46 protein-coding genes and 2 tRNA genes (2 of these 48 cut by a window edge) are annotated in these 57,671 nt (G+C 37.0%); 24 read left to right on the top strand and 24 right to left on the bottom strand.

The window, feature by feature from the left end; genetic code table 11:
* The 3 genes from HNP36_RS15615 to argS all read left to right on the top strand — a co-directional run.
* Positions 1–1,684, top strand: the 3' portion of a protein-coding gene (locus tag HNP36_RS15615; RefSeq protein WP_184165637.1) for a SusC/RagA family TonB-linked outer membrane protein. The gene continues 1,340 nt to the left of window position 1, outside the view; the window shows 1,684 of its 3,024 coding nt (coding positions 1,341–3,024); its start codon lies off the left edge, out of view; the stop codon is at positions 1,682–1,684.
* 6 nt (positions 1,685–1,690) lie between these two features.
* On the top strand, positions 1,691–3,124 hold the full coding sequence (locus HNP36_RS15610; protein WP_184165634.1) for a SusD/RagB family nutrient-binding outer membrane lipoprotein: 1,434 nt from the start codon (positions 1,691–1,693) through the stop codon (positions 3,122–3,124).
* Between the two features lie 125 nt (positions 3,125–3,249).
* A complete protein-coding gene (gene argS / locus HNP36_RS15605) occupies positions 3,250–5,010 on the top strand; it encodes an arginine--tRNA ligase (RefSeq protein ID WP_184165631.1) in 1,761 nt (586 codons plus the stop codon).
* A 122-nt stretch (positions 5,011–5,132) separates the two neighbouring features.
* Here the strand turns inward: argS and HNP36_RS15600 are convergent, their stop codons facing one another.
* From HNP36_RS15600 to ccoN, 5 genes are all read right to left on the bottom strand, one after another.
* Complete coding sequence (locus HNP36_RS15600) at positions 5,133–6,071, bottom strand: YihY/virulence factor BrkB family protein (RefSeq protein ID WP_184165629.1); 939 nt, start codon at positions 6,069–6,071, stop codon at positions 5,133–5,135.
* 1 nt (position 6,072) lies between these two features.
* Positions 6,073–8,400 carry a BamA/TamA family outer membrane protein gene (locus HNP36_RS15595; RefSeq protein WP_184165626.1) on the bottom strand — a complete coding sequence of 776 codons (2,328 nt, stop codon included), beginning with the start codon at positions 8,398–8,400 and terminating at the stop codon, positions 6,073–6,075.
* Positions 8,400–13,430, bottom strand: a complete 5,031-nt coding sequence (locus tag HNP36_RS15590) for a translocation/assembly module TamB domain-containing protein (RefSeq protein WP_184165623.1) — start codon at positions 13,428–13,430, stop codon at positions 8,400–8,402. The genes HNP36_RS15595 and HNP36_RS15590 overlap by 1 nt, the downstream gene beginning before the upstream one ends.
* A gap of 285 nt (positions 13,431–13,715) precedes the next feature.
* Positions 13,716–14,603: a c-type cytochrome gene (locus HNP36_RS15585; RefSeq protein ID WP_184165620.1), complete on the bottom strand. Its 888-nt coding sequence runs from the start codon at positions 14,601–14,603 to the stop codon at positions 13,716–13,718.
* Between the two features lie 19 nt (positions 14,604–14,622).
* Positions 14,623–16,902, bottom strand: a complete 2,280-nt coding sequence (gene ccoN / locus HNP36_RS15580; RefSeq protein WP_184165616.1) for a cytochrome-c oxidase, cbb3-type subunit I — start codon at positions 16,900–16,902, stop codon at positions 14,623–14,625.
* Between the two features lie 185 nt (positions 16,903–17,087).
* Here ccoN and HNP36_RS15575 point away from each other — a divergent pair, with 185 nt between their 5' ends.
* From HNP36_RS15575 to HNP36_RS15565, 3 genes are all read left to right on the top strand, one after another.
* Positions 17,088–17,381, top strand: coding sequence for a helix-turn-helix domain-containing protein (locus tag HNP36_RS15575; protein WP_184165613.1), 294 nt, complete (start codon positions 17,088–17,090; stop codon positions 17,379–17,381).
* A gap of 116 nt (positions 17,382–17,497) precedes the next feature.
* Positions 17,498–18,919 carry an amino acid permease gene (locus HNP36_RS15570; protein ID WP_184165611.1) on the top strand — a complete coding sequence of 474 codons (1,422 nt, stop codon included), beginning with the start codon at positions 17,498–17,500 and terminating at the stop codon, positions 18,917–18,919.
* An 83-nt stretch (positions 18,920–19,002) separates the two neighbouring features.
* On the top strand, positions 19,003–19,452 hold the full coding sequence (locus tag HNP36_RS15565) for a hypothetical protein (protein ID WP_184165608.1): 450 nt from the start codon (positions 19,003–19,005) through the stop codon (positions 19,450–19,452).
* A gap of 50 nt (positions 19,453–19,502) precedes the next feature.
* Here the strand turns inward: HNP36_RS15565 and HNP36_RS15560 are convergent.
* A tRNA-Gln gene (locus HNP36_RS15560) sits at positions 19,503–19,573 on the bottom strand.
* 189 nt (positions 19,574–19,762) lie between these two features.
* Positions 19,763–19,833: transfer RNA gene (locus tag HNP36_RS15555), tRNA-Gln, on the bottom strand.
* A 99-nt stretch (positions 19,834–19,932) separates the two neighbouring features.
* Between HNP36_RS15555 and HNP36_RS15550 the strand changes: the two genes are divergently transcribed.
* The 6 genes from HNP36_RS15550 (at position 19,933) to HNP36_RS15525 (ending at position 25,890) form a co-directional block, all read left to right on the top strand.
* A complete protein-coding gene (locus HNP36_RS15550) occupies positions 19,933–20,964 on the top strand; it encodes an AMP-binding protein (RefSeq protein WP_184165605.1) in 1,032 nt (343 codons plus the stop codon).
* Positions 20,965–21,008: 44 nt separating this feature from the next.
* Complete coding sequence (gene arfB / locus HNP36_RS15545; protein ID WP_184165601.1) at positions 21,009–21,401, top strand: alternative ribosome rescue aminoacyl-tRNA hydrolase ArfB; 393 nt, start codon at positions 21,009–21,011, stop codon at positions 21,399–21,401.
* A 125-nt stretch (positions 21,402–21,526) separates the two neighbouring features.
* Positions 21,527–22,501: a deoxyhypusine synthase family protein gene (locus HNP36_RS15540; RefSeq protein WP_184165598.1), complete on the top strand. Its 975-nt coding sequence runs from the start codon at positions 21,527–21,529 to the stop codon at positions 22,499–22,501.
* 267 nt (positions 22,502–22,768) lie between these two features.
* Positions 22,769–23,257, top strand: a complete 489-nt coding sequence (locus HNP36_RS15535; protein WP_184165596.1) for a hypothetical protein — start codon at positions 22,769–22,771, stop codon at positions 23,255–23,257.
* Positions 23,258–23,377: 120 nt separating this feature from the next.
* Positions 23,378–25,270 carry a molecular chaperone HtpG gene (gene htpG, locus HNP36_RS15530; protein WP_184165593.1) on the top strand — a complete coding sequence of 631 codons (1,893 nt, stop codon included), beginning with the start codon at positions 23,378–23,380 and terminating at the stop codon, positions 25,268–25,270.
* A 242-nt stretch (positions 25,271–25,512) separates the two neighbouring features.
* On the top strand, positions 25,513–25,890 hold the full coding sequence (locus HNP36_RS15525; protein WP_184165590.1) for a helix-turn-helix transcriptional regulator: 378 nt from the start codon (positions 25,513–25,515) through the stop codon (positions 25,888–25,890).
* Between the two features lie 344 nt (positions 25,891–26,234).
* Here HNP36_RS15525 and HNP36_RS15520 read toward each other — a convergent pair whose 3' ends face one another.
* Positions 26,235–27,029 (bottom strand): alpha/beta hydrolase, encoded by a 795-nt coding sequence (locus HNP36_RS15520; protein ID WP_184165586.1) that lies wholly within the window; start codon positions 27,027–27,029, stop codon positions 26,235–26,237.
* Positions 27,030–27,136: 107 nt separating this feature from the next.
* Positions 27,137–27,433, bottom strand: coding sequence for an MGMT family protein (locus tag HNP36_RS15515; RefSeq protein ID WP_184165583.1), 297 nt, complete (start codon positions 27,431–27,433; stop codon positions 27,137–27,139).
* A gap of 101 nt (positions 27,434–27,534) precedes the next feature.
* On the opposite strand from HNP36_RS15515, the gene HNP36_RS15510 reads away from it, so the two are divergent.
* Positions 27,535–27,681: a hypothetical protein gene (locus HNP36_RS15510; RefSeq protein WP_184165580.1), complete on the top strand. Its 147-nt coding sequence runs from the start codon at positions 27,535–27,537 to the stop codon at positions 27,679–27,681.
* A gap of 98 nt (positions 27,682–27,779) precedes the next feature.
* On the opposite strand, the gene HNP36_RS15505 is transcribed toward HNP36_RS15510, so the two are convergent.
* From HNP36_RS15505 to HNP36_RS15490, 4 genes are all read right to left on the bottom strand, one after another.
* Positions 27,780–28,634 (bottom strand): helix-turn-helix domain-containing protein, encoded by an 855-nt coding sequence (locus tag HNP36_RS15505; protein WP_184165577.1) that lies wholly within the window; start codon positions 28,632–28,634, stop codon positions 27,780–27,782.
* 75 nt (positions 28,635–28,709) lie between these two features.
* Entirely contained in the window at positions 28,710–29,714 is a 1,005-nt protein-coding gene (gene recA / locus HNP36_RS15500) for a recombinase RecA (RefSeq protein WP_184165574.1), read from the bottom strand.
* A 203-nt stretch (positions 29,715–29,917) separates the two neighbouring features.
* Entirely contained in the window at positions 29,918–31,114 is a 1,197-nt protein-coding gene (locus HNP36_RS15495) for an oxygenase MpaB family protein (RefSeq protein ID WP_228456403.1), read from the bottom strand.
* Positions 31,115–31,200: 86 nt separating this feature from the next.
* Complete coding sequence (locus tag HNP36_RS15490; protein WP_184165571.1) at positions 31,201–31,974, bottom strand: response regulator transcription factor; 774 nt, start codon at positions 31,972–31,974, stop codon at positions 31,201–31,203.
* Positions 31,975–32,504: 530 nt separating this feature from the next.
* Here HNP36_RS15490 and HNP36_RS15485 point away from each other — a divergent pair.
* A complete protein-coding gene (locus HNP36_RS15485) occupies positions 32,505–34,091 on the top strand; it encodes a hypothetical protein (protein WP_184165568.1) in 1,587 nt (528 codons plus the stop codon).
* Positions 34,092–34,290: 199 nt separating this feature from the next.
* Here HNP36_RS15485 and gap read toward each other — a convergent pair whose 3' ends face one another.
* The 5 genes from gap to HNP36_RS15460 all read right to left on the bottom strand — a co-directional run bounded on the left by gap (position 34,291) and on the right by HNP36_RS15460 (position 39,488).
* On the bottom strand, positions 34,291–35,295 hold the full coding sequence (gene gap / locus HNP36_RS15480) for a type I glyceraldehyde-3-phosphate dehydrogenase (protein ID WP_184165565.1): 1,005 nt from the start codon (positions 35,293–35,295) through the stop codon (positions 34,291–34,293).
* A gap of 31 nt (positions 35,296–35,326) precedes the next feature.
* A complete protein-coding gene (gene pfkA / locus HNP36_RS15475) occupies positions 35,327–36,313 on the bottom strand; it encodes a 6-phosphofructokinase (protein WP_184165562.1) in 987 nt (328 codons plus the stop codon).
* Between the two features lie 83 nt (positions 36,314–36,396).
* On the bottom strand, positions 36,397–37,269 hold the full coding sequence (locus HNP36_RS15470) for a DUF4846 domain-containing protein (protein WP_184165559.1): 873 nt from the start codon (positions 37,267–37,269) through the stop codon (positions 36,397–36,399).
* Between the two features lie 145 nt (positions 37,270–37,414).
* Positions 37,415–38,173 carry a TIGR03915 family putative DNA repair protein gene (locus HNP36_RS15465; RefSeq protein WP_184165556.1) on the bottom strand — a complete coding sequence of 253 codons (759 nt, stop codon included), beginning with the start codon at positions 38,171–38,173 and terminating at the stop codon, positions 37,415–37,417.
* 55 nt (positions 38,174–38,228) lie between these two features.
* Positions 38,229–39,488: a putative DNA modification/repair radical SAM protein gene (locus HNP36_RS15460; protein WP_184165553.1), complete on the bottom strand. Its 1,260-nt coding sequence runs from the start codon at positions 39,486–39,488 to the stop codon at positions 38,229–38,231.
* Between the two features lie 143 nt (positions 39,489–39,631).
* Between HNP36_RS15460 and HNP36_RS15455 the strand changes: the two genes are divergently transcribed.
* From HNP36_RS15455 to HNP36_RS15430, 6 genes are all read left to right on the top strand, one after another.
* Positions 39,632–40,960 (top strand): hydroxymethylglutaryl-CoA reductase, degradative, encoded by a 1,329-nt coding sequence (locus HNP36_RS15455; RefSeq protein ID WP_184165549.1) that lies wholly within the window; start codon positions 39,632–39,634, stop codon positions 40,958–40,960.
* 166 nt (positions 40,961–41,126) lie between these two features.
* Positions 41,127–42,203 carry a hypothetical protein gene (locus tag HNP36_RS15450; RefSeq protein ID WP_184165950.1) on the top strand — a complete coding sequence of 359 codons (1,077 nt, stop codon included), beginning with the start codon at positions 41,127–41,129 and terminating at the stop codon, positions 42,201–42,203.
* Position 42,204: 1 nt separating this feature from the next.
* Positions 42,205–42,591 carry a DUF423 domain-containing protein gene (locus tag HNP36_RS15445; RefSeq protein ID WP_184165546.1) on the top strand — a complete coding sequence of 129 codons (387 nt, stop codon included), beginning with the start codon at positions 42,205–42,207 and terminating at the stop codon, positions 42,589–42,591.
* Between the two features lie 198 nt (positions 42,592–42,789).
* On the top strand, positions 42,790–44,067 hold the full coding sequence (locus HNP36_RS15440; protein ID WP_184165543.1) for a chloride channel protein: 1,278 nt from the start codon (positions 42,790–42,792) through the stop codon (positions 44,065–44,067).
* Between the two features lie 131 nt (positions 44,068–44,198).
* The gene (sucC, locus tag HNP36_RS15435; RefSeq protein ID WP_184165540.1) at positions 44,199–45,389 is read left to right on the top strand and encodes an ADP-forming succinate--CoA ligase subunit beta; all 1,191 of its coding nucleotides are present in this window, start codon (positions 44,199–44,201) and stop codon (positions 45,387–45,389) included.
* Between the two features lie 121 nt (positions 45,390–45,510).
* Positions 45,511–45,993 carry a hypothetical protein gene (locus HNP36_RS15430; protein WP_184165537.1) on the top strand — a complete coding sequence of 161 codons (483 nt, stop codon included), beginning with the start codon at positions 45,511–45,513 and terminating at the stop codon, positions 45,991–45,993.
* Between the two features lie 43 nt (positions 45,994–46,036).
* Here the strand turns inward: HNP36_RS15430 and HNP36_RS15425 are convergent, their stop codons facing one another.
* Complete coding sequence (locus tag HNP36_RS15425) at positions 46,037–46,921, bottom strand: mechanosensitive ion channel family protein (RefSeq protein ID WP_184165534.1); 885 nt, start codon at positions 46,919–46,921, stop codon at positions 46,037–46,039.
* Positions 46,922–47,017: 96 nt separating this feature from the next.
* On the opposite strand from HNP36_RS15425, the gene HNP36_RS15420 reads away from it, so the two are divergent.
* Positions 47,018–47,653: a peroxiredoxin gene (locus tag HNP36_RS15420; RefSeq protein ID WP_184165532.1), complete on the top strand. Its 636-nt coding sequence runs from the start codon at positions 47,018–47,020 to the stop codon at positions 47,651–47,653.
* Positions 47,654–47,753: 100 nt separating this feature from the next.
* On the opposite strand, the gene HNP36_RS15415 is transcribed toward HNP36_RS15420, so the two are convergent.
* The 3 genes from HNP36_RS15415 to HNP36_RS15405 all read right to left on the bottom strand — a co-directional run bounded on the left by HNP36_RS15415 (position 47,754) and on the right by HNP36_RS15405 (position 51,394).
* Positions 47,754–48,344: a hypothetical protein gene (locus HNP36_RS15415; RefSeq protein ID WP_184165530.1), complete on the bottom strand. Its 591-nt coding sequence runs from the start codon at positions 48,342–48,344 to the stop codon at positions 47,754–47,756.
* 160 nt (positions 48,345–48,504) lie between these two features.
* Entirely contained in the window at positions 48,505–49,020 is a 516-nt protein-coding gene (locus HNP36_RS15410) for a hypothetical protein (protein WP_184165527.1), read from the bottom strand.
* Between the two features lie 91 nt (positions 49,021–49,111).
* Positions 49,112–51,394, bottom strand: a complete 2,283-nt coding sequence (locus HNP36_RS15405) for a TonB-dependent siderophore receptor (protein WP_184165525.1) — start codon at positions 51,392–51,394, stop codon at positions 49,112–49,114.
* A gap of 182 nt (positions 51,395–51,576) precedes the next feature.
* Here HNP36_RS15405 and HNP36_RS15400 point away from each other — a divergent pair, with 182 nt between their 5' ends.
* Positions 51,577–52,632, top strand: a complete 1,056-nt coding sequence (locus HNP36_RS15400; RefSeq protein WP_184165523.1) for a Gfo/Idh/MocA family oxidoreductase — start codon at positions 51,577–51,579, stop codon at positions 52,630–52,632.
* Between the two features lie 91 nt (positions 52,633–52,723).
* On the opposite strand, the gene HNP36_RS15395 is transcribed toward HNP36_RS15400, so the two are convergent.
* The gene (locus tag HNP36_RS15395) at positions 52,724–54,613 is read right to left on the bottom strand and encodes an ABC-F family ATP-binding cassette domain-containing protein (RefSeq protein WP_184165520.1); all 1,890 of its coding nucleotides are present in this window, start codon (positions 54,611–54,613) and stop codon (positions 52,724–52,726) included.
* A 231-nt stretch (positions 54,614–54,844) separates the two neighbouring features.
* Between HNP36_RS15395 and HNP36_RS15390 the strand changes: the two genes are divergently transcribed.
* Complete coding sequence (locus tag HNP36_RS15390) at positions 54,845–55,357, top strand: 5' nucleotidase, NT5C type (RefSeq protein WP_184165516.1); 513 nt, start codon at positions 54,845–54,847, stop codon at positions 55,355–55,357.
* 143 nt (positions 55,358–55,500) lie between these two features.
* A complete protein-coding gene (locus HNP36_RS15385; protein ID WP_184165513.1) occupies positions 55,501–57,147 on the top strand; it encodes an alpha/beta fold hydrolase in 1,647 nt (548 codons plus the stop codon).
* Between the two features lie 172 nt (positions 57,148–57,319).
* Here the strand turns inward: HNP36_RS15385 and HNP36_RS15380 are convergent, their stop codons facing one another.
* Positions 57,320–57,671: the 3' portion of a glycoside hydrolase family 25 protein gene (locus HNP36_RS15380; RefSeq protein ID WP_184165510.1), read on the bottom strand. Its footprint extends 512 nt past the window's final position; only the last 352 of its 864 coding nucleotides appear in the window; the start codon falls outside the window, past its right edge; the stop codon is at positions 57,320–57,322.

The following is a 57,671-nucleotide window of genomic DNA, read 5'->3' as shown; positions in this document are numbered from 1 at the left end:
TACAATGATGACAGAAGATAGAAAAGCAGTTGGATCTTATATAGGAAATAATTTTGGATTAAATACGGTTGTTCAACCGTCAGGATATGCTTTAAGTAATTATAAGTTCAGTGAAACGAACTATGATCTTATTGCCACGTACAAGAAAGATTTGACTGATGATTTTAATGTAAGTGCTTTATTAGGAGGAAATGTAAATGTTCAGAAAGCATTTTCAAATCAGCAGTCTACATCTGGAGGATTATATACTCCAGGAATTTATACTATAGCTAATTCTAGATCTAATCCTGCTAGGCCATTGATTTCTGATGTTTCAAAATATGTATATGGTGCTTTTGCTCAGGTTTCATTAGGATATAAGAATACCTATTATTTAGAAGGTACTATTAGAAGAGATCAGTCTACTGCATTACCTAGTACGGATGCTGTTTATTGGTATCCTTCAATATCAGGAAGTATTGTTTTTTCTAATTTAATAAAGGCCAGTTGGTTGAATTTTGGAAAAGTACGTGCTGGATATTCTCAAGTAGGATCAGATACAAATGCAGATCAATTGATGAATCGATATTTTTCACAGCCTTCCTACGGAGATATTCCGGTATATGCTTATAACACAGTACTTAGGAACTTCGATCTTAAATCTCAAGGACTTAAAAATGTTGAACTTGGTATTGAAGCAAAACTGTTTAATAACCGCTTAGGATTTGATGTATCATGGTTCCAGAATAAAGCTTACGATCAAATTTTGGCATTACCTGTTTCATTTGCTACAGGTGCGGGGGCTAAAACTCAGAATGCCGGTGAATTGACAACAGAGGGATTTGAAGTAGCTGTTAATATAACTCCTATTAAAACAAATAATTTCTCTTGGGATCTTAATCTAAACTGGTCTAATCCTTGGACTAAAGTTACAGCACTTAGCCCAGGTATTGAAAATATTTCAATTGGTAGGCTTCAGGGAGGGGCGAGTGTTAATGCTCCTTTAAATGGAGATTATGGTACTCTTTGGACCTCTGACTTTGTTTATGATTCAAATGGACAAAAGATTGTAGGAGCAAACGGAGCCTATTTAGTGACAGATAAAGCAACTTACAATCAGGGAAGTTTCCAGTCCAGATGGAGTGCAGGGTTAAACAATATGGTAACATATAAAAACTTATCATTAAGCTTTTTAATTGATTGGAGACAAGGTGGAAAAGTATATTCTTTAGATCAATTTTATGGTTATGGAACAGGAATCTATCCTGACTCAGTAGGGACGAATGATTTAGGGAATCCTATAAGAAATACTTTGGCTACTGGTGGAGGTGTAATTATGCCAGGAGTAATGGCTGATCCAAATAATCCGGGGCAATATATTCCAAATACAATCAGATTAGATAGATCTAGATCTAGTCAGGTGTTAGGAACGGACCTGCCAGGAGCTGCTTACGTTTATGATGCAAGTTTCGTAAAACTTAGAGAAGTAGCGATAACATATAAATTTAATAAAGATTTCTTTAATTCTAAATTTATACAAGGAATGTCTATGAGCTTAATAGGTAATAATCTTTGGATTATTCATAAAAATTTGCCTTATTCAGATCCTGAAGCAGGTCTTTCTTCAGGAAATATCCAAGGATACCAATCAGGTCCGCTTCCGACTACACGAAATATCTCGTTTAATGTGAAAATTAATTTTTAAGAAAGTATGAGAAAATATATATTAACATCGTTAACCGCTATGTTGTTCGTAGGATGTTCAACAAGTGATGATGTAAACACAGATCAGCATGCAACATATAATACCACACCAGAAGCATTAATAACATATGCGCAGAAAGAATTAAGTGATTATATGACAACGCCTAATGTTAATGAAAACAATTTTAGGTTAACCATGCAATACTGGCAAGAGACTATTTATGTAAATGAAAGTAATTATGATTTTACAAACCGAAACGTATCTAATAATGTTTGGACAGACAACTATGTAAATGTATTAAAGAATTTGGACCAAGCAAGAAGAACTATTGATGCATATGTTCCAGCTGTTCAAGAAGCTCCAACATGGCCTGATATAAAGAAAAATCAATTGGCCGTGATTGATATGATGCAGGTTTATACATTTCAGGTTTTAGTAGATACCTATGGTGATATTCCATATACACAAGCTTTGGATATAGATGCTTATCCACTTCCTAAATACGATAAAGCATCTGATATTTATGCCTCACTTATTTCAAGATTAACGACTGATATAGATAATCTATCTACAGGCTCAGATGCTTTTGGTAGTGGAGATATATTTTATAAAGGAGACGTTGGAAAATGGATTAAATTTGGTAACTCATTGTTGCTTAAGTTAGGAATAGCTTTAGCGGATGTTAATCCAAGTTTAGCCCAGAATACTGTAAATCATGCAATTTCAGGTGGATTGATGTCTGATTCAGATGATGATTGTAAATTTCAATATCTTGATTCTTCCCCTAATGAGAATCCTATATATCAGGAAGTAACATCTCGAAATGATTTTATTGCTGGAAAAACATTAGTAGACTATATGAATACTACTGCTGATCCTAGGATTAGTGTATACTATAGAGGTCCGATTGCAGGTCAATATGTTGGTCAGGTAATTGGTGCACCTGGAGCTTTTGCTAGCTTTTCAAAACCAGGCCTTTTTACTAGAGACGCTACTACACCTGGAGTTCTTTTAAGCTATACAGAAGTAAGCTTCTACCTTGCTGAAGCAGCAGCAAGATGGGGAATTGGAGGAAGCCCTGCTACTTTATACAATACTGCCGTTACCTCTTCTTTTGCTGATTGGGGGAAAGAAGCAAATGCAGCTGCTTATCTGGTAGCTCATCCATATAATGCTTCAAATTGGAAGAAATCAATTGGAGAACAAGCTTGGGTTGCTATGTACAATCAAGCAGTAACTTCTTGGAATTTTTATAGAAGATTAGATTATCCTCAATTAGTTGCTCCTACAACAGCAATTCCAAATGCTGGAGGGAAAGTTCCTGTGAGACTTCAGTATCCTCCTGCAGAAGCTACAACAAATGGTACGAATAGTGCTGCTGCAAGTGCTGCAATCGGTGGTGATAAACTTACTACAAAATTATTCTGGGATATCAACTAAAAAATTATATCCAGATTCAAATAAACCGCCTTCGGGCGGTTTTTTTATTTCCGTATATTTGTATCTCAAAATTTTGCAGGAAGTAAGGCTATTTCCACTGGCCTTTAAAAAAGTAATACATACACATGAATATTAAAGATAGTATAGAGAAGAAACTTTCAGAGGTGATTTTAAATGTTTATCAGTTAAAAGACATCAATCTGGAGGTTCAGGAAAATAAAACGGAATTTGAAGGTGATTTTACCATTGTTACTTTTCCTTTGGTAAAGCAACTGAAGAAAAATCCGGAAAGTATTGGCGTTGAATTGGGTGAAGCTTTAACAGAGCAGTCTGATTTGTTTGAGAGCTTTAATGTAGTGAAAGGTTTCCTTAATGTTAAAGTACAAAACCAATTGTTTGTGGATAACTTCAGATCCGTAAACAGCAATTTTGATACGATTGAAAAGAAGAATTCAACAGTTATGGTGGAATATTCTTCGCCAAATACCAACAAACCTCTTCACCTGGGGCATATCAGAAACAATTTATTGGGATTCTCTGTAGCTCAGATCTTAAAAGAAGCGGGGCACGATGTGATCAAAACTCAGATTATTAATGACAGAGGAATTCATATCTGTAAGTCTATGCTGGCCTGGGAAAAATTCGGACATGGAGAAACTCCTGAAACTACTAATACAAAAGGAGATAAGTTTGTAGGAAATTATTATGTAGAATTCGATAAGAACTATAAAAAAGAAATTGCAGAGCTTGTAGGGCAGGGAGTAGAAGAAGAACAGGCTAAAAAAGATGCTCCATTGATCAAAGAAGCTCAAAAGATGCTTTTGGATTGGGAAAACGGAGATCAGAAAGTAAGAGACCTTTGGAACGAAATGAATTCATGGGTTTATAAAGGATTCAATGAAACCTATAAAAGACTTGGAGTAGATTTCGATCAGGTTCAGTACGAAAGTAATACGTACATTTTAGGAAAAGATCTTATCCAGGAAGGATTGGACAAAGGTGTTCTTTATCAGAAAGAAGATGGCTCCGTATGGTGTGATCTTACTGATGAAGGTTTAGACCAGAAACTTTTACTTCGTTCAGACGGAACTTCCGTTTACATGACCCAGGATTTGGGAACGGCTGTAGAGCGTTTCAAAGACAATAATATCCAAAAGCTGATTTATACGGTTGGAAACGAACAGGATTATCACTTTCAGGTGTTATTTAAAATCATGAAAAAACTTGGATATTCATGGGCAGACCAGTTATTTCACCTTTCTTATGGAATGGTTGAGCTTCCTGAAGGTAAAATGAAATCCCGTGAAGGGACTGTAGTAGATGCAGATGACCTGATGGCAGAAATGCATGAAACAGCAAGACTGAAAGCTATAGAACAAGGGAAACTTGAAGGTCTGTCAGAAGAAGCAAAAGTGGCCTCTTACGAGATTATTGGAATGGGAGCATTGAAATATTTCATGCTGAAAGTAGACCCTAAAAAGAAAATGTTGTTCAATCCGGCAGAAAGTATTGAATTTAATGGAAATACAGGTCCGTTTATCCAATATACTTATGCACGTACACAATCTTTACTGGCAAAAGCTGATTACCAATATAAAGAAGTTTCGGATGTTGCTTTGAATCAGTTTGAAAAAGAATTGATTATGCTCTTGGCCAACTACAAAACAATTGTAGAAAGAGCAGCAGAAGCATTGAGCCCTGCCTTGGTTGCTAATTATGTTTATGACCTGGCTAAATCTTACAATTCATTCTATCAGAGTAATATTATCCTGAAACTGGAAGATGAGAATTTAAAACGATTCCGTTTGAATCTGTCAGATCTTACCGCCAAAACAATCAGAAAATCATTAGCGCTCCTCGGTATCGGAACCGTAGACAGAATGTAAAAAATAAAAGCCTCCTGAAATTCGGGAGGCTATTTTTTAAATAAAATGTATCAAAAATAAACGACAATCAATACACGGAATTTCAAAACCCGAATCCTGCACCTCGCATCCCGAACCCCGTCTCAACTTTCTTTCACCTCATTCCCACCATCTTTTTTGCTATCCCTGTACAGCTTAGCCGCGCTCCATCTTGCATGTTTGGAAAGAATAACATTATAGCCCTTTTTATAGTTATATACCTTTGTAAACTCGGCTCCGAAAAAAACCAGCATACAGGAATAATTGATCCACATCATAATTAATATAACTGTTCCTGCTGCACCAAAAGTAGAGGTTGGTTTAAAATTACCAAAATAAAGACTCAGTAAAAATTTACCTAAAGTGAACAGAATAGTGGTCAGTAAAGCTCCTTTCCAAACGGGTTTCCAACTGATCTTCACATCCGGAAGCACTTTAAACATCAGGGCAAATAACAGCATGACCAGCCCGAAACCAATAGCAAAATTCACGAACTCTACCAGCATATAGGTTTCAAGGCCGAAATAATTCGTGATCCAGTTGTTAAGAAGGCTTATTGTTGAAGATAAGATCATGGTGATCATCAGCAAAAAACCGAGAATAAGAATCATTCCCAATGAATTGGCCCTGTCTAAAAGGAATTTTATCAAAGCCTTTTTAGGAGCCGCTTCCACATCCCAAAGGGTATTTAAAGTATGTTGTAACTGAAAGAATAATGTAGTGGAACCAAAGACCAAAGATCCTATTCCTACTATCTTCATAAAAACATTCTGTTTGTCAATAAGTGCGCCTGCAATCATTCCTTCAATACTTTTCGCAACATCCTTTCCCATTAACCCACTGATCTGGTTGCTAATCTCACCGCGGATGGCTTCCTCACCGAAGAAATTTCCGGCAATCCATATAATAATGATCAATAATCCGGGAATAGAAAAAATCGCGTAATAGGCCAGGCTTGCCGAATCTTTTGATGCGGAAGAATTGTTCCATTCGTTGAAGGTTTCCTTAAGCACCTCCCAGAAAAATTTGATATTATTGATCATATTAGAAAGGATATCCTATGGCTATATTCAAAACTAAATTATCTTTTCTCCAGCTTGAATCTCCGAAGTTGATCTTATCAAATGCCCACCGGTCTCCTTTTTCATAGTAAGGAACGCGTAATGGCATGGCAAGATCAAGTCTTAAAATTAAGATAGAGAAATCAAGTCTCAGACCAACTCCGGCTCCAACGGCAATTTCACTTAAAAATTCTTTGGAAAATTTGGCGCCGGGCCTGTCATTATCTTCATTAATTAACCAGACATTTCCTGCATCAACAAACGCGGCCACATTTAAAAACTTATAAATATTGGCGCGGTATTCTGCATTTAATTCCAGTTTGATATCTCCAGACTGATCTATCAGAACTCCCTTATCAATAGTTCTCGGATCAAAGCTTCCGGGACCTAAAGTTCTTGCTCGGAAAGCCCTGATGCTGTTACTCCCCCCAGAGAAAAACTGCTTAGAGAAAGGAATAAATTCCGAATTTCCGTAAGGGTAAGCAATTCCTCCGATAAATCTGGTAGCCAAAGAGCTTTTCTCTGTAAATTTATGGTAGAGCCTAAAGTCACTTTCTATTTTGGCATATTGACTGAAAGGTATTCCAAAAATCTTTTTTTCTTTTCCTTTCTCAACATTTGCTCCTGTTACCAGACCGGTAATATTTCCTGCTAAATCCAATGTCCCTTTATAATAAATGGTTGTGGGTTTAGACAGCATTGTATTGGTATAGGTATAAGAATAAGTAGGACCAAAAATAAGTTGCTTTTGAACAACTCTTTGCATGGCATCACTATTAGCTGAAATTGAATCATATAAAGCAGTAACCTTGGCAGGAGAAACCAGTGTTATATCCAATAGCTTCAGATCATGTTCTTTTCGTACGTTTTCCTTCCATAAATAACCAAATGATGCACTGAAAGTATTAAGGGTATAATACTCTGTCCGGTTCTGGAATTCAAATCCTAAATTGATATTGGTTCTCGGAACAAAAGCACTCGAAGAATTGAAACGGAAAGGCGCTACAATTCTCGGAATAGAAAGTTGTACTGTTGATCCTGCACGGAAAAGATTCTGTGCATTTTCCTGTCCGCCCATCTGGAAATCAAAAGCTCCGTAAATGGCTGCTTTAAACTGCTCGGCACCTCTGAAAAAGTTTCTGTGAGTCCAGTTTAAATTTAATTCACTACCTGCATAATTGGCAGAATTGGTTCTTCCTAAAGCTTCCAGCCTGAGCGACTGAATTTGTCTTGGTGTCAACAGATAATACGCATCAAACTGATGTTTTAATGAATCGGAAACAATGAATTCATTCTTTACAAACTTGAAAACTCCCAGACTGATCAGGCGGTTAAGCGTAAGATTATGATTGGAACGGTTATAAAGATCCCCTTTCTTAAAATATAAAGCTCTGTCGAAAATTTTAGGTTTGAATTTATGCTGCGGATCAATCACATAAATATCACCGTAAGCATATTTAGACAATGAATCAGTGTTCATAGGGACATTATATTTGCCTCTTTTTACATCCTGGATATTGTAATTGGGGAAAACGATCACCTTGTCAATACTGAACTGCTGTGTTGCAAGATCCGGAGTATTGTCTTTTAATTTTACGTTGAGCTCAACCTTATGATTTTTACTTACCGTACTGTCTGCCTGAACAATAATGTTATCAGGATTGAAATAATAGAAGCCCCTTTCCTTTAAGCCATTATCAATACGTACTCTTTCATCCTTAATCACATCAAGATCAAAAGGTTTCCCGGATTTAAGTAAAGTTTTATTTGTTAAACTTTGAATTTCCCTGTTAACCAGTGAAGAATCCTGCTGAAATTTAACATGGCTTATAAAATATCTTGAACCGGGTCTTAAAGTATAAATTACCTTAGCTTTTTTGTTTTTAGAAACGGTGTCGTAAGTGGCTTTTGCATTGAAATAGCCCTTGTTTTCAGAATAATTTTCAATGATATCTTTGTTGAATTCACGGTCTACATCTCCAAGTAGAACAGGCTTTTCACCGACCTTATATTTTAGCCAGTAATTAAAACCCTTATCTTTTTTAGGTTCTTTGGCAATATTATAGAAATATAATTTCGGGCGCAGTCCCAGTAGTGTAGAATTGGGTTTAGGAACCAGATTTTCTTCCAGCGCAGCTTTAAGCTCGTTTTTCTCCTTCTTCGAAATGGTATCATTCTCAATCTTTACTTCACCGCCCGTGTAAAGCATCTGGCCTTCCTTCAGGAACCTGGTATTACTGCACGAGAAAGTAATAGCCGCAAATCCTGAAACGAATAAATATTTCCAATATATGTTTAATCTGCTTTTCATTATTTAAATTCTACCACCTGGTTATTTTTGTTTTCCTTTTTACGTCTGTCTTTCTTCGATTTTTGAAAAATCTCACGGAATTTATCATAATCCAAAGTAATGATGAATCCTAATCCCGTTTCTATGATCTGCCCCTGAAGAGCTACCTGGTATTCATCCTTACGGTAGGCGCGGAGCATATATCTTCCGTCTTTTGAAAGGCTGTAATCTACCGTAACATTTCCTGCAATATTCGTCATGTTTTCGTTCTGGCGGGCTTCACCTTCAAGGGCAAAATTACTTCCTACAGACACTTTAAGACGGTCATTCAGCAGTTTTTTACTTACCCCCACATTCAGATCGGTTCTTGTATTTTTTTCTCCGCTGGAATAATCTTCGGAAGAATCAACACCCAGGTCAATATCAACACCTTTGATCAAACCCGAAGCAAGGTTGTTCAGTTGCTGGGAAAGAATTTTACTCACACTTTGTCTGGCCAGCATTTCGGCCGACATTCCCGCACCGGACTCAAACGGATTTTCCCCAATGAAACGGTTCAGCAGAAGAAGGGCAAAAACCTGTTTATTCATTTCTGATTCCTGGGTTCTGAGCTGGGTAAGCTTTTGATCTACAATATCCGTTACCGTAGATGAAACCGCATTGTTCTTCTCATCCGTCGTAATATCGAAAGTGATCTGAGGTTTCAGAAGTTCACCCTTCATTTTTAATAAAGTGTTGAAAGGAATTCTCTGTTTAAACTGATTCATTATGGATGCATCTTCACCGCTTACCTGCTGCTCAACGAGGTCAATAGGCGGTGCTTCCGTTTTATAGACAGCCGTGATATCCATTGTTGCAGCGGTAGGTTCACCCGTCCACGTAATCGTGCTCCCTTTCTGGATATCAAATTTACGTTTCAGAAGACTTACTGATAGTTCATAAGACCCTTTTTCCACTTCATACACACCTACAAGGGTTGTTTTTCCTGAAGGATCAATTCCCCCGGTCAATTCTGCTTCACCCTGAAGTTTTACAAAATCTCCGTTAGCCTTATCAATAACAATTGATAGTTTTGCTTCCTTGCTTACCTCAATATTTACGCTTACATCCATTCCTTTGAAACGGCTTTGGGCCTTCAGGGAATCAGCTTTAATAGTTTTGTTTAAAACTACCTGATCCTGGTCGATGAATTCCACAATTCCGTCTCTCTCTTGGAGTGAAGGGCTTGATTGTGGAAGGACAAACGTGAAATCCGTATCATCAGAGACTGAAAGTCTGCCGTCAACTTTTGGAAGATCTAAATTTCCGCGAATGTGAAGTCCTGCATCAATCGCAAGAACTCCGTACATCATGGCATCATTGGATTTTTCAGAGTTTACCACTTTGAAATCCCTGGCATTTACATCAAGATTAAATGCAAAATCCCTGTACGTTTGTGTAAGAACCTGCCCGTTGATGACAAGGGAATTTCCGTCCTTATCATTGATTTTAAACTTATTAAACTCAATACCGCGGTTGGTAAAATCAATTTCATCATTCAGTTTTCTGAAATCGCTGCCTGTTTTGGCAATTTCCAGTCCGGCATCATTGAATTTCACTTTACCTAAAATGTTCGGTTTTTCAGTGCTTCCGGTAATTTTTAAATTTCCTGAAAGATAACCTTCCGTATTGGTGATGGCATTCATGGAAAAGCCCTGAACACTCTTCATCTGGAGCCTGTTGATGGCCATATTCAGATCAAATGTACTTGAAGAAGTATTGTAGTCACCAAGAATTTTCACATCATTATCATTGCCGGAAAGAGCAATATCCGCATTCAGTATTTTGGGTGAAGTATTATTCACTTTTACGGCCAGATTTCCCACAGGGTTTCCATATACGATCAGATCTGAAATATTCAGGTCGGAAGTGAAGGTCATATTTTTTGTAACATCCCTGAGCTGGGCAGTTCCGTTAATGGTCCCCCTTGCCAGAACTGTGTCTTTTTTAATAAGCTCGGTAATGGTTTCAATTTTAAAATCTTTCAGTGAAATATTTAAAGGGCTACCTGCGCGAGCAGTTTCGGACTGGAGGGAAATCTCGCTTCCGGCATTGGACAGGATAAAGTTGTCTGCTAAAATTCCCTGGCTGCTGATCTGGATTTTATTGTTTTCAGCTACATTCCAGTCTGCATAATTTAATTTCAGTCCGTTTGGATTTAAAGAAATCTCTGTGATATCATTTAACGATTTTGCATTTCCTGCAATAAGGAATTGTGTAGCATCTTTATCATCTTTTGAAGTAATATTGTAATTGATAATATTTTCCGCAACGTCTCCGGTTACAGCAATCTTTTTCAGGGTAAAGCTGGAACTTTGTAAAGCCCCTGTATTGAGGCTGTATTGCAGTGCCTGGTTTTCATTGGTGACTTTTAAAGCAATATTTTCCAGGGAATTTTCACCATACAATAATTGCGGAATCTGCCCGTCAATTTCTATTTTTTGGGAATCTGCATCGTAATTTCCTGCCAGGTTGATCGTTTCAAAGCTTTTTAAATCGGGGACAAACTTTCTGATCAGATCATCATTCTTGATCTTTGCATTGAATGTGAAAAACTGTCCCGGATCTATTTTCTGCCCTTTTGACGGCTTCTGGAACTGGTAATACTGATTGATGGTCTGCGTTAAAGCACCGAATATTTGTGTAAGCTTATATTTTCCGATCAGAGAAACATCAGCAATCTGGGAATTGAAGATAATTTGCGTTGAATCCTGCGTAGAGGAAGCTTTTAGATTGACTTCCTGTACCGGATACACTTCTTTTGTATCTGAAAATGCAAAATCTTTCAGGTTTAAATAACCATTCAAAGCATCAGGATTCAGACTGGAGAAGTCTCCGTCTATCTTTCCGGCGATAATCATTGGTTTCTCGTAAAATCCAAGTTTATTCACATCAAGCTTGATTACTTCACCATTGATTTTTACCGTAGGATTTTTTTCATTGTAAACTCCGGAAGCAATCAAATTCAGATTGGCATTCGGGTCTTTTGAGTTTAGCACAATATTATAAACACCACGGTTTATTTTACCCGTAAGGTCCATATTCTGATAACGGTAGCCTTTATACACAGCCGAAGCCACGTGACCTTTAAGATCAGCTTTGGCATTTTTGAAATCAAAGCTTTCTCCTTTTGCTGAGATTTGCGCCGTTACAGGGCCTATATCTTTATTTTTAATGATCTTTCCTACCTGAACTGCCTGAAGATTGGCCTTTACATCATACAGTTCGCGGTTTTTCCTGCTCATATCCACATCGGCAAGGATTGTGGCATTGCCAAGGGTAGAGTAGAGGTTAAGATCAGTTTTTACCACTTTTGTAGATCCTTTTGCATTTCCTTTAATGCTGAAATGAGAAGGGAGGGCAATATTGGAAGGAATCGTATTTTTCGGAACCAGATTGTAAACGGTTTTGGCTTCCGCAGAGAATTCCCCGATCCTGATATCATAATAAAGATTTTCAGGTTTCATTGCATTTTTAATTCTTCCTGATGCAGCCACTCTCAGCTGGTCCAGGCCTGAAACTTTAAGGTCTTTGATCAGCAGATCATTTACGCTTCCCTGAACGTTTGCATTGACATTCAGAATCGCATTGGGATATTTATTGAACGGAACTGTATTTCGTAAAGCCGGAACAATATTCAGGATATCAGCGAAACCGATTTTAGAATCTTTGATATTGGCTGAAATTTTTACCGCTCCTGGATTTGATGTGAGTTGTTCAAGGGAATCGTAATTTAAAATTACCTCATCACGGATCAGCGTTTTCGGGGTCTGCAGATAAAGGTCTTTCAGATAAGCCTGCTTTTCTGCATACACAAAATCGGTATTGAATTTTTGGATATCCAGGCCTCTTCCTTCCTTGATTTCCGCCGAATTTACCGTTCCTGCAAAAGTATTGTTCTCCATTTTGAAGCTTCTTACTTCCACGTTCATTTTGGAAAAATTCATATGGTTGAAATCCATTCCCTGTTTTGTGGGAGCAATAGCTGTATTGTTGTATACGGCTTTTACATCATTCAGGACAAGTTTTCCAAGAAGTAATTTCATGGCTTTATCCTGGTCTGAAACTTTGGAAACTTCAGGCTCTTTTGAATCTTTTGGGTTGGCATTTTGCGCAGGCAGATAAAGATTTGCATTAATATCTGCGCCGGAAAGTACAACATTGGCAATATTGTAGGAATTATTCTCCAGATCCAGTTTATTCACCTTTGTGCTCAGTTCCTTGAACAGTACTTTAGCAAAAGTTTTGGTATTGTCATCACCGTAATCAATATCGAAATTGGTAAGCTTGATTCCTCTCAGGCCAATATTCATCGGTTTTTTATCATTCAATGAATCTACCTTTTTCTCTACTTTCTTAGCAACCTCTTCAATAAGGTCCTGCTTTAATTTTAGTTTAAGGCCATCAAGATTGATATCATTAACGGCATAGGTGTTTTTATTGAGATCAAAGGTTTTAACCCTTGTATCAAATGATTTGAAGTATAAATTGATATCGTTCCTTGACTGCTGGTCGTTAAATGTTACTCCAATATCTTTTAAATTGATTTTATCAAGAGAAATAATAAACGGTTTGGAAGAGCTTTCTTCTTTATCGCTCGTTGCAAAAGCATTAATGATATAATCAAAATTAAATGCCCCGTTAGGTTTTCGTACCACATGGGCACGGGCTCCTTCAAGATCTACCGAAGTAATGTCAGCCGTAGAACTGATAAGTTTCAGCATATTTAAACCTACATCCAGTTTTTTTACGGCCAGAAGCGTATCTACATCCTGTCCTTTAAGATAAAGATTTTCCATTACAAGACTGTTGGGAAACCCGATGTAAACTCTTTCCAGACTGACTTTGGTCTTGATTTTTTTCTCAAGATATACAACCAGTTTGTCTTTGATGAAATTCTGAACGGCAGGAAGCCTTAAGCTTAGAATCAAAAGGGTAAGAAAAACCAATATTGAAATAAAGGTTATTGCAATACGCCTCAGGAGTTTTCTTTTGTTGATTTTCAGTTTCAAAATGCGATCAGGTTTCTAACAAAGATAAGAATACTATTTTATTAGCTCTTTGTTGTGGTACCCTATTGCAAGTACAAAAACCCTGCCTCGGCTGCCTTTTTATGGAATTTAGTTTAGTAGTTGTCAAGTGAATTAGTTGATCAAGACAGCCCAGGCGTGGATTTTTCTTTAAAAAGCCCCCTTTATTATCATTTTTTTAGTGTTGAAAAGGTTAGCAAAAATGAATTCAAATGTTAGTGTAGTTTCAAAGGGGGCGAAGAGATATATGGAGATAATAAATTGTTGTTAATTGTTGCCGTTCTCCCATTTCACTTCTTCACCCTGAGGTGCAGCACCGCCCTGAGCCGGAGTAACAGGAGAAGTTTCCTGGTTGATATGATACACATAAGCGGCAATTTTTTCGGCGTCTCTTCCGGTAATCGTTCCTTCCTTGATGAAAGGGCGCATGGTAGGATTATTCGGGGAACCGTTTTCAAGCATCCAGAATACGTTTTTGAACAGGCTTTTTTCTTTAATATTGATCCAGTGTGTATCTGTAAGGTTGGGCCCTATGCCGCCTTTTCCACCGTCACTGTGACAGGTTACACAATTGGTTTTGAAGAGTTCCTGACCTTCTGCAATATTATCTGCGCTGTATTTTGCTGTTGCCAGATCAATCTGGGGAGCGGTTTTTTCATATTCCGCTATGGATGCCAGCATTGTTTTTACTTCTTTGTCGTATTCCGCTTCCGGGTGGGCGTATTCTGTGAAGGCGAAAGCTGTGAGATAGACTACGCAGAATATGCATCCGAACCAGAACAGGCCGATCCACCATTTCGGTAGTGAATTATCAAGCTCTGTAATCCCATCGAAACCATGATCTATAAGAATATCTTTTTCTTCAGTAGCAGACTGTTTTTTAAATGCTGAATTCCAAAGCTTTTGGTAATAAGGAATGCTTTTCTCTGCTAAATATTCTTTCTTTTCCTCTTCCGACAATCTGCTGAAGCTTTCATTTTCAACCAGATCTCCGATGGAGTTCATGATCATCAGGAGGATGATTGCAATTAACAGCAGCGCCCAGAAAAACGGAGAGGAAAAATACCCTGAATCTCCGGCGAACATTTCAAACGCCATGATCGTTAAGCCTATCGTGGTTGCGATATATATTGAAATGGGGGTTCTCTTTTTCATTACAGTATTATTTTAATCATTATTCAGCGCTTGCTGTCTGAATCTGTGTTGTTTTAATATCAGTTCCTAATCTTTGAAGATAGGCGATCATCGCTACGATTTCTCTCTGTTCAAGCGGAACATAAGATGCTCCTTTTGATGTTTTTTCTTTTTCCATCTGGTCTTTAACGTCTGTCGCTTCAGAATAAATTCTCTGTACAATAGCTTTTGACTGATTATCTGCCCATTTTCCTGCAGAATCTATTTCAGCTTTTGAATAAGGTACATCGAAAGAATTTTTCATTAACCTCATCTTGTCAACCATTTGGGTACGGTCCAGTTTGTTGGTGATCAGCCACGGGAAACGGGGCATGATGGAACCTGCAGAGGTAATTCTTGGATTGTACATATGTTTAAAGTGCCATGAATCCGGGTTTCTGCCTCCTTCTCTGTGAAGATCCGGTCCGGTTCTCTTAGATCCCCACAAGAATGGTCTGTCATAGATAAATTCTCCGGCTTTTGAGTATTGCCCGTTTTTGCCTTCAAATCTTACGATCTCATCACGGAAAGGTCTGATCATCTGTGAGTGACAGGCATTACATCCTTCACGGATATACAGGTCTCTTCCTTCCAGTTCAAGCGGTGTGTATGGTTTTACAGCCGTAATCGTCGGAACACTTTGTTTAAGGGATAATGTTGGAATAATTTCCACCAATCCACCGATAGCTACGGTTATGAATGCCAATATAGATAACAGTTTCGGAGTTCTTTCCAGCCAAAGGTGTACGCCTTCGCCTTCTTTTCTTGCGCTGCCAATGTCTGCCAGTGCAGGAGCTTCCGCGGGAACGTTTTTCTGGAATGAACCTGATCTTATGGTTTTGATCACATTTACCACCATTAAAATAGCTCCAGAAAGATAAAAGATACCTCCTAAGAATCTCATTTTAAAGTAAGGAATAATTGCCGTTACCGTATCCAGCCAGTTTTTATACATTAAAGTGCCGTCCGGATTGAACTGTTTCCACATTAATCCCTGTGTAAATCCTGAGATATACATAGGAACAGCGTAAAAGATGATTCCTAATGTTCCCAGCCAGAAGTGCCAGTTGGCTAATTTTTTAGACCATAAAGGTGTTCTCCACATAATAGGGATCAGGTAATAAACTACTCCGAAGGCCATGAAACCGTTCCATCCAAGTGCTCCCATATGTACGTGCCCGATAACCCAGTCCGTATAGTGCCCGATTTTGTTTAAAGATTTTGTAGCCAGCAAAGGTCCCTCAAAAGTAGCCATACCATAACAGGTAACTGCTACTACAAAGAATTTAAGGATCGGATTTTCTCTCACTTTATCCCAGGCTCCTCTTAAGGTAAGAAGGCCGTTCAGCATTCCTCCCCAGGAAGGTGCAATAAGCATGATAGAGAATCCTGTACCTACGGCCTGAGCCCATGCCGGAAGCGCCGTATACTGAAGGTGGTGAGGACCGGCCCAAAGGTATACGAATATCAGCGACCAAAAGTGAATAATGGATAATTTATAAGAGAATACAGGACGCTGAGCCGCTTTCGGCATGAAATAATACATCAGACCTAATACCGGAGTTGTCAGTACGAATGCCACGGCATTGTGACCGTACCACCATTGTACAAGAGCATCTTTTACACCGGAATATACAGAATAAGATTTCCAGCTGGTAAATGATAGGGGAACTTCAAGATTATTAAAGATATGGAGCATGGCTACGGCAATCCATGTTGCGATGTAGAACCATATGGCTACGTAAAGGTGTCTCACTCTTCTCTTCGCAATGGTTCCGAACATATTGATTCCGAAAATGACCCATGAGAAGGTGATCAGAATATCAATAGGCCATTCGTGTTCGGCGTATTCTTTGGAAGTATTGATTCCCATTAAGAAAGTGATCACGACGGCAACAATCATCAGCTGCCAGCTCCAGAAATGGATCCATGAGAGTGTATCGCTGAACATTCTTGTTTTTAAAAGTCTCTGCATGCTGTAATAAGCACCACAGAAGAAGGAGTTACACACAAAAGCAAAAATAACGGCGCTTGTATGCAGCATTCTGATTCTTCCGAATCCCATAGCGCCCTGTGTATTGATCAATCCCTGAATATTTCCGCTTTTTAAACTCTGGATGGTGGTATCATCCGTTCCGAATAAAAACTCAGGTAATTCAGGATAAAAAAGCATCAGTGCGGCTGTAAGTCCCAGCAGAAAGCCGACCAGCCCGAATACGATAGTAGCATACAAGAATGCTCTGACAATATTATTGTCATAATTGAATTTTTGCGTCTCCATAATTCCAATTGTGTTGTACCGAAGTGATATTTATCCTCTGAAACCAGATGGGATTAACCTTGATTTATATGAAGAAATAAATATCATGTAACGTGTATAATGTTTTGCCAAAGGTATTTATTAACTTTGTGTAAGTCTAGTAGATACTCTTCTAAACTATACCGAAAACTACTAAAACGAAAACAATGAAAGTATGTGGTCAAAATATCAGAAAAATCCGCAGAAGTAAGGATTTTACACAGGAGTACATGGCTTTTGAAATGGGCATTTCCCAAAAGGCCTATTCTGACATTGAAAATTCTAAAGTGAAGATCAATCTGGAAATACTAACGAAGATCTCCGACATTTTGGAAATCAAACCTTCCGACATCTGCAGCATCTCACATAAATGTGGAACAGGCGGCTCTGAAGACAAATATCAGGGACTTTTGGAGTATATGAAAAAGAATAATATTTCAATTCCTGAGGAATATTTATAAGGAAATATTGTTTTTTACTTTTTAATTCTTTAAAACTGAACCTGTTGAACGTTCTTACAGTTCCATAGAATGTGAATTTCTCTAAAGTTTTATATATTTAGGGCATAATTGATTTTATGAGCAGTGAAGAGAAAAAAGAGTCCAATGATGGGTCTTTAGTCAGAGGATTAACCAACAGGCATATTCAGTTAATTGCACTCGGAGGAGCTATAGGAACAGGACTGTTTCTTGGGATTGGTCCGGCAGCGGTTTTAGCGGGACCTTCCGTTATTCTGGGCTATGCTTTAGCAGGAATTATTGCATTTTTTATTATGCGCCAGCTTGGTGAAATGGTAGTTCAGGAACCTGTTTCCGGAAGTTTCAGTCATTTTGCCTATAAATATTGGGGAAATTTTCCGGGGTTTGCGTCGGGGTGGAATTACTGGATACTCTATATTCTCGTCAGCATGGCCGAACTTACGGCTATAGGTCATTATATTCATTTCTGGTGGCCCGAAATTCCGCTCTGGGTTTCCAGTTTATTCTTTTTTATTGTGATTAATGCTTTAAACCTTGCTTCTGTAAAAGTATATGGAGAAACTGAATTCTGGTTTTCCATCATCAAAGTTGTGGCTATTGTGGCTATGATTATTTTCGGTATTTACCTGCTGGTAACCGGTACGGGAGGGGATAAGGCCAGTATTCAGAATTTATGGAATGATGGCGGTTTTTTCCCGAAAGGTTTATTTAATAAGACAGAAAGCGGTTATTCAGGACTATTTGCAGCGATGGCCATGATTATGTTTTCATTTGGCGGACTGGAACTGATAGGAATTACCGCAGCAGAAGCAAAGAATCCCGAAAAAACAATTCCACAGGCTACCAACCAGGTAATCTACAGAATTCTGATCTTTTATGTAGGAGCTTTGGTGATTTTATTCGCTTTAAGTCCGTGGAGAGAAATTACAGAGGGAACAAGCCCTTTCGTAATGGTTTTTCAGAATTTAAACGGTTTTGAATTTAATCTATTCGGAAAGGTAATACACTTTAATTCACTCATTGCAAATATCCTTAATCTGATCGTTCTGACAGCAGCTTTATCCGTTTATAACAGCAGTGTTTACAGCAACAGCCGGATGCTTTTCGGATTGGCACAGCAGGGAAATGCACCCGGGTTTTTAACGAAACTGAACAAAAGTCATGTTCCCACCAATGCCATCATTGTATCTTCCTGTTTTGCAGGAATCTGTATCATTATCAATAAACTGGTTCCTGAAAAAGCATTTGAATATTTAATGGCTTTAGTGGTTTCTACACTTATTATCAACTGGCTGATGATATGTTACACCCATTTGAAATTTAAGAAAAGCATCATGAATTCCGGGATTGAATCAAAATTTCCATCCATATTCTATCCGGTCTCCAATTACATCTGTATCCTGTTCTTACTGGCTATTTTAGTACTGATGAGCATTACAGGAATGGAAATTCAGGTGATTTTGATTCCTGTATGGCTGGCTTTCCTGTTTTTGATGTTTAAACTGTATAAAAATAAATAATCAGTAAATGATATAAAAGGGCGGATTTTTATCTGCCTTTTTTATATCTTATTGTACTGTTTTTACCGTATTTAAATTCAGCTATGAAAAAAATTATAATAATAGTTTCTGTTCTAATTTCAGCAGTGGCTTTTTCACAGAAAGTAAAGGCTAAAACCAATTCCCGGATTTCAGATCGATATGAATCCGGGCAGCCACAGGACGCGTCTGTTCCGCCTCCGCCTTCAACTGTTTTTCCTGCACAATTCCCTGATGGTAACAAGGCTTTTGTGAAAAAAGTAGAGCAAAACCTGAATAAAGAAATTTTGAAGCCTTCATCTAAAATCTTGAATACACAGATTATTATAAAAATTGATGAGGAAGGAAATGTACTGAATATTTCAACTTACGGTAAAGATGAAATCTTTAACAGTGAAGTAAAAACAGCAGCAATAAAGACTACGGATAAAGTAAAATGGACCGCAGGGAAAAATAGCAGAGGTGAAAAAGTAATTGATATTGTGAAGATTCCGTTTCGATATAAAAATCTGTAATTTTCATACAAGCTGATAAAAACAAAAACCATCCTGAAAAGGATGGTTTGTAGACCCACAGGGATTCGAACCCCGACTGACGGTACCAAAAACCGGAGTGCTACCGTTACACTATAGGTCTGTTTATTTTTGGTGGTGCAAATCTACAATTTTTTTCTTTACACACAAAAACTGTTTTGAAAAATTTCATAAGTCAGTCTTATTTTAGCTTTGAGTCATGAAATTTTCACTGATTTTTTTGAATGAGTTTAAGAATAACAAAAACCGGGATATACCAAAAACAAAAACCACCCTTGAAAAGGATGGTTTGTAGACCCACAGGGATTCGAACCCCGACTGACGGTACCAAAAACCGGAGTGCTACCGTTACACTATAGGTCTGTTTTATTTTGGTGAGGCAAATTTACAGCTTTTTTGTTTAGATACAAGAATTTTTTAAAGTTTTTTTTAAATTTACACAGCTTTTTATTTACCTCAATCATGCTGATAGACTTCAATAATCTCAATATTAATAATTTATCCTTTCGGACAGATTTTGAACAGAAAATCAAAATTTTTTTGAACGAATGGTTTTCTCACGGATATACTGTGAAGGTTCAGACTTCGGGGTCCACAGGAATACCAAAAATTTTTGAGATCGAAAAAAATAAAATGATTAATTCTGCTGGGATGACGTGTCATTTTCTGGGATTGCAGGAAGGAGATAAAGCATTGATCTGCCTTCCCATAGAATATATTTCAGGAAAGATGATGGTAGTCCGCTCCATAGAAAGAAAATTGAAGCTGATTGTTGTAGAGCCGTCTCTGAAACCTGTTGAACATTTAAACGAAGAAATAAACTTCTGTGCCATGACTCCGCTTCAGGTGGAAAATTCTCTGGATAAGCTTCATTTGATTAAAAATTTAATTATTGGCGGGGCAGCTGTTTCGGAGAGCTTGAAGCAGAAAATTTCCGGTAATCAGCAATTATCTGTCTCAAACCGTATTTTTGAAACTTACGGAATGTCTGAAACCCTCTCTCATATTGCCCTGAAGCAGGTGAGGCCTGAACCTGAAGATTATTTCACCGTTTTTGAAAATGTTTCCATCAGTGTGGATGAAAGAGGCTGCCTGAAAATATTTGCTCCAAATCTTAATGTTGAGGTACTTCAGACTAATGATTTAGTTGAAATAAAGAATAGCCATCAGTTTAAATTCCTGGGACGTATAGATAATGTTATTAATTCTGGTGGAGCGAAAATTTTTCCTGAAACACTGGAAGCTTTGGTAAAAAAAGAAATTCCCAATGAAGCCGTTTTTGTCGGGATAAATGACGAAAGTTTGGGACAGAAACTGATATTGGTTATAGAAGGAAAAGAATCCGGAGATATAGTATCGAAAATATCAGAAATACCATTTGAAAAGAGTTTCCACAAACCAAAAGAAATTATTTTCATGGAAGAAATTCCACGAACTCCCAACGGTAAAGTAAACCGTACAGAGCTGGAAAGAAAAATAAGTAAATATTTATAATCTTTTATCTTGATTCCAGTGTCTTGAATCTCAAAATAAAAAACATGAAAGACTTTTCAAAAGAACTCGGTTTTAAAACTTCACGAAGCAGTGGAGCAGGAGGCCAGAATGTTAATAAAGTGGAAACTTCCGTTACCGTTCTCTGGCTTGTTGATGAGTCTGAATTTTTTAATGATCATCAGAAAGAACTGATTCATAGTAAATTAAAAAACAGAATTAATACCGATGGATATTTATTCCTCACGGTCTCGGAAAGCAGAACCCAGCTGATGAACAAGAATAAGGCAGTTGAAAAAATTGTTGAACTTGTTGATAAAGCTTTAATTGTTCAAAAGAAAAGAATTGCAACCAAGCCTTCAAAGGGACAAAAACAAAAGCGACTTGATACGAAAAAGAAGCTCTCTGAAAAAAAGGATAACAGGAAGTTCAAGTTTTAGGGAAAGACAGTGTAACCGAATAAATACAGGTTTTTCAGATAACGAAAAGAAAGTTTGCACAGAGTTTCTTTAAGTGCATCTGCTTCATTCCGTTTTTAAGTTTTATCTTTGCAAAAATTAAAAAAATGAGCAAACCGATTTCTGAATTTATAGAGAAATATTATCTGCACTTCAATGCGGCTGCATTGGTAGATGCATCTAAGGGGTATGTTGCGCATCTTAAAGATGGCGGAAAAATGATGATTACCCTGGCAGGGGCAATGTCTACTGCTGAATTAGGGAAGATCCTTGCAGAAATGATCCGTCAGGGAAAAGTAGATTTTATCTCTTGTACAGGAGCCAACCTTGAAGAAGATCTTATGAACCTTGTGGCCCACTCTCACTATGAAAGAGTTCCGCATTACAGAGATCTTACCGCGCAGGATGAATGGGATTTGTTGGAAAGAGGATTAAACAGAGTTACAGATACATGTATTCCTGAAGAGGAAGCATTCAGAAGACTTCAGAAGCATATTGTAGAGATCTGGAAAGATGCTGAAGCTAAAGGCGAGCGTTATTTCCCGCACGAATTCATGTACAAGATGATCCTTTCAGGAGTTCTTGAGCAGTATTACGAAATTCCAAGAGAAAACTCATGGATGATTGCCGCTGCAGAAGCAAACCTGCCAATTGTGGTTCCGGGATGGGAAGATTCTACCATGGGTAATATCTTTGCATCTTACTGCATCAAAGGTGAGCTTACAGCAACCACTATGAAATCAGGAATTGAGTATATGACGTATCTTGCAGACTGGTATACTAAAAATTCAGGTGGAAAAGGAGTAGGCTTCTTCCAGATCGGAGGAGGTATTGCCGGAGATTTCCCTATCTGTGTAGTGCCGATGCTTTACCAGGATATGGAAATGCATGATATTCCTTTCTGGTCTTATTTCTGCCAGATATCGGATTCTACAACATCTTACGGTTCATACTCAGGAGCAGTTCCGAATGAGAAAATTACCTGGGGTAAACTGGATATCACTACACCGAAATTCATCGTTGAAAGTGATGCGACTATCTGTGCACCATTGATGTTCTCTTATATCTTAGAGAATTCTTAAGAGTAAATATTTTTTAAAAATACAAACGCTTCAATTCATTTTGGAGCGTTTTTTATTTTCAATTCATTGTTTTGGGCGGAGTGAGGCAGTCTCACTTAAAAACGAAGTTAAACTTAATATTCTTAAAACCTTTCTTCTTTCTATAATTTAATTCAGTCTTACATTTTTTGAACCAAACAGACAGATAATTGAGCTTATTTACAAAATCTCTTTTCTGTTTCTGTTGCAATTTTGTCAACAGTAATTCAACATTCAAAAATTAAGATTATGGGACTATCGTATTTAGGGATTTTTCATACTGTTATAGGTATTATTGCTATTGTGGCAGCAGTTACAGACTTTATAAAAAGAGGGAAAATTGATTTAAACCAACTTACAGGCAAGATTTATTTTTATTTAACGCTTATCACTTCATTGACTGCTTTGGGGCTATCCAAACACGGAGGATTTAATCCCGGACATATTTTTGCCCTTTTCATCGTTATTTTAATATTGACGGCTTATTTTCTTCATAAAAAAAGACAGGGGAACAACAGAGCGCGTTTTTTTGAAAACTTTCTTCTGTCCTTCAGTTTTTTCTTATCGCTGGTTCCTACCGTTAATGAAACATTCACGCGTGTACCGCTTGGGCATCCTTTAGCAAAAGCACCCACAGATGCCATTATCGGGCAGACACTTCTTGGCCTTTTTGTACTGTTTATTATTGGTTCCGTTTTTCAGTTCAGGGAGCAAAGAAAAATTAATAAACCGGTATAAATTTTATTGCTAGATATTAAGGTTTTAAAAGAGATTCTTACAAATTAATGCCATTGTGTCACATTCTGATGCATGGTATTTTTTTTGAGACAGAAATAGAAAATTAAAACAAAAATTATTATGACTAAAGGAAATATTAATGTATCTGTGGAAAATATTTTCCCGCTTATTAAAAAATTTCTTTACAGTGACCACGAAATATTCCTGAGAGAATTAATCTCCAATGCAACGGATGCTACCTTAAAACTAAAGCATTTAACAAGCATCGGAGAAGCAAAAGTTGAATATGGAAACCCAAAGATTGAAGTTAAAATCGATAAGGAAAACAAAACACTTCGAATTATCGATCAGGGTATCGGGATGACGGGTGAAGAGGTTGAAAAATACATCAATCAGGTTGCTTTTTCAGGAGCCGAGGAATTCCTTGAGAAATATAAAGACACGGCAAAAGATTCCGGGATCATTGGTCATTTCGGACTTGGTTTTTATTCTGCATTCATGGTGGCTGAAAAAGTGGAGATCATTACAAAATCTTATAAAGACGCACCCGCAGTAAAGTGGATATGTGATGGCAGCCCGGAATTCACCCTTGAAGAAACAACTGATAAAACGGACAGAGGAACGGAAATCGTTCTTCACATTGCAGAAGATTCTACAGAATTCCTTGAAGAAGGTAAAATCCGTGAATTGCTTTCAAAGTATAACAAATTCATGCCTGTTCCTATTAAATTCGGAACAAAAACACATACGCTTCCGTTACCGGAGGATGCTCCCGAAGATGCAGTGGCTGAGACTGAGGAAGTTGACAATATCATCAACAATCCTACTCCGGCATGGACTATTGCGCCAAGTGAGCTGACGAATGAGGATTATATGAAGTTCTACCACGAGCTGTATCCAATGCAGTTTGAAGAGCCTTTATTCAATATTCACCTGAATGTTGATTATCCTTTCAATCTTACCGGAATTTTATTTTTCCCGAAACTGAGCAACAATTTAAATATTGATAAGGATAAAATTCAGCTTTACCAGAACCAGGTATTTGTAACGGATGAGGTAAAAGGCATCGTTCCTGACTTCCTGATGCTTCTGAGAGGGGTAATAGATTCTCCGGATATTCCGTTGAATGTTTCCCGTTCTTACCTTCAGGCAGATGGCGCCGTGAAGAAAATTTCTTCTTACATCACTAAAAAAGTGGCCGATAAGATGTCTTCCCTGATCAACGAAAACCGCGAAGATTATGAGCAGAAATGGAACGACATCAAGATCGTAATAGAATACGGAATCATCACAGAAGAGAAATTTGCAGAAAAGGCAGATAAATTTACACTATATCCTACTACAAACGGAAAATACTTCCTGTGGAATGAATTAATTGAAAAGATTCAACCTTCTCAGACAGATAAAGACGGCAATACGGTAATTCTTTATACTACCAATGCAGACGAGCAGCACAGCTATATTCAGGCAGCAAATGATAAGGGATATGAAGTTCTGTTATTAGACTCACCCGTGATTTCTCACGTGATCCAAAAGCTGGAAACTACAAAAGAGAAGATCTCATTTGCCAGAGTAGATGCAGACCACATCAATAACCTGATCAAAAAAGATGAGCCTGTTATTTCCAAATTAAACGAAACTGAAAAAGAAACCTTAAAGAAAGATGTGGAAGAGGCCGTAAAAGATGCCAAATTCACTGTACAGCTTGAAGATCTTGACAGCAATGATGCTCCGTTTACCATCACCCAACCTGAGTTCATGAGAAGAATGAAGGAGATGCAGGCAACCGGCGGAGGCGGTATGTTCGGAATGGGAGGTTTCCCGGAGATGTATAATCTTGTGGTAAACTCGAACAGTGAACTTTCTAACCAGATCTTAAAAACAGAAAATGCTGAGGAGAAGGACAATTTGATCAAGTACGCCCTAGACCTTGCAAAACTTTCCCAAAACCTGCTGAAAGGAAAAGACCTTACAGATTTTATCCAGAGAAGTTATAAGCAACTGGAGAAATAATAATATTACATAAATACAAAAGGCTGTTCTCATATTGGGAACAGCTTTTTTCATGCAATGACAGATTGTGGTGACGGGTTGCAATAATTTTAAAGAAAATTATCAATGTATTGGTTTGAATATTTTGATATTATTAACTTTCTATGCTTTTTTTACTACATCCTGAGAACCTGACTCATATTTCTTCGATTTTTTATTGTACATTCTAAGGTTTTTTTCCATTTTTGTATAAAATGTAGGATATGCAAAAAGAAAAATTACGCACTATCAGAAAACAAAAGGGCTATACCCAACAGCAGATAGCTGATATTATCGCGACAGATGTATCCAACTACAGCAGAAAGGAAAGCGGTGATGTAAGGATTATCAAAGATGAATGGGACAAAATCGCCCGTTTCTTAAATGTTACTGTGGAAGATATTTACGAGGAAGAAGAAGCAAAAGTTGTGATCAATAATGATCATCCTGTATTCAACGATCACGCAGTTTCATCTATTGTTTCTCAATTCAATAATATTCCTGGGTCCATTATCCAGAATCTTCAGGATTATATTTCTTTTTTGAAAGAGGAAAATGAAAGGTTGAAGGAAGAATTGAAAAGCCCAAGAAGTAGAAAGTAGTAGCCACTATTTTATAGAATAAATTAAAATGCCATGACGTTAAAGTTTATGGCATTTTTTATTGTATGTATTTCGAGTAAAACCTGATTGAGTGACAAACTTGAGTTTTTTTTTAACGCAAAGTTTTTGTAAGACTCTGTTGATTTTAAGGAAGCAAAGATTTGCGATTTCATCGCTGATTAAGCTTTCGGTTATATGTTTGATTAGTAGAATCAATCTTCGATTGATTTTTTTATCCTTAATAAGAAATTATAGTTTGATGGTTTGATCCCTTGCGTGAGAAAATATTTGCAATTTTTTATACATTCAGGTTCCGGCGGCGAAGCCGCCGGAACCTGAATGTATTATAATTTATCAATAGCTTTCAGGATCTCTTCTTTATTATTGACCAATCCTTGCAAATGATCTCCTTTGGATTCAATGAAAACTTTAGTGCCGGCAGCATTATCAAAAACCAGTTTTCCCTGCTCATAAGGAATGGTTTTATCTTCCTTACCATGAATAATAAGCAATGGCAGCTTGTCCAAAGCCTTCACATCTTCTTTAGCTGCATAAGGCGAAATCATAGACTGCAGAATAAATTCTCTGTACTGAGGAGCAAAATGAGCCGCAATATCCGTAAAAGAAGCCATTGGACAGTCCAGAATAAGTCCGGAAATCTCAGAAATATTATCTTTGGCAAGGTGCGCAGCAACCTGGGTTCCTAAAGAAGCTCCGTAGATGTAGACTTTTGTATCTTTAATATCAGGTCTTTTCATCAGTTCATCAAAAATTTTCTGCCCGTCTTCCGCTACATTTTTGTGATTGGGTTTCCCTGTAGACAATCCATACCCTCTGAGATCTATCATTACCACCTGATATCCTGCCTCTACAAGAGGTTTGGTCATAAACTGATAGGTTGTAACGTTTCCTGCCGCTCCGTGAAAATAAAAAATTGTCTTTTGAAGTTTTTGAGTGTCAGGTTTTGCTATAAACGCTGTAATCGTATCTCCTTCTACAGGAAAGTTAATCTGTTCGGAAATTTTAAACTCAAATGGCTTCATGACTTTGTTTGGCTGATAGAATTTATCATCCGTCTGAGCTTTTGCAAATACTGTGATAAAAAAGAATACTAAAGACAGAATTGAAATTGGTTTCATAGTTTTTTGTTTTATTTATGAACCAAAGGTATTGCGAAGGATATCAATTAAGAAAAATATCCAACTGAGCCGTATGTATTCCTGTCTGAATAGTATAATTTGCAGGATTATATCTCTTCCAAAGGGTCCCAGAAAAGTTTTTTGAAGTTTTTTATTCTAAAATTTTCAACAGTAATTCCTTCTGCTTCCAGTTTGGGCTGGAATTCGGGAACAGATAAGGTGCCGGAGCTTGATATAACTCTGTGCGCAGGAACATCTTCGGGGCAGCCTCCCATCGCCTTACCTACATGGCGGGAATGGTTGGGGTAACCTACAGCTTTAGCTATGGCTCCGTAAGAGGAAACTCTTCCTTTCGGAATCAGTCTTGTCACCTCATAAATCTGCTGTTTAAAAATATCGTCCATAGTTAATCTATTATCCTGTTAATAAATAATCCCAAATAATAACTTTTGCATCATTTTTGAACTTTTACCGTTTCAATGATGTTTCATTTAAATATAAAGATATGAAAAAATCATTTTTCAGACTGTTGAATACAGTGAATAAAAAAGTACTTCCTAAGCTAAGTGGTAAAGATCCTAACAAACTAACCAAACTGGAGAAAGGTATTCTGGCTTACCGTTATTTTGTACTGGTAAATTCTCTTGAATAATTTTTTTAATTATTAGTCTGCCATTGCAAGCATAGTAAGACAAACTCTTAATAATCTTAACTACTGAATTTTTTCTTAATGGTTTGAATGGAGTACTTTTAATCCTCCTTATTCACTTTTGAACGGTAATTTGTGGGAGACGTATTATATCTGTCATGAAAGCTTTTGGTAAAATTGGCTAAGTCATTAAATCCGCAATCAAAAGCAATATTGGAGATACGCTCATCAGAAATCAATAATAATTCGGCAGCTCTTTCCAGCCTTTTCATTTTAATGTAACTGGCAGGGGAGTTATCATATAATTTTTTAAATTCTCTTTTAAAAGAAGAAACACTTAAATTGGTTTTTTGTGCAAGTTCCTCAATGTTTACCTGAGAAAATAAATTGGCTTCTATAATTTGTTTGAATGTATAAGATGTTGGAGAGAAAAGCTGGGATAATATGGCTTGTATGGTTTCTGCTTCTTGTGTTTGCGACAGCAGAAGAATGATTTCCTTTAGTTTCAGAATCAGGATTTCATCGTTTACCAAAGATGGATTTTCAAAATAGAACAGAAGTCCTTCAATATATTTATGAATCAGGAAATCGTTGTTTATTTTTCCGCCCGACTGGTTCGTTTCTTTATGGCCTGGCTGAAGGAGTAAAGGCAGCTCTCTTTCGTAAATTTTCTTTAATATATCAGGATGAAAAGTTACGATTACAATTTCGCCATTGGTGTTGGCATCTGAATGATGGATCTGTTTACCGGAACTGATGCAATTGAGTAATAATGAATGCCTGGCCGGAATGTTGATAGAGATGTCATCGTATTGATATTGCATTCCACCTGACAGCATATATAAAAAGCAGGCTTGCTCTGCAACGGGGAAGGCAAATTCAAAAGGAGATTTTAAATCTATTTTCTGAATGAATGTTTTCCCGAACAGATCAATTTTTTTATAATCAGTAACCATATCTTTAACAGGTTTTAGCTGGCATATTAAAGCTAAAAAGAAAAACGATCTGAAATTCAGACCGTTTTCTATTAATTATTTATTGTTTTTCAATTCTTCCTTGATCTTGTTTTCCAGTTCTTCAGCAAGTTCAGGATTGTCTCTTAAAACATCCTTTACCGCGTCACGTCCCTGGCCTAGTTTCGTTTCTTCATAGCTGAACCAAGAACCGCTTTTCTTCACAATTCCCTTATCAACGGCAGTATCAAGAATTTCACCTACTTTGGAAACTCCTTCACCATACATAATATCGAATTCTGCCTGCTTGAATGGAGGTGCTACTTTGTTTTTCACGATTTTCACTTTCACGCGGCTTCCGATCGCTTCATCACCGTTTTTAATAGGTGCGCTTGCTTTTCTGATATCCAGTCTTACAGAAGCGTAGAATTTCAGGGCATTACCACCGGTAGTGGTCTCAGGGTTTCCGAACATTACACCGATTTTCTCTCTCAACTGGTTGATGAAGATTACCGTACATTTTGTTCTTGAAATGGTTGCCGTAAGCTTTCTTAATGCCTGGGACATCAATCTTGCGTGAAGACCCATTTTGGAATCTCCCATTTCACCTTCAATTTCCGCTTTTGGAGTAAGAGCTGCTACCGAGTCAATAACGACAATATCAATAGCCCCTGAACGGATCAGGTTATCGGCAATTTCCAAAGCCTGCTCACCGTTGTCCGGCTGTGAAATGATAAGGTTTTCTAGATCAATTCCCAGTTTTGCAGCATAAGTTCTGTCGAAAGCGTGCTCCGCATCAATGAATGCTGCAATACCACCTGCTTTCTGAGCTTCAGCAATAGCGTGAAGGGTTAATGTTGTCTTACCTGAAGATTCAGGACCGTATATTTCAATAATTCTTCCTCTTGGATAACCGCCAACGCCTAATGCGATGTCAAGTCCCAAAGATCCGGAAGGAATTACCTCTATCGTATTATCTACGGAGTCATCTCCCAATGTCATTACAGTTCCTTTTCCGTATGTTTTATCTAGCTTGTCAAGCACCAGAGCCAGTGCTTTTTTCTTATCATCAATGTTACTCATCTCAATTAAAATAATTTCTCAAAAATACATAATTTTAACATCAAAAACTAATATTATTTAGGGTGAAAATATGTTTTTAGAGTTAAAAAATGATAAAATTTTACTGCTGATATTATTCATTCCTAAAGGAATGCAGGATCTTATGATTTAACGCATAAAAAACACATTTTTACACTTTTACAGAAGATATTTCCGGGATTTTTCTAATGAAAATTCGAATCTTTTGTAATTCTCAGGTAATCTTCCAGCACTTTCATCTGGTCTTTGTTTCCTTTTTTTATTCTGGCTGCCCGGCTTACGAATTTGTCATACAATTTATTAGCGAGAATCTTTGTTTTCGGAAACAGATTTCTGGCAGGAACATCAGGAATTTGCAGTCTTTTACACACCTCATCATCCAAAAGAAACCATGTACAGCAGATATGAAGATATCTCAGATTTTTTCTTTCGAATTTGAATTTCAATATTGGGTTTTCCAAGGATTCATTCAACAGGGAATGAGCCAGAAGGATAGAATCTTTATCTGAAGACGGCTGCACGGAAGTCCATAGGTAAAAATATTCCGTTGCCTGTTTTTTATTGTCAGGAAGAAGCTGTTCGGGAATTCCCAGCAAATATCCTACATACTTCCACAGATGAAAAATTCCTTTCTCTTCTTCAATGGAAAAATCATTTCCTAATTTTTGAAGACTGTGAAGAAAAACAAGGCTGAAACCGATGTAAGTGGCCATCATATCCCATGAATTGATGGGTTCTCCCCAGTTTTCCGTATCCCATTCTTTGTAATATTTCTTTATGGAAAGTCTTGCGTAAGAATGAATCAGGCGGGTTTTTATGGCAAATTCATAGCCTTTTGCATGCAGTTCCAGGGCATCATAACGGGTAGCATTCACCCAAAAATCCAATGTTTCCGAGAGACGCTTTACGGCGCCTTTTTTCAGCGCTTCTGTGGCTGTGAGAGGTTTGTTTAGGTAAGCATAATCATAGCCTCCCATCAGACAATAATCTCTCAGAGAAATGAGGGAATCCAGATTGCTTCGCATGCAGAGTTCTGCACCGCTTTTTAACAGGCTGTAATCAAGCCATTCCGGAACTTTCTGGGTCTGGGTGAAAAGTTTTTTTACACTTTCAGGAACATGGTCGGCTTCCGAAATTCCGTTTCGTATATAACCTTCAATTTCCCTGGAAGCTTCGTTGAATTTTTTAACGAGGTAAACATCTTTTACCACTTCATCACCAGCCTCATCTGTATGATAAAAGAAGGGGGAGAATTGATCAAAATCTTTAAAGCTTACTTCGGCTCCGGAAAAATCAATAAGCTGTTTTCCATTGCCTTTTTCCCAGAAATCTTTGAAGTGGGAAGAGTCTTTAAAGCGGGGTTGTATAGTCAGTTTGTCCATCCTGTATAAAAATACAAGTTTTGCACCGAAGTTCAGCGGTGAGATTTATCAGCCTTTCAAACCGAATTCTATTAACTGTTGAAATATCAGATAAGCCCTCTTTCAAAAGCCTTTTTTACAAGTTCTTTGCTGTTTCTGGAATCGGTTTTCCGTAAGATGTTTTTTCTGTGGGTACGGACTGTATGTTCAGACAGAATTAATGCCTGGGCTATTTCCGGTGCGGAATATCCTTTGGTAATAAGGGCAAGAATTTCCATTTCTCTTTTCGTTAAATGTTCAGAAAAATTTTCCGGCTTGGAAAAGCAGTCCAGTTTCACCTGGTGAAAATCATTTCTGGGGCCTATCCCGGAAACCAATACGGTATATGGATTTTCCTTGGTGATATGATGAATATTGGTATGGATGTTTATTGCCTGGATAGGAATGCCGGTTTCGTCTTCCATCGTAATAACAGACTGATGATGGAACAGCTCATAATTTCCTTCTGCTGTTTTCATCCTGAAACAATAACTGCCTTTGATGTAGAGCTGATGCTCAAGACCTATTTCTGTGATTTTGTTGACAAGGACCTTTTCTGCTTGTATTACAAACTCTATATCATCAGGATGGGTGAGATCTATGACATCTTTTAAGTTTTCAGGATAATACGAAAGGCCATGAAGCTTAAGGATATTTTCATGATGGTGTGAAAGCGTACTGTTGGTAAGATTCAGGGCATAATAATAAAATTCACCAATAGCAAATATTTCACTGATGATACGTTCTATGGGTGGTTTATCCAGAATTTTTCTGTCTCTTCTGATACCTGGATAAGTATTCCAGATTTCAATAAGCGGATGTTTTTTTTCCGAACTTTCCATGGATAAATTAGTTTTAGCTAAAATAATTAAAATACTTGCAAAATACCACAAAAGGGGGATTTTTTTACTGTAATAAAATTCCAAACTTTGTAAGAACTAATAACCATGAAAGCTCAATTTATTCCGTTTAGTTGGATTTAGTGATTTAATTTTTTCTATGTTTTTTTCAAATAAGAAAAATATTGAATCTTAAATCTTGAATTTTTACAAACGATTTATTTGAAGTTAATTAATTGAATGTTATAAAAACAGTTTATTCTTTTCTTTTTTAGTTGTTTGAAAACGATAAACTAATAGCCTCTCGTTGCTGGAGAGGCTTTTTCTTTTGTTTTATACTGCTTTTTCACTCTCTGTTTTTGATACTCAAAATCACCCGAACGGGTAATTTACTTGTATTCATGAAATTCCAAACTTTGTGGAAAACTAATAGCCATGAAAATTTTACTTTGAGCCTGTTGTATTCTTTAAGTAAGTTTTCATGTAAAGGGATTTTAATTCAAAAAAACTCTAACCATAAAAATTGGAAAGTCATGAAAACAAAAATTTTATCTATAGTATTGCTATTGATTGGCATATGTGTTTTTTCTCAAAATTCATATGAGTTATTTGGAAACTTTATCAGCGAATCGACTCCGTATGAGGTTAAAATAAACACTACGAAAACAAAAGAAAAAATTACGTCATTTAAAATTCAGATTTGTAAAACCGCTACGGAATGTGAGGAAAGCATTGAGATAGTCAATAATTTCGATCAGGAAACCTTTATCTCAGCGATGGGAAGCACTATGAAAAAGTCAAAGTTGATAGGATCTGCATTTGTCTTAAAACCAGAAGTAGAATTACAATGGAAGAATATTTATTATAATTTGATGAAAAATTTTAATAAAAAAGAGGTTTTAACTGAACTGTATGATTTACAAAAGATTGAATATGGAGGAAAATTGAAAATGAATAAGGAATTAATTAAATTAAAGGCAGAGGATGGCACCAATAAATATTTATATTTTGCCCCAAAATATGCAAGTATAAGACTTTTTAATAATAAAATAAACAGTATTTCTGTCGTAGGGAATATATTGGATAGTACTAAAACTGTTATACTAAAAGAAGAAGCAACATTATTCAATAATAAGTATTCTATACCTTTCAGATCTACGATTATAGATCGTAATAATTACAGTGCTAAAATATATACAACAAAAGGTTCGGACAGCTATTACTATATAGAGTGTAATGATCTTTTAGATTATAAGCCTTTTGAAAATAATTATAGTTATTCACTGAAAAATAAAGAGTATGAAATAAAAGTTGATGAAGACCTTAAAATAGAAAAAAGAGGATTGTATGATTATTTTACGGCTATTATTTTTTCTGATTTTTTAGGATTTAACAATGAAGGAGGAAATAGCTTGCTACAGGCAGAAGGGAGGGCAAGAATTCCATTAAATTACGTGAATTTTGGCAGATTCAATTCGCCTGAGTATGTAGAGGCTTACTTGAATGCATCAATTTATAATGGGCAGGAAGAGGGAAGTGGTTTCATAGAGCTTAATGTAAAAGATAATTTGAGTATATCCTCTTTTGAGCTCTTAAGAAAAAATAATGTAGAGGCCGGGATAAATATCGGGGTCGGTTCATTTGAATGGAAAGGAACTTCTACTAGCTGGATTTTAGATTATGGTATTCAGATGTATAGAACTAAATTCAAAACGATAAAGGATACGATTATTACCAATTATCAATTATATTCTATTTCACACGGACCAAGATTAAAAATAGAAATAAGACCGCAGATTAATTTTGGAGCAGATGTAAATTTTGGATTATTAGGATTAAAATATAGTGGAGCAAATAAGAATTTGAATATAATTGAGGGCATGGATTTTAGAAAAGAAATTCTAAAGGATAATGGAACGTTGTATAATACTCTTTTTCTTACTACTAACTTCTACACAAAACTTAGCCCCAATGATGGAAATGGAGGACTATATTTTAGATTGGGAGGATATTATGATTTTTACACAAAAAATATTGCACCGCAGGTAATGGTAGGGTATGCTACAAATCTTACAACGTTTATCAATAAATTTAAAAAAAATGATGCTGTTGCAGAATGATGTAATGAGGTACAATTCTTTGAAGACCGAATAAAGCCTCTCAAATCTTGGGAGGTATTTTGTTTAAGCAGACTTCTGTTAATTTGATATTAAAAATAACTTTCAATCGCTAATCAGAGTATAATTTTAACGGTTAAATTGAAAAAAACCTTCCCATCGGGAAGGTTTTCATTATTTATAGCGTATTGCTCATTACTTATTACAAAGAAGCAGCATGTACAAGCATATCTACCAACTTGTTAGAGTAACCCATTTCGTTGTCATACCAGGAAACAAGTTTTACGAAGTTTGGAGAAAGCATGATACCGGCATCTTTATCGAAGATAGAAGTTCTCTTATCTCCTACGAAATCTTGGGAAACCACTGCATCTTCAGTGTATCCTAAGATTCCTTTCAATTCACCTTCGGAAGCAGCTTTAAGAGCAGCACAGATCTCATCGTAAGACGTAGCTTTTTCTAATCTTACTGTAAGGTCAACTACAGAAACGTCTACAGTTGGTACTCTGAAAGACATACCTGTTAATTTTCCGTTTAGGGAAGGGATTACTTTTCCTACCGCTTTAGCAGCACCTGTAGAAGAAGGGATAATGTTGTTAAGAGCAGCTCTTCCACCTCTCCAGTCTTTCATTGAAGGACCGTCAACAGTTTTCTGAGTTGCTGTTGTAGCGTGTACAGTTGTCATAAGACCTTCAACGATCCCGAAGTTATCGTGGATTACTTTAGCTAAAGGAGCTAAACAGTTGGTTGTACAAGAAGCATTTGATAAAATTTTGATATCGTCAGTAAGTTCTTTGTGGTTCACACCCATTACGAACATTGGAGTATCGTCTTTAGATGGAGCAGAAAGGATTACTTTTTTAGCACCGGCATTTAAGTGAGCAGAAGCACTTTCTTTATCAAGGAATAAACCTGTAGATTCTACCACATAATCGGCACCTACTTCGTTCCATTTTAGATTATTCGGGTCTCTTTCAGCAGTTACTCTGATTCTTTTTCCGTTTACCACAAGATCATTTCCTTCTACAGAAACCTCTCCCGGGAAGATACCGTGTACAGAATCATATTTTAACATGTAAGCCATGTATTCTGCATTGATTAGGTCATTGATTCCTACTACTTCAATGTTATCTCTTTCAGTCATTGCTCTGAAAACAAGACGTCCAATTCTACCAAAACCGTTGATACCTACTTTGATTGTTGACATAATAGTTTGTTTTAGATTATATAAAAAATAATTAGATTGCTAAGATTTCGGAAATCAGTAAAAGATCTTTATTGATTTCATTATGTTTTTTAATGGCTTCTTCAATTGAGGTATATACCAGATCGTTGGAACGCATTCCGGCCATTACATTTGTTTTTCCTTCCATTAATCCTACCACGGCTCCATAACCCAGTCTGCTCGCAAGAACTCTGTCTGCACAGCTTGGAGAGCCTCCTCTCTGGATATGTCCTAAAATAGTTACACGGATATCATAATCGGGGAATTCCTCTTTCGTCTGCTTGGCAAGCTCATAGATATTTCCAAGCTTTTCACCTTCAGCCACTACAACGATGCTTGATGCCTTTCCTGTTTTTTCGGCTTTTCTGAAGGTGGAAAATAAGTCAGACATGCTGTCTTTTCTTTCCGGAATCAAAATATCCAGAGCACCTGTCGCCAAACCGCTGTTTAAAGCAATGAAACCTGCATCACGGCCCATTACTTCCACAAAGAAAACCCTGTTGTGGGAAGTTGCCGTATCACGGATCTTGTCAATAGCTTCCATGGCTGTGTTTAAAGCAGTATCGTAACCTATTGTATTATCTGTTCCGAAAATATCATTGTCAATAGTTCCCGGTACACCAATCACTCTGATCCCGAATTCTTCATTGAAAATCTTGGCCCCTGTAAAGGTACCGTCGCCTCCAATGCACACCAATGCATCCACACCATGTTTCACACAGTTGTCATAAGCTTTCTGACGTCCTTCCGGAGTTCTGAATTCCGCTGATCTGGCAGATTTAAGAATGGTTCCGCCCTGGTTGATTATATTTTTTACGGAACGGGGGCCCATTTTCAGGAAATCATCATTGATGAGTCCGTTATAGCCTTCCCTTACACCGTAACATTCAATATTATAATAATTTGCGGTTCTTACTACCGCCCTTAATGCTGCATTCATACCCGGAGAGTCGCCTCCGGAAGTAAGAACTGCAATTTTTTTTACAGCACTTTCTTTCATCTAGTAAAAAATTTCGAACACAAATTTACAAAAACAAGTTCAGATAATGGCAGTAAGTTGATAAGAGTTTTGAATATAAATAATTAAAAGCTTCTGAAATTTGTAGGTTTAAAAAAATACCGCGCGGTTTTTGTTTCTGAAGAATTTGCATCAAGATTGTACCATGGCGAAATATTTTTATCAAAAGGATTGGAAAGTGTATGAATAGATTGAGCAGGAGTGAATCCTTCGCTTAATAAAAATAACTTTTCGCCATTTTTATTCTTACATACTCCGGAAATAAAAACAATATGGCCCGGACTTCCCGGTGTAATCAGGATATCACCTGTTTTCAGGTCTGAAGTTTTTGTAACGGCTTTTGTTTCTTTATTTAATGATATGGTTCCTGCGTAATTGAAGATCAGGTCCAGGTATTTCCTGAAATTCTGGTAAGAATCATCAAAACCGGCTGTTTTTCTGAAGCTCACGGAATTTCCATTCACGAAAGCACGGATACCGCTTTTATAATCATTCCATGAAACGAGATCACCGCTCGTAAAATGAAATTTGATTTCATCAAACCTTTTGGCCTTATATAAATATTCAGCCCTCAGCCGGATTGCGGCATCAGCACATTGCTGCAGATCTTTATTGCCCGTATCAATATCAAAAACGGTTTCATGAAGATCCTGTGTTGCAATAGGAGTTCCGTCATATTTCAGGATCGGGCTGCCATAAGGCTTCAGTTTGAAATTTTCAATAAAGTATCCGAAAGAATCCGGTTGTTCATCAATCCATATATAACCTTCAGGCGCAGAAAATCTCTCTCTGATTGTATTTTTATCTTTATTGATCTGTACAGAATTTTGCTGGGTAAAAGCTTCTGGAATTTGGGTATTGCTTCCGGATATGGCTTTGTCATTGCTGCATGCTGAAGCTGTCAATACAATAATCAGAACGGGAATAATTTTTTTCATGTAGTTTTTATTTAATTACAAATATCACAGATTTTCAAACATGAATGAAAAAAATATAATGAAAAGTACAAAATGAAAAATCTGCTTCATCTGCCCAAGCTGCGAGAGAGGAGAACTTCAATCCATTTCAATTAATATTATAATATTACCATTTCTCCGTCAGATATTTCCAGTACCTTTTCGGAACATGCTGAACGTGTAATTTCAAATTCTTCCTTTCCACAATATTAGTCTTCGTAAAATATCTCTGCCATAACTTCTGATACTTATTTTCCTCATCATGAAATTTCTGCTGGTACTGATTTAGATCCAGTTTTTCCTCTGGATAAAAGAAATCACAGTTGTCCAGGTCATATAAAATGCCGTAATTCCTTCTTAAATCATAAATCATCCATTTCTGATCCTGATAACGGTCCTTGAAATGTTTGCGTATAAGTGGAAGAACATCAAAATCAGGATCTATTTTAGCGAAGAAAACACCGTCCTGCATCTTCTCAAACCGGACAAAAGCAGTCATTCTGTGTCTTTCCCGGCTTACGGATTTATTGATCTTTGAGATTTTCAGAATATCAGGATCTGCATAATTCTGCAGGATATTTTCTCCAGGATATTTGATGGATTGCTGTACAGCTGACAGAATGAGGGGTTCCCGTTCAGGATCTTCAGATAAATAAACTTTTAATAACTCATGAATTCCCGACTTTCCAATATTTTGTTCCAATTTGTTTAAAACCCGTTCAGCCTTATCATTTTGGGTAACTACTTCATGAATTTCTGCAAAAATATTTTCCTGATGAAACCTTTCTTTACTTATAATTTCCGCATCTTTATAACGGTATTCGAAAACTTCAAATACTGCGGTTAAAAGGCCGTCAAAACTTCCGTCATATAGGAGAGTCGTCATATTGATGGGTAATCTAAATCTTTGAATTTTTAAATCTTTTAATCTTTCAATTCACCTAAAATAAGCTCAGCTGCTGTGAAAACTGATTCTGAAACTTGGAAGAGCTTCCACCTACAAGAAGTTTTCTGAAATTTTTATCCGTTAAATATTTCAGATAAGTATTCCCTGCATTGAAATCAATAAAATATTTTGCACGGTTAACGGCAGCTCCCAGTTTTTTCAGATGGTCCATATTCAAAACCTGAAAACGTCGTGCCTGAACAATTTTCTGTGCCGTTTTTACTCCAATTCCCGGTATCCTTAAAATCATCTGGTAATCCGCAGTCTGTAAATTAACCGGGAACTGGTGCAGGTGCCTCAATGCCCAGCTCAGCTTAGGATCAACTTCCAGATCTAAAAAAGGCATATCCGGATCTAAGATTTCCTCTGCTTTAAAACCATAAAACCTCATCAGCCAGTCGGATTGATAAAGCCTGTTTTCCCTAAGCATGGGAACTTCCGTTGTAAGTGAAGGTAATCTTTTATCTTCCAGAACAGGGACATAACCGGAATAATAGACTCTCTTCAGACTGAAATTCTTATAGAAATGATCCGCTACTTTAATGATCTGAAGATCATTTTCATTGGTTGCTCCTACAATCATTTGTGTAGACTGTCCTGCCGGGGCAAATTTCGGAACCTTTCTGAAAATTTTCTTTTCATCTTTATATTGAGCAATCCCGTTCTGGATATATTTCATAGGATTAAGCATATCCTGACGGTTTTTTTCAGGGGCCAGTAATTTCAATCCGCTTTCCGTAGGAATTTCAAGATTGATGGACAGCCGGTCCGCATATAAAGCCGCTTCCTGCATCAGTTCATCGCTTGCCCCCGGAATGGATTTCAAATGAATATAACCGTTGAAATTTTCCTCTAAACGCAGTTTTTTTGCAACCCTTACAAGTCGCTCCATCGTTGTATCTGCATTTTTGAAAATACCGGAACTCAGAAACAGTCCTTCAATATAATTCCTACGGTAAAAATTAATGGTAAGATCCACTACTTCTTCTACTGTAAAAGCGGCTCTTTTAATATCATTTGAGCTTCTGGACACACAATAGGCACAATCATAAATACAATGATTGGTCAGTAGAATTTTAAGAAGGGATACGCATCGCCCGTCTTCCGTATAGGTATGACAAATCCCGCTTACAGAGCTGTCTCCTAAAGCGCCTTTTTTATTCTTTCTCGTTCCGCCGCTTGATGAGCAGGAAACATCATATTTCGCAGCATCAGCAAGGATTTCGAGTTTTTCTTTCAGGCGTTCAAAATTCATTTTTTCAGAGGAATGTTATAATTTATACCCAGATAATGTTCAAAAGTAGTTCCAAAATTGATAAATGTCAATCTTTTTCAATGGAAGTTATCCACAACAAAGACTAACAAAATTACTATCTTTACGCATATTAAATTTATGCTATGAATCATAAACCGGTAGAAGGTTTCTCTAAACTTACAAAACAGGGAAAAATCGATTGGCTTGTCAACGAGTACCTTGAAGGAAACGAAGAATATCAAAATATACTAAAACAATACTGGAACGGAAATGCTGATCTTCAGAAGCTTCATGAAGAATTTTCTGAAAATACCATCTCCAATTTCTACATGCCTTACGGAATTGCCCCGAATTTCTTAATTGACGGAAAATTATTTGCTCTTCCGATGGCTGTTGAAGAAAGTTCTGTAGTGGCTGCGGCTTCCAAGGCTGCAAAATTCTGGATTGATAAAGGGGGCTTTAAAACAACCATCATCAACAATGAAAAATTAGGGCATACCCATTTTATATTCAATGTGGAGCCTCATAAACTGTTACACTTCTTTAATTTTAATTTAAAGAAAAAACTGTTTGAAGCTACCGAAGATATTACCGCCAATATGAGAAAACGCGGTGGTGGAATTCTGGATATCAAATTAGTGGATAAAACTTCTGAAATGCCCAATTACTACCAGCTTAAAGCAAGCTTTGATACCGTAGATTCCATGGGTGCGAATTTTATCAATTCATGTCTTGAACAGTTCGGAAAGACCATGAAGCAGGAAATTGCAACGAGTGGAGATTTTACGCAGGAAGAAAAAAATACACTTCAGATCGTCATGAATATCCTTTCCAATTTTACACCAGACTGTATCGTAAGAGCTGAGGTTTCCTGTAAAATTGATGATTTAAAGGACGACAGCGGGATTTCCAATGAAGAATTTGCTGCAAAATTCAAACAGGCCGTTACCATTGCTGAAATTGAACCCTTCCGCGCTACAACCCACAACAAAGGTATCATGAATGGAGTAGATGCTGTAGTGATTGCCACAGGAAATGATTTCAGGGCAACGGAAGCATGTGCCCACGCTTATGCCGCAAGAGACGGACGATACAGATCCCTGACACACTGCACAACAGATAACGGGATTTTCAGATTCTGGATTGATCTTCCGATTTCTGTAGGAGTAGTAGGAGGTCTTACCAATCTTCATCCATTGGTAAAATTCTCATTGGCACTTCTCGGAAAGCCTTCTGCGCAGGAACTGATGAGTATTCTGGCTGTGTCCGGACTTGCCCAGAATTTTGGAGCCCTCCGTTCCCTGGTGACTACAGGTATTCAGAAAGGACATATGAAAATGCACCTGCTGAACATTTTAAACCAGATGGGAGCTACAGAAGAAGAAAAGCAGCACTTTGTGACCTATTTTAAGGACAAAACAGTAAGCCATCATGAGGTTATCAGTGAATTTAACAGATTAAGAGCCCAGTAATGCTGCAAATTATCTTACCTATAATATTCATCATTTTCGGGATCTTTTTAAAGAGAACGACATCGCCGGGTTTTAGAAACTCTAAAAGATTTGCCAATATGTTTCTCATACTTGGAATTGCTACATTGACTGCAAAATTTATTTTAATGTATTTAAAGTCAAAATGATGAAAAAGAGTTTCCTGTTTTTTCTGTTGATTTCCGGACTAAGTTTTTCCCAGCAGAAAAATGTAAAAATCAGTGATTTGCAGCAAAAATCTGAGGATACTGTTTTTCCATTGGTTTCTTACTCAGAAAATCCTTTGGTCGAAAATAAGATCAATACTTTTCTGCAGGTTAATGAACTGGAATATGTTCCAAACTCTGAAGGTAATCCTTTTAAACTGGTTACTACAGGAAAAACTTCATACTCCAACTATATTTATTTTTATAGCTGGGAAAAATTGGAAACACCAAAAAATATTCTGAGTATTGGCATAGATGGTGAGGCTTCCGGGGCTTATCCTGAAGGTTTTTCAAAATGGGTGAATTTTGATCTGAGAACAGGGAATTTTATTAACTGTCCAGATTTATTTCAGCCCAATACCGTTAAAGCTGTTGAAAATGTAATCAATCAGAGCATTAAAAAAAGAGTTGATGATTTTCTTAAAGAATTAAAATCTGAAAAAAATCCCACTGAAGAAACCCAGGAGCAGATCGGCATGTATGAAAACTGTTTTATTGAACACACTTTAGAATATATTGAATTCTATTTTGGAAAAGATAAACTGACTTTCGTTGCCGGAAGATGTTCCAATCATGCAATGAGGGCATTGGATGATCTGGGAAGCCACAGTATTGAAATTCCGTATAAAAATCTTGAAAAATACTGGAGCCCTTATGCCAGAAATTTACTTTCAGGCTCTGACAAGGTAGATGCAACAGGCTTTCAGAATAAATTACTGAAAGGGAAAATTGATAAATATCCTGTTACAGTTCTTATCAAACGCCTTTATACGGATAATGAAGAAAATGCTTTTTCCGCAATGTACTGGTATGATAAAAATAAAAAACTGATAGAATGGGACGGAAAGATCAAAGGAGATCATATTTCCATCACGGAAAATGATTATTACGATGAAAAAATGGGAAAATGGATTCCGAGGGCTTTTATAGAAGCTGACAGAAAAGGGAAAAAGGTCATCGGAACATGGCAGGATTATAAAACAAAAAAATATTTAAATCTAGAACTAGAAGAGTTATAAAATGAAAACAGTTACTTTAATTTTCGGTGCCGTTTACGGGATGCTGTCAGTAATTCTGGGAGCTTTCGGAGCGCACGCTTTAAAAAAAATATTGTCTGTGGAAAGACTGGAAAGCTTTGAAACAGGTGTAAGATACCAGATGTACGCCGCATTCTTTTTACTGATCATCGGATATATCTTAAAATTTGAAACATCCTCTGAAAAATGGACCTCAATTCTGATGATTGCAGGAACCTTTTTATTTTCGGTAAGCATTTACTTTTTAAGCCTGCAGGATTATCTGGGAGTTAATCTGAAATTCCTGGGACCAATCACTCCGCTTGGTGGGCTTTTCATGATCTTAAGCTGGGGAATGCTTATTCTTTATTTTGCTAAAAACAGAATTTAAGAATAATAAAGCTGCATAAACTACATTCATCGACTCGTAATTTTTGATATAACTACAGTATTAGAAATGTCATGCTGAGCGGAGTCGAAGCATTATTTTTAATGCAAAGATTACTAGGTTTATTCAGCCATATATTTTCTTAGGAAAAGAATCCAATTAATATACAAAATGATAATGGTATTTTAAAATCAATTAAGAATGAAAATCAATAGAAGAAGGCGGTTAATAAGAACATTCAATCTTCTGGATCAGCCCATAAGATTCAATCCTTTTGTATTTAGCCGTACTTTTTTCATGTGGGCTTTCACCGGTTTGGTAGGTGGGGCTATTGCGGGAGGTTACTGGATTGTTTTAGAATATTTTACTGAATTTTTAGCTGAATTTCAGGGCTGGATGGTAATTCCTGTTATGGCGGTCTGTGGATTGCTGGCAGGACTTGTTATTCACTTTATCGGAGATCCGGGAGAAATTCATCTGATTGTTAACAATATCAGGTTTAATAAAGGAAAATTAGATCCCAAAAACAATCCTTCTATGATCCTTTCCTCACTTTTTTGTGTGGCATCGGGCGGAAGTCTCGGTCCGGAAGCTCCTTTGGTTCAGGTTACCGGCTCTACAGGAACCTGGCTAGGGAAAATTTTCAGACTGAAAGGAGAGGAACTGCGTTCTTTAAGTATTGCAGGTATGGCTTCCGGGTTTACGGCTCTGTTCGGGGCACCGCTTGGAGGAAGTCTCTTTTCCCTTGAAATCCTGCATCATAAACATGCGGTGGAATATTACAAAGCCATTATTCCTGCTTTGGTAGCAAGCTGTTTCAGTTATGTTATGTTTGCTTTGATTATTCATTTGGGAATAGGCGCAACATGGGATCTGAAAGCTTACCATTATTCTGGAGTATACGATTTCATTTATGCTTTTTTATTTGGAGTGGTGGCTACTATTTTCGGGTGGATCTTTATTTTTGTGGTAAAATTTTTCAAAAGAGTTTTTGAATACAGATCGTTTCCGATTTATGTAAAAACATTGACAGGAGGAATCATTTTAGGAATTATTGCTTATAATTTCCCGATCACCAGATACTTTGGCCATCATGAAGTTAACCAGTTAATCAACGGGAATTTTGCCCTGAACTTTTTGATTGTGATTCTTGTCTTTAAAATCATTGCCATTGCCGTTACTGTTACTTCCGGATGGAGAGGAGGTTTTATTATCCCGCTGTTTTTTGTGGGAACAACTTTAGGACTTATCATACACCAGCTATTTCCTGCGGTTGATACTACATTAGCCATTGTAAGCTGTATGGCTGCAATTAACGCCTGTGTGACGAGAACACCTATGAGTACTACAATTATTTTGGGAACATTAACCGGGTTTACCTATTTCGTTCCTATACTTTTTGCGAGTCTTACAGGCTATTTTCTGGCTCCTAAAATCCCGTTTATCGGGTCGCAGTCTGAAAAATTATCCGAAGAATAGAGCCAATTTGGTAAACATGTTAAAAATCAAGTTCACTGCACTTTAATTTTTAAGTCAATAAACTTGAACTTCCGTGTCTTTTTAGTAAATTTGTCAACCTTTAAATTTTAAAATAAAATAATAAAAATAATATGAATCTTCACGAGTATCAATCAAAAGAGATTTTATCAAAGTATGGAGTAGCTATCCAACGTGGTTTCGTAGCTAATAATGTAGACGAAGCTGTAGCTGCTGCTGAAAAGCTTACTGCTGAAACCGGAGCTCAGGGATGGGTTGTAAAAGCACAGATTCACGCAGGTGGTCGTGGTAAAGGTGGTGGTGTAAAGTTTTCTCCAAACATGGATAAATTAAAAGAAAACGCTCAGAACATCATCGGAATGCAGCTTATTACACCTCAGACTTCTGCTGAAGGTAAAAAAGTAAATTCTGTTTTGGTTGCAGAGGATGTATATTATCCGGGAGAATCTGAAACTAAAGAATTTTATGTTTCTATTCTTTTAGACAGAGCTGAAGGTAAAAATACAATCGTATATTCTACTGAAGGAGGGATGGATATTGAGCACGTTGCAGAAGTAACTCCTCATTTGATCCATAAAGAAATCATTGATCCTGCTTTAGGTCTTCAAGGATTCCAGGCAAGAAAAATTGCTTTCAACTTAGGTCTTGAAGGAAATGCTTTCAAAGAATTCACAAAATTTATCGTATCTCTTTACAACGCTTATACAGGAATTGATGCTTCTCTTTTCGAAATCAACCCTGTGTTGAAAACTTCAGATAACAAAATTATCGCTGTTGATGCTAAAGTAACTTTGGATGACAACTCATTGTTCCGTCACAAAGATTTAGCCGAATTAAGAGATACAAGAGAAGAAGATCCAATGGATGTTGAAGCGGGTGAAGCTGGTCTTAACTTCGTGAAGCTTGACGGTAATGTTGCCTGTATGGTAAACGGAGCAGGTCTTGCAATGGCAACGATGGATATCATCAAATTATCAGGTGGTAACCCTGCCAACTTCCTTGACGTGGGTGGTACTGCGGATGCTCAGAGAGTTCAGACTGCTTTCGGAATCATCCTTAGAGATCCTAACGTAAAAGCTATCCTGATCAACATCTTCGGAGGTATCGTAAGATGTGACAGAGTTGCTCAGGGGGTTGTAGATGCTTACAGAGCTATGGGAAGCCTTCCTGTTCCATTGATCGTAAGATTACAGGGAACTAACGCTGTAGAAGCTAAACAGTTAATTGATGAGTCAGGACTTCCTGTACATTCAGCAATTACTTTGGAAGAAGCTGCAAACAAAGTAAAAGAAGTTTTAGCTTAATACTGAAATTTTCATATAAATTTAAAAACCGTTTCATTTTTGGAACGGTTTTTTCTTTTTCATAAACTAAAATCTACGAAAACCTTTTATTTGTTGTTTATTTCTTAATAAATATAGATTGATGAAAAATATATATATTCCAGATCCGTGTTCAGAAAACTGGGAAGCAATGTCTCCCCGGGAAAAAGGAAGATTCTGCTCCTCCTGCAGCAAATGTGTAATTGATTTTACAGAAAAACAACCCCATGAAATAGAATATATTTTCAAAGAAAGACAGGATGAAGAAATATGCGGCAGGTTTCTTAACCATCAGCTGAACATAAAAGATGAGAAAACCTCATTGCTCGAAAATAGATTCTTTCAGTATATTCCCGCAACATTCAGAAATAATAAAGTAGCTCTGGGAGTAATTTCTGTCATTTTATTTTTGACAGGATGCTCTAAGCCGAAAGAAACCTGTACGGCAACTACAGGGCTTGTATTGATAGAAGAAGACAGCATTCCTTCTAATAATGATTATGTGATGGGGGAACCAATAATTCAAAATGATTCCGTTGCGAAGATACATAAGAAAGACAGTCTGAAATTAAAACATGTAAAATAATTTATAAGCCATAAAAAAACCGCTTATAAAAGCGGCTTATACTTTACTGATCATGATTTTCAGGAGTTAAAGATTCCCCATTGGTAATACTGATACTTGTAGGAGTTACCAGCTGGATATTATCTGCATCCAGGCGTTCCTTGATCTTCAGGTAAGCTTCACTTTTCAGCTGAACCATATTGGCGCCTACCTTCATCCAGAACTTAGCCTGAAGATTGAAATTGCCCTGTTTTAAGTCTGTAAAAATAACTTCTGAAGTATCCAGCTTATCCACATTTTCCAAGCTTTTAATAACAGCCAGCATTCCTTTTTGTGCCTTTGTGATATCTTCATCTGCCGGAATTTCAAAATTTAAAATAATCCTTCGCTGTGGCGATGCTGTAATATTGTAAAAAGGAGCATTAAAAATTACCTGGTTCGGAATATAGGCCTTCTTCCCGTCATCGGTAATAATTTTTGTAGTTAAAAAACCGATTTCCTGAACCGTACCGGAATGCGATCCTATCGTAATATAATCACCCACTTTAAAAGCCTTATCAATCCCGATAAGCATTCCTGAAAAAATACTTGATACCAGGTCTTTTAAAGCAACTCCGGCAATTACCCCGGCTACTCCCAGACTCCCGATAAATTTCCAAAGGAAACCGCTGAAGCCCATAATTTCCAGAGCAATAAAAGAGCCCATCAGCATGATCAGGAATCTGAATATGCTTATTAAAGTAACCAGAGAACTTTCCTTTTGGCTTTTCGGAAAAAATTTGTGAAATAGTTTTACGGCGGCCAGACTTAAGTATTTACTGGTGATAAGAAAAAAAGAAAATACTAAAATTCCGACGATAAGTTTGGGTGTAAGCTCGGCAAACCTCATATACCAGCTTTCCAAAACCCTGTAAATAACATCTACATAGCTGAGTCCATTGTTCTGCATGAAAAAAAAATTTGATTAAATATAGATAAATTTCTACAAAAATTTTGCCAGTTTCAAAAAGTCTACTAAATTTGTAGACTAACAAAGCGAAATATTATGTCAATCAAACTCGGAGATACAGCACCGGACTTTCAGGCAGAGACGTCTTTAGGTGATATTAAGTTTTATGAATTTTTAGGAAATTCCTGGGGAATTTTGTTCTCCCATCCTGCAGATTATACACCGGTATGCACCACAGAACTGGGATATACCGCAAAACTGAAATCGGAATTTGACAAAAGAGGAACAAAGGTAATTGCCTTAAGTATAGACGGAGTGGAAGACCATCAAAACTGGATTAAAGATATTAATGAGACCCAGAACACAGATGTACAGTTTCCTGTTATTGCAGATAAAGACAGAAAGATTTCGGAACTGTATGATTTTATTCACCCGAATGCTTCAGCAACAGCAACGGTTCGTTCTTTATTAATCATTGATCCTGATAAAAAAGTAAGGCTGATTATTACTTATCCTGCTTCTACAGGAAGGAATTTTAATGAGATCCTGAGAGTACTGGATTCTCTGCAGCTGGTTGATTCGCATAAAGTAGCCACTCCTGTCAACTGGGAAAATGGTGAGGATGTTATTATACCACCTGCCATTTCTACAGAAGATGCCAGGAAAATATTTCCGAAAGGAGTTACAGAAATAAAGCCGTATCTGAGATATACGCCTCAACCGAATACATGATTTATTTGATTTTTTATAGTTTAGTTTTAATTTGTACGAAAATCGCCCCGAAATTTTTTCGGGGCGATTTCATTTTTTATTTAAGTAAATGCAAAAGTGATTATTTTACATCTCTTGCAATGTCCTTAGCTTTAGAAGTTGGTAAATAAATACTGAATCCTACATTGAAGCTAAGTTTAGACGTAAGACCTTCATTTCCAAAACCGGTTACTCCGTTATATTTTAGTAAACCTTCAACACCGATATTCGGCGTAATGAAATAAGAATATCCAGGACCAACACCAAAGTCAAGACCAGTTGTAGAAATACCGTTTTCCACTGAAGTTCCACCGATACCTACGTTACCTTCAAAAAACCAACGTCCGTGGTTTAAAAGGTTGTCTACTCCTTTTTCACCTGGTGAAAGGAAATAACGTCCCAAAGCACCAACACCATAATTAAACTGAGTAGATTCTCCTTTTCCGGGTTTTAAGAAACCAAGCTTCACATAACCTCCAACTGCAACATTATCTTTGATAAAATATGCTGCTCTTGGCTCAATTGAAAAATCATAACCTGCTCCAGAGTTCAGTCCAAAATTACTTGTGGCTAAAGTACTACCTACCATCCAGTTACCTTGTTGTATCTGAGCGTTAGCAGTTGCTGTTAAACCTGTTGCTGCTAATATTCCTGCAAAAATTAGTTTTTTCATAATTTATTATTTTAATAATTAAATGGTACTATTTGTTGATTGATGAAAACACAAGAAATGTGCCAGACTTCTTAATTTAAGACAAAAAATCAAAATGAATGTTAATTTTGCAGTGATTGAAATGTGAATTATTTGGTTGTTTTTTTGCTGATTATATAATTTAAATGCATAAAAGAATCACTGAAATAATAAGGCCTGCAATGGTGAATTTTATTCCGCGTTTGAAAGCTTTTGTTTTAGGGTTAAACATCCAGAAGCTAGATATCACGAAAAAAAACAATGAAATCCCGAAAAATACATTCAATGGTGATAAGGTGTCTTTTGACTGGGCTTTGTGAAGCTTTACCATTTTGTCCAGAACAAAGGGCAGTTCTTTTTTCGAATATTGTGCTTTTCCGGTAGAAGCATCATAAGTTCCCTGCTTAAAATGCAGAACGGTACCTTCTGTTTTTTCTACTTCAAGACCTTTGATTTTCAGTTCTTTACCAAGCTCTTTTTCTGAAAGATTGACAGCAACCGTCTTATCATATTTTTTTTCTTTTTTAAGAAAATCTGTATCCCTGTAAACGAGAAGAATACCGCTCAGTGAATATACAGCCATTATTCCTGCAAGAAAATATCCCAGATAGCGGTGCGTAATTCTCATAAAACTTCTTGTGTCCTTGATCTTATCCATATCGTATTGTTTTGTTTTTATAATTCAAAAAGCGGAAACTGCAAAAATGCAATTTCCACTTTGAATGATGAAATTATTATAATATTTAATTCTAAAGTCTGTACGTAAGTGTAAAGTAATAGTTTCTTGGGGTAATAGGATTTACCGAATAATTTTCGTGAACATTGTAATTCACAACATCGAACAGGTTACCCACTTTCCCCTGGATGGAGAATTTGTTCCATTCGTAGCCTACAGATAAGGTTACAGTGGTATAATCTTTTAGTTCAAACATTCTGCTTACTCCATTTCTTGTAATATTGGTAGATTTGGAATCGTTCCATCCGGCTATTCTGTCACCGATATAATAAATGCCGGCTCCTACTTTTAATCCTTTGGCATATCTGGTAAATTTATAAAAGACAGATGCATTGGCTGTAGTAGCGGGAGTTCTTACAAGTCTTTGGTTTTCAACATACCCTTTTTCCGGAGTGTCGGTATAAACGGAGTTGTTGTATGAAAAACCACCGATAATAGATAAGTTTTCTGTTGGGTTTCCTGTAATATCAAGCTCTACACCACGGCTTCTTATTTTACCTGCAAATTCTTTAAGATTGGTATCCGGAGTTTGAGGAGTTCCTGTATTGTCAGTATAAAAATAGTTCTGGTAGGTATTATTTTGTATAATCTGGTACAAGCTAAGGTTGATGGCCAAAGCATTATTCCAAAGGTTTTTCTTGGCCCCGATTTCGTATTGATCTACAGTAGTAGGCTGTATCCCTTGTTTTGAGAGATTGTTAACCCTGTCTCTTACCTGCGCAATAGTGCCGGAAGTATCTAATGAACCAATTTCAGCGGACATATATCCTGCGTTTGAAACAAATGAATTGGTATACGTGGCAAAAACTGAAAGATTTTCATCAGGCATATAAACCAGCCCTACTTTTGGAGAGAATGCCTGATCGGATGTTGCTGAATTTGATACAAAACTTTTATCTGAAGGTTTGGTTGGAGTGGCATAAGTTGTCTTTATAGAAGGCATATTTTCTATATAAGACCAACGGATCCCTGCTATAACTTTAAATTGCTTTGTCAGGCTTACGTAATCCTGTGCGTAAACCCCAATTCTTCTTGTGTTGATTCTTGTTAATGAATTTTCACTGGTGTCCGGCATGGCGATATTTCCCCATGTGGACGGATCGTCCAGGAATAATACATTGGAAGTAGAAGTTACATTAAATGCATAAGCATCAGCCTGGTTATAATCCGCATCTGCTCCCAGTAATAATTTGTGACCTATTTTTCCGGTAGTGAATTCACCGTTGATATTTACCTGTGCAGAGCCGTAATTGCTCTCATTATAGGTTTTATTGAATGGTCTTGCCCAAGTCAGGCGGTTTTCGGATATTTTTTTATCATATATCCATTGTATACGCTCGGAAGAGAAGTAATCCTTTGTATAGTTCTGATAAGAAGCAACTGCATTTAATGCCCAGTTGGCATTGAATTGATGATTGAATGTTACAGTCGTTGAGGTTTGCTGTACATTTTGATATTGCCAATCTGTACCGAAGAAGGTATTTCTGCCCACATAATTATTCAGGGAATAGCTTTGGTCTTTATTGGTAACAGAACCGATCCCGAAATCCGGAGTGAAATTATTTTTAAGATAATCTGCCTCTACAATCAACTGTGACTTTGCGCTCAGGTTGAATAAAAATGAAGGATTGAAGTAATATTTTTCAGACTGTACCACATCTCTGAAGCTTTCGGCGTATTCGTAAGCACCGTTTACTCTGAAGGCAATGTTTTTAGATAAAGGCCCGTAAATATCAACCGTTGGTTTATAAGAATTCCAGCTTCCGCCGTTAAGTCCTATATTTCCGCCAAAATTAAATTTAGGCTTTTTGGTAATCATATTGATAATTCCTCCCGCAGCCGTATTTCCGTACAGCATAGCATTGGCTCCTTTCAGTACTTCCACTCTTTCAAGGCCGCTTACTTCAGGAAAAACACCACTGTTGATTCTTGCACCGTTCTTGAAAATATTATCATTTCCCAAAATAAAACCGCGTCCTCCAAAGCTGTCCTGAGAACTTCCTCTGGATGAAGTAAGGTACACCCCATTTACATTCTGAAGAACATCGCTAAGCTGTTTTGCCTGCTGCTGTTCAATGATTTCATGAGTGACAATGGAGATAGGCTGAGGATTTTCCATTACCGTTAGAGTAGACTTGGTAGATAATGTTCTCGCCTGGTTTGGGTTTCCGGTCTTATGAAGATTGATGTCTTCAATGGTCTGGGTTCTGATTGTATCTGCTTCAGTATTTTTCAGCTGGGCACTTAAAGATAAGGCCGCCAGTAAAAATCCTAAAGATGCAAGTTGTTTGTTCATTTTATTTTTATGTAGACTATTTTTAAATAACGGCAAAAATAAGAATTTAAAGACGTTTAATTTAGAATTAATAAAAATAATGAAATGATTTTTGTCACATAATAAAGTGATATATCAACCGGTTCTATTGTAAAGGATTTAAACTGTATTTTATTGAATATATTTGTTGAAAATTATACATTATGCAATTGGTAAAAGCAGGACTGTGTGCCTTTGGAATGAGTGGAAAAGTATTTCATGCTCCGTTTTTGAAAGAACATCCCGGATTTTCTATAGCTGCTATAGTAGAAAGAAGCAAAGAAGAATCAAAAGGGAAATATCCGGAGGCTGCCATTTATCGTTCAGTAGAAGAAATGCTCCGGAATGCAGATATAGAGCTGGTGATTATTAATACTCCCGTACAAACCCATTATGAATATGCAAAGATGGCGCTTGAAGCAGGGAAAAATATCATTGTTGAAAAGCCATTTACAGTCAGTGTTTCAGAAGCAGAAGAGCTGGTAGAGCTTGCAGAGCAAAAAGGACTGTTTTTAAGTGTGTATCAAAACAGAAGGTTTGACCGTGATTTTTTGCAGGTCCATAAGATAATAAATGATGGAAAACTGGGAGATATTAAGGAAGCAGAGATCCGCTTCGACAGATTCCGTACTACGCCAAGCGGAAAACAGCATAAAGAAGACCCGCAGCAAACAGGCTCCGGATCACTTCACGATCTTGGTGCCCACCTTGTAGATCAGGCTGTACAGTATTTCGGATATCCGGAAAAGCTTTTTGCCGATGTATTTTCTATGAAAGGAGAGGAGTATGCCAATGATTATTTCGAAATCCTGCTGTATTATAAAAATAACCTGAGAGTAAGACTGAAATCATCTGTTTTTACCAAAGAAGCTCATTATGCATATGGTATTCACGGAGAAAAAGGAAGTTTTCTTCAGGAAAGAACCGATAATCAGGAAAACGAACTCGTAGCCGGAACCATCCCGGTTTATGGTGAGGAATGGACTGAGCCTTTGAAAGGAACAGACGGAATTTTAAATTTCCTAAATGAAAATTCAGAAACGGAAAGGATTTTAACTTCCAGCGAGCCCGGAAATTATATGGATTATTACCAGCAGATCTATGAATATATCGTCTTCGGATATGCACTGCCATCTCAGGGAAGAGAAGTAGTTCAGAATATGAAGATCATTGACGCATCTTTGGAAAGTTCAAAAGAGGGAAGAGTGGTATACTTGTAGTGTTTCAAAGTTTGAGGGTGGGAGTGTTTTAGGGTTGTAGAACTTTATTTAAACACTCTCAAACACTCCCACCCTCAAACTCTAAACCTCATTATATCTCCTGAAGCTCCAGCCATCTCATTTCATATTCTTCAAGCTTTTCGGAAACAGTTTCCAGTTCGGCAGAAAGCTTTGCCACTTTTTCGTAATCCGTTTCATTGTTAAGCTGACCCATGATCTTAGAACGTTGCTGCTCCAGTTCAGGCATTTCTTTTTCTATGGTTTCCAGTTCCCTTTGCTCTTTAAAAGTCATTTTTCTCTTTTTGGAAGAAACTGGGGGAACTTCGGGTGTTGCAATAATCTCTTTAACGGGTTCAGGTTTTGGTGCTGTATTTTTTTCCATTGCATCCTCACGGCTTTTCGCTTCCCTGTATTCTGAGAAATTTCCTGTAAAATCCCTGATCTTTCCGTTTCCTTCAAAGGCGAGGATGTGGTCTACAATTCTGTCCATGAAATATCTGTCGTGAGACACTATGATCAGTGAACCCTGGAACTGCTGCAGGAAATTTTCAAGGACAGTCAGTGTCGGAAGGTCAAGATCATTTGTAGGTTCATCGAAAATCAGGAAATTAGGATTCTGATAAAGAATATACATCAGGTGAAGCCTTCTTTTTTCACCGCCGGACAGTTTTGAGATAGGAGAATACTGCGTCTGGTCGTCAAATAGGAACAATCTTAAAAACTGTGATGCAGAAAGGCTTTTTCCATTGGCAAGAGGATAAAATTCTGCAATTTCCTTGATGAAATCTATAACACGCTCATCTTCCTTATATTTCAGTCCCTTTTGTGAAAAATATCCGAAAGAAATGGTTTCTCCGGTTTCAATATCACCCTTGTCAAATTTTTCATAACCCTGGATAATATTTAATAATGTGGATTTTCCGGCTCCGTTTTTACCTACAATTCCTACTTTTTCTCCACGCTGGAACTGGTAGCTGAAATCTTTCAGTAATAATTTGTCTCCGAAGCTCTTATCAATATTCTTCAGTTCAAGAATCTTATTACCGAGGCGTTTCATCTCAAAATCAAGTTCAAGTGCCTGTTTGCTGGTGTCGGTTTTAGCTACTTTCTCAGTTTCGTAGAAAGCATCAATCCTGCTTTTTGATTTTGTAGTACGTGCTTTAGGCTGTCTGCGCATCCATTCAAGCTCCTTTCTGTAAAGGTTGTTGGCTTTATCAATGGTGGCACTCATATTATCTTCACGAATCATCTTGTTTTCGAGATATGTAGCATATGAACCATTGTGAAGATAAAGGTTCTGATCCTCCATTTCCCAGATAATGTCACAAACACTGTCCAAGAAATAACGGTCGTGGGTAACCAGCAGCAATGTGATTTTTGCTTTGGTGAGATAATTTTCAAGCCATTCCACCATTTCCACATCCAGATGGTTGGTAGGCTCATCCATGATCAGAAGGGTATGTTTATGCTCTGCTCTGGTTTCTGTTAAAAGTTTTGCCAGGGCAACACGTTTTACCTGTCCTCCGGAAAGAGTTCCCATTTTAGCATCAAGATCTGTAATTTTAAGCTGGGAGAGGATCTGTTTCATTTCGTTTTCCAGATCCCAGGCCTTGTGGGCTTCCATATCGTTCAATGCTTTTTCAATGAAAGCATCGTCTGTAGAATGAAGAGATTTGTGATAATTTTTAAGGGCGAGAATAGGCTCCGAATCCAAAGTCATCATAAACTCATCAATCGTAAGCTCCGGGTTATAATCAATTTCCTGATCAAACAGAACAACCTGGATATCTTTATTAATTACCACAGTACCGCTGTCTGCAATTTCTTTTCCCATTAATATTTTCAGCAGGGTAGATTTTCCGCTTCCGTTTTTGGCAACAATAGCAATTTTGTCCCCTTCATTGATGTGGAAAGAGATATCCTTGAATAAAACTTTGATACCGTAAGATTTAGTGAGATTTTCTGCAGAAACGTAATTCATTGGAATGTAATGGTTTGATATTGATTTTGGATCGAGCTGCAAAAATACAAAAATGTAACCAGAAAAGGTTTACTGAATCATGCTCATTATTTATATGGAATCCAGGACTGAATGGTATTTTAAGATTTATTTAATACGCTGAAATGAGTTTTCTGAAAAGACATTTTGTACATTTGATAGAGCTTAATGCTCAGTTTTTTTTAAAAATAAATATTAAATCAGATTATAATAATGAAAAAGGTAATTGTAGATATGGACGGGGTAATGGCAGATGTCTATCACCAGCTTATGCAGTTTGAAAAAAGAGATTCAGGGAAAGAAATGGAGATCGCCACACTGAAAGGACTTCCTGAAGCTGAATCTTTTCCCAATAGTAAGAAACACGTTAATGAAATTGGATTTTTCAGAACACTTCCCGTTATGGAAGGAAGCCGCGAAGCTTTGGAATATATAAATAACAAATACGAATTATACATTGTTTCAGCAGGAATGGAGTTCCCGAACAGCTTAAGAGAAAAATACGACTGGCTGGCAGAGCATTTTCCTTTTATCAGCTGGGAACAGATTGTTTTATGCGGAAGTAAGAAAGTGGTTCACGGAGATATTATGATTGATGATTACCCGAAAAACCTGGATCACTTTGCAGGAGAAAAATTTATTTTTACCCAGCCTCATAATGAGCTGATAGAAAACGAAAGCTACAAAAGAGTACATTCATGGGAGGAGATCATGAGTATTCTGTAAACAGAAAGTTTATATATTTTTTAGAATTGTAATCATAAATAAGTGATACTTTACAATAAATTTAACTAAACGGTTTTAAAATTTAATAAGGCATTATGAGTATTCAATGGGAGAAATAAAGAATTTTGCACCAAACTGATACCATGAAAAAATTTAATGCTCTATGCATTCTATTAGCTGCTTATTCCTTCAACGCACAGGTGATTTCCGGAACGGTAATTTCTAAAAACGAGAACCAGCCCGTTCCTTACGTGAAAATCGGGATTGAAAAGGAAAATGCCGGCACAGTTTCCGATGAAAAAGGAAACTTTAGTATTGATCTTTCAAGATTTGACCCTTCACGAAAACTCAAAGTGGAAGTTCCCGGTTATGAGCTGTATACGGAAACCGTACAGGATTTCAGAAATCAGAACCATCACCAGATATTTTTAAAGGAAAAAATTAAAGATATAAAGGAAGTTAATATTAAAGTTAAAAAACTGGTTGATAAGAACTGGGGTGTCAATACCAAAACGAAACATGTTCTCTATTCTGTGAATCCCAAGTTCAGAAAAGTAGATTTTCTTGGTGAAACAGCACTGGAATTTAATACCAGCAGAAGATCCAAAATCAAAAACATCAACCTGAATATTGCAAGCTATGTTTCAGATAAACCTGTACTGATGAGATACAGCATTTATACGGAAAAAAACGGTTTTCCCGATAAAAATATTCTGGATGAGGAAATCACAGTAGAGCTTACACAGGATATGATCAAAGACGGAACTTATACACTGGATGTTAATGATCGTAATATATGGGTACAGGGGAAATTTTTTATCGGAATTCAGTTTTTAAAAGAATTTGACGGAATGATCAAGATCAGTGCAGCCCTTTTCAGGACCGGTTTTATGAGGACATTTTATGGAGACTGGCACAAAATGGCATTGGCAGCACCAGCCATTAATATAGACGTAAAAGTAGATAAAAGCGCAAAAAATATCAAAGATGAAACCGGTGCTTCCGGAGATGACCTTGAAGGATTAATCTCTGATACCTCCCAGTATAAAACAGAAGCAGAAAGTTCTGTATATGGGAAAAATAATTCCTCCGGAAACTATCTCGAATTAAAAGATACAAAACTATATTATGAAATATATGGTGAAGGAGAGCCGCTTTTTCTTCTTCATGGAAATTCAGGAAGCATACAGGATTTTTATCAGCAGATTCCGGTTCTTTCCAAACAGTTTAAAGTAATTGCCATAGATACAAGAGGGCAGGGTAAAAGTATGGATACTTCCAGAAAAGATTTTACCTACACCCAGTTTGCAGATGATGTAAAAGCGCTTGCAGATAAGCTGGGATTAAATAAAATAAATATTGCCGGCTGGAGTGACGGAGGTATCACAGGGCTGGAATTTGCCCTGAAGTATCCGGAAAACTGTAACAAAGTAATTGCAATTGGTGCCAATGCTTTCCCTGAAGGTGTTGACGACAGGCTCGTTTCCCATATGAAGAATCAGCTGCTGGTATTGAATATTGAGAATAAACCTGAAAAGTTCAATGAAAAAAGACTGGTGAAGATCATGCTGAATGAGCCTCATATCAGTAAAAAAGATCTCACAAAGATCAAAAATCCGGTATTGGTTATTGCAGGGGACAAAGATGTTATCAAGCAGGAGCATACCGAAATGATGGCAAAGCAAATGCCTAATGCCGAACTTAAGATCTATAAAGACGCCACCCATATGATTCCGTTTGAGAAAGCAGATGAACTGAATGGAGATATTCTGAAGTTTCTGGGGAAATGATAAAAAATTTTGGAAGGGAGGTTAGAAAATAGAGTCTGGAAATTTTTGAACCCCGAGATAATTATTCCTGATTTATATTTTAAACTTCACCAATGGTCTTAATGAAATGACTGACAGAGAATTGATCGTTTATGATAACTTCCATCCTCCATCTTCCGCCTTCCAACTCAAATCAATCCAGCGTTAGCCTTTTCAAAGACCAGGAGCTTCCGTTATAAATGTCAAGATCCACTTTGGTATTAATCCCGTGAACAATCCCATTTTCCGTAAACTGCCAGAAATCCCAGTGATCATTGGGAGCAGGAGTGGGGACATCATTATAATTGGCCAGCCATAAAGGATAGTCATCGAATTCTCCTTTCAGAAAATCTTTATAGTAATGATAATACGTATAGATGATCGGCTTTTCCCCATAAGTTTCTTCAATAATCTTGCACCAGACTTTCAGATCTTCAACCAGCTTTTTATTCGTTTTACGCTTGGGAATCTTTTCAATATCCAGAATGGGTGGAAGGTCACCGCTT

Origin of the sequence: Chryseobacterium shigense, from assembly GCF_014207845.1 — a bacterium.
GTDB lineage: Bacteria > Bacteroidota > Bacteroidia > Flavobacteriales > Weeksellaceae > Chryseobacterium > Chryseobacterium shigense_A.
Note: the sequence above shows the minus strand (reverse complement) of the source record. Positions and strands in the feature narration are given on the sequence as shown.

Coding starts and splice junctions, on each gene's coding strand:
- HNP36_RS15610 (WP_184165634.1), top strand. CDS start 1,691: ATGAGAAAATATATATTAACATCGTTAACCGCTATGTTGTTCGTAGGA.
- argS (WP_184165631.1), top strand. CDS start 3,250: ATGAATATTAAAGATAGTATAGAGAAGAAACTTTCAGAGGTGATTTTA.
- HNP36_RS15600 (WP_184165629.1), bottom strand. CDS start 6,071: ATGATCAATAATATCAAATTTTTCTGGGAGGTGCTTAAGGAAACCTTC.
- HNP36_RS15595 (WP_184165626.1), bottom strand. CDS start 8,400: ATGAAAAGCAGATTAAACATATATTGGAAATATTTATTCGTTTCAGGA.
- HNP36_RS15585 (WP_184165620.1), bottom strand. CDS start 14,603: ATGAAAAAGAGAACCCCCATTTCAATATATATCGCAACCACGATAGGC.
- ccoN (WP_184165616.1), bottom strand. CDS start 16,902: ATGGAGACGCAAAAATTCAATTATGACAATAATATTGTCAGAGCATTC.
- HNP36_RS15575 (WP_184165613.1), top strand. CDS start 17,088: ATGAAAGTATGTGGTCAAAATATCAGAAAAATCCGCAGAAGTAAGGAT.
- HNP36_RS15570 (WP_184165611.1), top strand. CDS start 17,498: ATGAGCAGTGAAGAGAAAAAAGAGTCCAATGATGGGTCTTTAGTCAGA.
- HNP36_RS15565 (WP_184165608.1), top strand. CDS start 19,003: ATGAAAAAAATTATAATAATAGTTTCTGTTCTAATTTCAGCAGTGGCT.
- HNP36_RS15550 (WP_184165605.1), top strand. CDS start 19,933: ATGCTGATAGACTTCAATAATCTCAATATTAATAATTTATCCTTTCGG.
- arfB (WP_184165601.1), top strand. CDS start 21,009: ATGAAAGACTTTTCAAAAGAACTCGGTTTTAAAACTTCACGAAGCAGT.
- HNP36_RS15540 (WP_184165598.1), top strand. CDS start 21,527: ATGAGCAAACCGATTTCTGAATTTATAGAGAAATATTATCTGCACTTC.
- HNP36_RS15535 (WP_184165596.1), top strand. CDS start 22,769: ATGGGACTATCGTATTTAGGGATTTTTCATACTGTTATAGGTATTATT.
- htpG (WP_184165593.1), top strand. CDS start 23,378: ATGACTAAAGGAAATATTAATGTATCTGTGGAAAATATTTTCCCGCTT.
- HNP36_RS15525 (WP_184165590.1), top strand. CDS start 25,513: ATGCAAAAAGAAAAATTACGCACTATCAGAAAACAAAAGGGCTATACC.
- HNP36_RS15520 (WP_184165586.1), bottom strand. CDS start 27,029: ATGAAACCAATTTCAATTCTGTCTTTAGTATTCTTTTTTATCACAGTA.
- HNP36_RS15515 (WP_184165583.1), bottom strand. CDS start 27,433: ATGGACGATATTTTTAAACAGCAGATTTATGAGGTGACAAGACTGATT.
- HNP36_RS15510 (WP_184165580.1), top strand. CDS start 27,535: ATGAAAAAATCATTTTTCAGACTGTTGAATACAGTGAATAAAAAAGTA.
- HNP36_RS15505 (WP_184165577.1), bottom strand. CDS start 28,634: ATGGTTACTGATTATAAAAAAATTGATCTGTTCGGGAAAACATTCATT.
- recA (WP_184165574.1), bottom strand. CDS start 29,714: ATGAGTAACATTGATGATAAGAAAAAAGCACTGGCTCTGGTGCTTGAC.
- HNP36_RS15495 (WP_228456403.1), bottom strand. CDS start 31,114: ATGGACAAACTGACTATACAACCCCGCTTTAAAGACTCTTCCCACTTC.
- HNP36_RS15490 (WP_184165571.1), bottom strand. CDS start 31,974: ATGGAAAGTTCGGAAAAAAAACATCCGCTTATTGAAATCTGGAATACT.
- HNP36_RS15485 (WP_184165568.1), top strand. CDS start 32,505: ATGAAAACAAAAATTTTATCTATAGTATTGCTATTGATTGGCATATGT.
- gap (WP_184165565.1), bottom strand. CDS start 35,295: ATGTCAACAATCAAAGTAGGTATCAACGGTTTTGGTAGAATTGGACGT.
- pfkA (WP_184165562.1), bottom strand. CDS start 36,313: ATGAAAGAAAGTGCTGTAAAAAAAATTGCAGTTCTTACTTCCGGAGGC.
- HNP36_RS15470 (WP_184165559.1), bottom strand. CDS start 37,269: ATGAAAAAAATTATTCCCGTTCTGATTATTGTATTGACAGCTTCAGCA.
- HNP36_RS15465 (WP_184165556.1), bottom strand. CDS start 38,173: ATGACGACTCTCCTATATGACGGAAGTTTTGACGGCCTTTTAACCGCA.
- HNP36_RS15460 (WP_184165553.1), bottom strand. CDS start 39,488: ATGAATTTTGAACGCCTGAAAGAAAAACTCGAAATCCTTGCTGATGCT.
- HNP36_RS15455 (WP_184165549.1), top strand. CDS start 39,632: ATGAATCATAAACCGGTAGAAGGTTTCTCTAAACTTACAAAACAGGGA.
- HNP36_RS15450 (WP_184165950.1), top strand. CDS start 41,127: ATGAAAAAGAGTTTCCTGTTTTTTCTGTTGATTTCCGGACTAAGTTTT.
- HNP36_RS15445 (WP_184165546.1), top strand. CDS start 42,205: ATGAAAACAGTTACTTTAATTTTCGGTGCCGTTTACGGGATGCTGTCA.
- HNP36_RS15440 (WP_184165543.1), top strand. CDS start 42,790: ATGAAAATCAATAGAAGAAGGCGGTTAATAAGAACATTCAATCTTCTG.
- sucC (WP_184165540.1), top strand. CDS start 44,199: ATGAATCTTCACGAGTATCAATCAAAAGAGATTTTATCAAAGTATGGA.
- HNP36_RS15430 (WP_184165537.1), top strand. CDS start 45,511: ATGAAAAATATATATATTCCAGATCCGTGTTCAGAAAACTGGGAAGCA.
- HNP36_RS15425 (WP_184165534.1), bottom strand. CDS start 46,921: ATGCAGAACAATGGACTCAGCTATGTAGATGTTATTTACAGGGTTTTG.
- HNP36_RS15420 (WP_184165532.1), top strand. CDS start 47,018: ATGTCAATCAAACTCGGAGATACAGCACCGGACTTTCAGGCAGAGACG.
- HNP36_RS15415 (WP_184165530.1), bottom strand. CDS start 48,344: ATGAAAAAACTAATTTTTGCAGGAATATTAGCAGCAACAGGTTTAACA.
- HNP36_RS15410 (WP_184165527.1), bottom strand. CDS start 49,020: ATGGATAAGATCAAGGACACAAGAAGTTTTATGAGAATTACGCACCGC.
- HNP36_RS15405 (WP_184165525.1), bottom strand. CDS start 51,394: ATGAACAAACAACTTGCATCTTTAGGATTTTTACTGGCGGCCTTATCT.
- HNP36_RS15400 (WP_184165523.1), top strand. CDS start 51,577: ATGCAATTGGTAAAAGCAGGACTGTGTGCCTTTGGAATGAGTGGAAAA.
- HNP36_RS15395 (WP_184165520.1), bottom strand. CDS start 54,613: ATGAATTACGTTTCTGCAGAAAATCTCACTAAATCTTACGGTATCAAA.
- HNP36_RS15390 (WP_184165516.1), top strand. CDS start 54,845: ATGAAAAAGGTAATTGTAGATATGGACGGGGTAATGGCAGATGTCTAT.
- HNP36_RS15385 (WP_184165513.1), top strand. CDS start 55,501: ATGAAAAAATTTAATGCTCTATGCATTCTATTAGCTGCTTATTCCTTC.